Genomic DNA, 57,671 nt, shown 5'->3' with positions numbered 1-57,671 from the left:
ACCGCCGATCGCATCCGCGAGATCCTCACTCTCATCGGCTGTCAGGTGGACGAGGGCACCGAGGGGCGTGTACTCGTCACCGTGCCGAGCTGGCGCCCGGACCTGGTGGGTCCGGCCCACCTGGTCGAGGAGATCGCTCGCCTGGACGGCTACGACAAGATCCCCTCACTCCTGCCGACCGCACCGGGCGGTGGCGGCCTCACCGACGCCCAGCGGGCCAGACGGCAGGTGGCCGACACCTTGGCCCAAGCGGGTCTGACCGAGGTCCTTTCCTACCCCTTCGTCTCCGACTCCTTCGACAGGCAGCGCCTGTCGGCCTCGGATCCCCGGCGCCAAGCGGTGCGCCTGCGCAATCCCTTGGCCGATGATGCTCCGTGGCTGCGCTCCTCGATCCTCGACACCCTGCTTGACGTGGCCGGGCGCAACATCGCTCGCGGCGCTGGGCGGGTCGCCGTCTTCGAGCAGGGCCTCGTGGCACGCCCGGCAGGCACCGTCCCGGCCGGACTCATCGGGGCCGAACGGCGCCCCTGTGACGAGGAGCTGGCGCGTCTGGCAGCCGGAACCCCCGCTCAACCCCGCCACTTGGGCGTGGTCATGGCCGGCACCGTCGGATCCTCGCCCGCTCTTGGCGCTCCCCGCGCCATGGACTGGCGTGACGCCGTGGACATGGTCCGCCGCGCTGCGGAGGTTCTGGGCGTGCGCGTGGAGGTCTGCCGCGCTTGGGAGGCGGAGGTCACCCGGGTTCCGGGACCGCCGATGCCCGTTCCCGCCACCGATCCGGCTGAGGTCGCCCCGTGGCATCCCGGGCGCGTGGGCCGTGTCTTCGTGCGTGCGGGCCGCGATCTGACCGAGGTCGCTCTGGCCGGTGAACTGCACCCGGGCGTCTGCCAGGCCTTCGGCCTGCCCGCCCGCTCGGTTGCCGCAGAGATCGACCTGGATGCCTTGGTGGCCGCGGCCTCGCCCACGCCAATCCAGGTCAAGGGGGTGTCCACCTACCCCGTTGCGAAGGAGGACATCGCCTTGGTCGTTCATTCCAGCGTGCCGGTGGCCCGCGTCGAGCAGGTCCTTCGCCAGGGTGCCGGCCCGTTGGCCGAAGAGGTCACCCTCTTCGACATCTACGAGGGTGACCAAGTGCCCGAAGGACACCGCTCCTTGGCATTCGCCCTGCGTCTGCGCTCCGACCACACGTTGAGCAGCGAAGAGATCCAGTCGGTGCGCGCTGGTGTGCTGACGAAGGCGGAAAAGGTCCTGGGTGCCACCCTTCGCGCCTGACGGATCGTTGCCACGCCCGGAACTCGTCACTGTCCCACTGGGACCTGAGACTGGGTTCCGGGCGTCCTCTTCTGTCACACTGTTCCCATGAAAATCCTCGTGACAGCCTCCTCGAAGCATGGGGCCACCGAAGAGACCGCTGACGCCATTGCCGCGCGCCTGACATTCCGAGGCTTCGACGTCCTTCGCGAGGCCCCCGAGAAGGTCATGTCGCTGGAGGACATCGATGCCGTGGTCGTGGGATCAGCGGTCTACATGCTCCAGTGGATGGCCGAAGCGCAGTCCTTCGTCGAGCGCTTCGAGGGACAGTTGTCCTCGCGCCGCGTGTGGGCCTTCTCGGTGGGCATGAACGGTGTGCCCAAACACGCCCCGCAGGACCCGTCCCGGATCGGCCCGGTGCTCACCCGCGTGGAGGCCGTGGACCACAAGACCTTCCCCGGCCGGTACGTGCCGCAGAAGTTGTCGCTGCGTGAACGGACCGTCATGCGCCTGGCAAGTGCTGTGGAGGGCGACTTCCGTGACTGGGACGCGGTGAATGCCTGGGCGGACGAAATCGCTGACGCCTTGCTTTCCCGGGACTGACCGTGAACCGGGGCGGGGTGTGACACACGGACACCATGAATGCATGAGTATGCACATGCGTGTATATTCATGCACATGAGATTGAGAGCTGCTGTTGCGGGAGCCTCCGGCTACGCCGGGGGAGAAGTCCTGCGACTCCTCGCCGACCACCCTGACATCGAGGTCACCACCGTCACTGCTGCCACCAGTGCGGGTACCAAACTCGGCCAGCACCAGCCACACATTCCTCAACTGGCGGACCTGACCATCCAGGAGACGTCCGTCGACGCCTTGGGCGGCCACGACCTCGTCGTCCTGGCACTGCCCCACGGACACTCCGGCACCATCGGCGACACCCTTGCCTCCAAGGGGGACGGGGCGGTCATCGCGGACCTCGCCGCGGACCACCGACTGGTCGACGCCCAGGAATGGGCCTCCTACTACGGGGGAGCGCACAGTCCCGCATGGAGCTACGGCATGCCGGAACTCCTCCATGACGGCGAGGACGCCGCCACCTCACAACGGGCTCTGCTCTCATCGACACGGCGCATCGCCGTGCCCGGCTGCAATGCCACCGCCGTGACCCTGGCCGCCCAGTGCGCGGTCCGCGCAGGCATCATCCACTCCTCGAACCTCGTGGCGACCCTCTCGGTCGGCTACTCGGGAGCAGGCCGCACCCTCAAGCCGCACCTGCTCGCCTCCCAGGCGGTGGGCACCATCGCCCCCTACGCAGTCGGCGGCACCCACCGACACATTCCCGAGATCCTCCAGAACCTGCGCGTGGCAGGCGGACCGGCGAACATGCGCTTGACCTTCACCCCCGTCCTGGTCCCCACCTCCCGGGGGATCCTCGCCACCGTCGTCGCCCCACTGGCACCGGGCATGGACGAACACTCCTTGGAGGCGGCTCTTGCGCCCTACGCCCACGAACGCCTCGTCGACATCACCACGGCACCGACCTGGCCCACCACGGGACCACTCACGGGAACCGGGCGCGCGATGGTCTCCTGGAGCATCGATGAACGTGCGGGCACCCTGGTCATGATCTGCGCCATCGACAACCTCGGCAAGGGCACGGCGGCCGCTGCCGTCCAGAGCGCGAACCTCGCCCTCGGGATCCCCGAATTCACCGGTGTGCCCATGACAGGAGTCAACCCGTGAGCAGCGACGGCGCCAACCCCACCGCGCAGGTGGGAGTGACAGGCCCCCTCGGATTTCGCGCCGCAGGTGTGGCTGCAGGAATCAAGTCCGGCGGCGCACGCGACGTCGCCCTGGTCGTCAATGACGGGCCCGCGCCCGCCAGCGCCGGGGTGTTCACCACCAACCGTGTCGTCGCCGCCCCGGTCACCCTGAGCCGCGCCCACCTGGCTGCGGGCACCGTCCGTGCCGTCATCCTCAACTCCGGCTGCGCGAACGCCTGCACCGGGGCCACCGGCGCCGACGACTCCCTTGCCACCGCCATCCACGTGGCAGGTCAGCTCGACATGGGCGCCAACGAGGTGGCCGTCTGCTCCACCGGCATGATCGGCATCCCCCTGCCCATGGACGCCCTGCTCGCCGGAGCCACCACTGCTGTCACAAGGCTTGCAGGCGGACCGCTGGCCGGAGCAGATGCCGCCGACGCGATCCGCACCACCGACACCGTCTCCAAGACCTGCGTGGTGGCGCGCCAAGGGTGGAGCGTCGGAGGAATGGCCAAGGGTGCGGGCATGCTCGCCCCGGGACTTGCCACCATGCTCTGCGTCATCACCACCGACGCCGTGGTCGGCGATGTCGCCCTGCACGAGGCGCTGGTGGAAGCCGTGCGGACGACCTTCAACCGCACCGACTCCGACGGGTGCATGTCGACCAACGACACGGTCCTGGTCCTGGCCTCCGGCGCCAGCGGCATCACTGTCGGCCAGGACGACCTGACCGAAGCCCTGCGCGAAACCTGCGCGGACCTTGCACGCCAACTCATCGCCGACGCCGAGGGCGCCAGCCATGACATCTCCATCACCGTGGTCAACGCCGCTGACGAGGACGGCGCCGAAGCGGTGGCCAAGGCCGTGGCCCGCTCGAACCTCTTCAAGGCCGCCGTCTTCGGCAATGATCCCAACTGGGGACGCATCGTCTCCGAAGTGGGTACTGTGCCCGAAGACATCGCCCCCTACGATCCGCAGGCCCTGGACGTCATCGTCAACGACGTCATGGTGTGCCGTGCAGGTGGGGTCGGCGAAGACCGCAGCTCGGTCGACATGACACCGCGAGAATGCCGTGTCGTCATCGACCTGCATGCCGGGCGGGCCAGTGCCACCGTGTGGACCAATGACCTCACCCACGACTACGTCACCGAGAACAGCGCGTACTCCTCATGAAAACGAATGACTGGCTGGAGCGCCACCGCACCTCTCTCATGGACACCTTCGGCACCCCGCACCTGGTCCTCGACCTCGGCAAGGGCTCCACCGTGTGGGACGTCGACGGCAAGAAGTACCTGGACCTGCTCGGCGGCATCGCCGTCAACGCCCTGGGACACGCACACCCCGCAGTGGTCGAAGCCGTGGCCCAGCAGGTGGCGCGCTTGGGGCACGTGTCGAACTTCTTCGCCACCGAACCCCAGGTTCGCCTTGCCGAGGAGATCCTGCGCATCACCGCCGCGCCGCAGAAGGACGCGCCGGGCGACGGCCTCGTCTTCCTGACCAACTCCGGCACCGAGGCCAACGAAGCCGCCCTCAAGGTCGTAAAGGCCCACGGCAACGCCCAATCCACACCCAAGCAGCGCATCATCGCCCTGGACCACGCCTTCCACGGCCGCTCGACCGGGGCGCTGGCCCTGACGTGGAAGGCCGCCTACCGGGAACCTTTCGCGCCCCTCGTACCCGGAGTCCACTTCGTCCCGGCCGGGGACGCACCTGCACTGGAAGCGGCCATGGGACCGGAGGTGGCCGCAGTCTTCGTCGAACCCATCCAGGGCGAGGCCGGCGTCAACGTCCTGACGGACGACTACCTGCGTGCGGTCCGCGAGATCACCACCGGCTGGGGTGCTCTCATGGTCGTGGACGAAGTCCAGACCGGCGTCGGCCGCACGGGGGAGTGGATGGGACACCACCACGCGGGCATCCGCCCCGACCTGGTCACCCTGGCCAAAGGCTTGGGCGGAGGCATGCCTGTCGGCGCCTGCGTGGCCTTCGGCGAAGCCGCGCACATTCTGCGTCCCGGCATGCACGGCACGACCTTCGGTGGCAATCCGGTCTGCGCGGCCGCTGCCCTTGCAGTCATCCGGACGATCGAGGCCGAGTCCCTGCTCGAGCACGTGAAGGCGTTGGGGGAGTCCTGGCGCGAAGACCTGCGCACCTGCGGAGCCGCCACTTTGGTGGACGTACGAGGACGGGGCCTGCTCATCGGCCTCGAGTTCTCCGAACCCATCGCCCCCGCCCTCGTCGCGGCCGGACGGGAAGCCGGTTTCGTCCTCAACGCCACCGGTGCGAACACCCTGCGACTCGCCCCGCCCTTGGTCATCACCGAGGCCGAAGCCGCCGGCTTCACCGCCGCACTGCCGAAACTTGCTGCCACCGCGCTCGAACGCACGTCGAAGGCCATGTCATGACCCAGGAATCGGCCACCCCGCGCACCAAAGCCGCCAGACGCGAGACGATCCGCGACATCCTCGCCTCCACTGCCGTGACCTCACAGGAGCAATTGCGCGCCGCCCTGGCCCGGCGCGGCATCGACGTCACCCAGACGACCCTGTCGCGCGACCTCATCGACATGCAGGCCACCAAGGTGCGTACAGCCGACGGGACCCTCGTGTACTCGGTGGCCGACGCGGACGGATCCGCCACCCACGACGGCGAGGGCGGCAGAGGACGCCTGGGACGCTGGTGCCAGTCTCTGCTCACCGGTTCCACCCGGGTCAACAACCAGCTGGTCCTGCGCACCCCGGTGGGGGCCGCGCAACTCCTGGCCAGTGCTGTCGACTCCGTTCGAATGGACGAGGTCGCTGGCACGATCGCCGGAGACGACACGATACTCGTCATCTGCCGCTCGGATTCGGCAGCGCAACACGTGGAGACGACACTTCTCGAGATGGCTCGACCGGGATCCCTCCCGGAAAACTGAAAGGCAGGAAAGAAATGGCTGGAACAAAGGACCGGGTCGTCCTGGCGTACTCGGGCGGACTCGACACGTCCGTGGCAATCGGCTGGATCGAAGAACGCACCGGCATGGAGGTCGTCGCCGTGGCCGTCGACGTGGGCCAGGGAGGCGAGGACCTTGAGGTCATCCGCCAGCGCGCGTTGGACTGCGGCGCCGTCGAGGCCTACGTGGCCGACGCCAAGGACGAATTCGCCAACGACTTCTGCATGCCGGCCCTGCAGGCCAACGGCCTGTACGAGGGCGTCTACCCGCTGGTCTCGGCACTGTCACGGCCGCTCATCTCCAAGCACCTCGTGCGTGCCGCCCGCCAGTTCGGCGCCAGCACCGTGGCCCACGGCTGCACCGGCAAAGGCAACGACCAGGTGCGCTTCGAGGTCTCGATCACCTCCTACGCCCCGGACCTGAAATGCTTGGCACCCGTGCGCGACCTGGCCCTGACCCGCGACGTGGCCATCGACTACGCGAACCGGCACCACCTGCCCATCGAGACCACGAAGCACAACCCCTTCTCCATCGACCAGAACGTGTGGGGACGTGCCATCGAGACCGGCTTCCTCGAGGACATCTGGAACGCGCCCACCAAGGACGTGTACAACTACACCGACGACCCCACCTACCCGCCCCTGCCCGACGAGGTCGTCATCACCTTCGACAGCGGTGTCCCCGTGGCCATCGATGGTCGCCCCGTGACCCCGCTCCAGGCCATCCAGGAGATGAACCGCCGAGCCGGCGCCCAGGGCATCGGCCGAATCGACATGGTCGAGGACCGCTTGGTCGGCATCAAGTCCCGCGAGATCTACGAGGCCCCCGGAGCCATCGCCCTGCTGACCGCCCATCAGGAGTTGGAACACGTCACCTTGGAACGCGAACTTGCCCGCTACAAGCGGCGCGTGGACGCGCGCTGGGCCGAACTGGTCTACGACGGCCTGTGGTTCTCGCCCCTCAAGCGCGCCCTGGACGGCTTCGTGGCCGACACCCAGAGCTATGTCAGCGGAGAGGTGCGCATGACCCTGCACGGAGGCCGGGCCACCGTGACCGGCCGCCGCTCGGAGGCCTCGTTGTACGACTTCAACCTGGCCACCTACGAGACGGGCGACACCTTCGACCAGTCCCACTCGCGCGGGTTCATCGAGATCTTCGGCATGACTTCGCGCCTGGCCACGGCCCGCGACGTGCGCTTCGGCAAGGGCCCCGAGCTGGGCGAGGGCCAACTGTGAGCGGGGCCGGAGCCACATCCGCAGGGTCCTTGTGGGGCGCGCGATTCGCGGGTGGACCCGCTGACGCCTTGGCCGCATTGTCGGTGTCCACCCACTTCGACTGGCGCCTTGCCAGGGTGGACATCGCCGGCTCCCACGCCCACGCCGACGCCCTGCACGCCGCAGGTCTGCTGGATGAGGTGGAGATCCGCGACATGCACACGGCCCTGGACCGTCTGGACGCCGATGTCGCCTCCGGCGCCTTCGCCCCGGACCCCTTGGACGAGGACGTCCATTCGGCCCTGGAACGCGGCCTCATCGAAAGAGCCGGGGCGCACTTGGGCGGCAAACTGCGTGCGGGGCGCTCACGCAACGACCAGATCGCCACACTGATCCGCATGTACCTGCGTGAGCGTGCGCGCACCACGGCCGCCCTCGTCCTGGATGTCGTCGACGCCCTGGCCGGGCAGGCCGAGGCCGCAGGCGAGGCGGTGATGCCCGGACGCACACACCTGCAGCACGCCCAGCCGGTGCTCGTCGCCCATCATCTTGCCGCCCACGCATGGCCGCTCCTGCGAGACGTGCAGCGCCTGGTCGACTGGGACCGGCGGGCTGCCGTCTGCCCATACGGAAGCGGCGCCCTTGCGGGCAACACGCTGGGCATGGACCCGCGTGCGATCGCCACGCAACTGGGCTTCGAGGACTCCGTGGCCAATTCGATCGACGGAACGGCCTCTCGTGACGTGGTCGCCGAGTTCGCCTTCGTCATGGCGATGATCGGCGTGGACATCTCCCGCCTGTGCGAAGAGGTCGTCATCTGGAACACGAAGGAGTTCGGCTACGTCACCCTGGACGACGCCTACTCGACGGGATCGTCGATCATGCCGCAGAAGAAGAACCCGGACGTGGCAGAACTGGGACGCGGCAAGGCCGGGCGCCTTGTGGGGGACCTGATGGCGCTGCTCACCGTCCTCAAGGGAATCCCACTGGCCTACGACCGGGACCTGCAGGAGGACAAGGAGCCGGTCTTCGACCAGATCGACACCCTGGAGGTCCTCTTGCCGGCTGTCACGGGAATGGTGGCCACCATGGAGCTGCACCTGGATCGCATGGCGGAGCTGGCACCTCAGGGCTTCTCCTTGGCCACCGACATCGCCGAGTGGCTGGTCCGCAGGGGTGTGCCCTTCCGTGAGGCGCACGAGATCTCGGGCGGGTGCGTACGCGTGGCGGAGGCGCGTGGGGTGGAGCTGGCCGATCTGACGGACGAAGAGTTCGCCGAGGAGTCGGCTCACCTGGACCCGTCGGTGCGTGAGGTGCTCTCGGTCCAGGGGTCGGTGTCGGCGCGCCGGGGCAGGGGAGGCACCGCACCCGAACGCGTGCGCGAACAGCTGGAAGAGCTTCGCAGCCAGAGCACCACCTTGCGCACCTGGTCCACCACCTGACCCTCTCCCTTCGTGAGATTCGTCCGTGGGCGAGGACGAGGACGGCCGTGCAGTCGGCGGATTCCTCGGCTCAGTGGTGGAGGATCTCGGCGAGTGGCACGTAGTGCTCCCTGACGGCTTCTCGATAGGCTTCCACGTCACCCGAACGCGCCGTGTCCAACATGGCCCGGTGAGCATTGGCGGTTCTCAGCAGCCCCTCGTCCACACCTTCGCCGAGTTCTGGGACGATGGACATGTGGACGAACCAGAAGGCCGAGTACAGCTGGCGTGCCAGGTGACTGTCCAATGGCGCCAGCAGCCGCATGTGGAAGGAGATGTCCTCGTTCATGAAGCGCTGTCCGGCGCGGGCGAGCTTCTCCATCTCTTCGACGATGGCGTCCAGCTCGGGATCCGGAGTGTCGTGGTGGGCTGCGACGATCTCCGAGGCGATGCCCAGGTCGAGGGCGCGCCTGGCGTCGACGACCTCCTGGAGGAAGTCCTCGCGGTTGGCCGAGGCCAGTGACGCACGCAGGACCAGGGTCTGGATCATGGGTTCCAGCGACATGCCGCCCACGAAGGAGCCCGCACCTTGGCGCACCTGGACTATGTCCAGGGCTTCGAGTTTGCGCAGGGCCTCGCGCACGGAGGACCGGGAGACACCCACCTCTGCGCCGAGGGCGGCCTCGGTGGGCAATGGGTCACCTGTGGAGAGCCGGTTGCGCAGGATGTGGCTCTTGATGGCATCCATGGTCGCCGTCGAGCGATTGACCATGGGCACACTCGATCCGTCATCTCTGACGGAGACCTGAGATAACAGTTTGGACACATCTGACGCTTCGACGTCAGTGAACTTGTCAGACAACATACAATTAACCTACCTCGGCGTCCGAAGGATGCCAGTGTGACACTCAACGGAGAGGATAAGCCATGCGCTTCCACAACAAGAGGTGGGCCGGAGCAGCAGCTGCAGCCGCCACCCTTGCCCTTGTTCTCACCGCCTGCGGAGGTGGCTCACAGCCCGCAGGGCAGTCAGGTTCCGCCGGTGGCGGTCAGTCCGGCTCGGGAGCCACCGGAGGCACCCTGACGGCCGCAGTCGCCTACGAGACGAAGAACTACAGCCCGACCAACGCGGGCTCCGCCCTTGCCAACGGCACCAACCTCCACGTCATGGAGGGCCTGTACAACCTCGACATGGTCACCTTCCAGCCCTACAAGGCGCTGGCAGCCGACGACGAGCCCACCAAGGTCTCCGACACGGTCTACGAGATCGCCCTGCGAAAGGACGCCAAGTTCTCCGACGGCACGCCGGTCACCGCCAAGGACGTCGTCGAGTCCTTCAAGCGCAACACTGAAGAAGGTGCCCTCTACGCGCCGATGCTCTCCTTCATCGAGAAGGTGGAGGCCAAGGACGACACCACCGTCACCATCACCCTGAAGTTCAAGACCAACGTGTTCAAGGCCCGCCTGTCCCTGGTGCGCGTCCTGCCCGCCTCGATGACCGAGGACCAGGCCAAGGCCAAGCCGATCGGCTCGGGCCCGTGGATGTACGAGTCCATCGACGAGCAGATGATCCACTTCGTGCCGAACCCGCACTACAACGGTGACCACCCGGCAAAGGCCGAGAAGATGGAGTACTCCATCATCAAGGACGACACCGCGCGCACCACCGCCATGCAGGAGGGCACCGTCCAGGTCATGGAGAACGTGCCCGCCGACGTCGTCCCGCAGCTCGAGGCCGCCGGCGCGACCGTCGAGAAGGTCCAGGGCTTCAACCTGCCCTTCCTCATGTTCAACACCGCGCAGAAGCCCTTCGACAACGCCAAGGTCCGTCAGGCCTTCCTCTACGCGATCGACACCGAGAAGCTGATCGCCAACGCCATGGGCGGCAACGCGGCACCGGCCACCTCCTTCCTGCCCGAGACCCACCCGAACTACCACAAGGCCAAGAACGTCTTCACCCATGACCCGGCCAAGGCCAAGGCCCTGTTGGCGGAGGCGGGTGTGGCCAACCTGAAGCTCACCCTGGCCACCACCGACCACCCGTGGATCGCTGCTCTGGCCCCGCAGATCCAGAACGACCTCAAGGCCGTGGGCATCGAAGCCGAGATCAAGTCGCTGGCCTCCTCCGCCCTGTACGACGACATCGATGGTGACAAGCGCACCCTCAACGACGTCTTCCTGGCTCCCGGTGACCCCTCGACCTTCGGTCAGGACCCCGACCTGCTCATGAGCTGGTGGTACGGAGACAACAAGTGGACGAATGCTCGCAACCACTGGAAGGAGACCGCTCCTGAGGCCTACGCCAAGCTGCACGCAGCCATGGATGCCGCCCTGCAGGCCGACGGCGACGCCCAGCAGGCCAAGTGGAACGAGGCCTTCGACATCATCTCCGACGAGGTCCCGCTCTACCCGCTCTTCCACCGTCAAGTGCTCACCGGCTACATGGCCGACCAGCTCGACGGCTTCAAGCCGATCTCCACGACCGGCCTGAGCTTCATCGACGTCAACACCAAGTGACGTCCGCACCGGGGGCGGGACTCGTTCCCGCCCCCGGTCCACGTCCGGATCCATTGGAGTCTTCGCCGTGAACAATCTCCTGCGTCTCATCGGCCGGCGCCTGGTCGCACTACCGATCATGGTGTTCGGCGTGACATTCCTCGTCTTCTTCCTCATGTCGTTCTCCAAGGTCGACCCGGCCCAGAATGCTCTGGGCGAGGGCGCGACCCCGGAGGCACTGGCCCAGTACCGCGCCGAATACGGTCTGGACCGCCACTGGTTCGTGCGATTCCTCGACTTCCTGGCCGGACTCTTGCGTGGGGACCTGGGCACCTACGGAGCCAACCGCGCCTCCGTGGCCGAAAAGGTCGGTGGGGCCTTCCCCATCACCATGCAGCTGACCTTCATGGGTCTTGCCATCGCCGTCGTCCTGGCCGTCATCCTCGGCATCGTCGCCGCCCTCTACCGTGATCGCTGGCCCGACCAGGTGATCCGCGTGTTCTCCATCGCCTGCATCGCCACCCCGTCCTTCTGGCTCGCAGTCCTGTTGATCCTCCTGTTCTCCGCGAACCTGCACCTGCTGCCCGCCTCGGGCAAACTCGTGCCGTTCTCCGTCGACCCGCAGGCGTGGGCGCTGCGCATGGCAATGCCGGCCTTCGCCCTGGGGGTCCCGGTGGCAGGGTCCCTCACCCGAGTCATCCGTACCGCCATGGTCGAAGAACTCGACAAGGACTACGTGCGAACCGCCCTCGGCGCGGGCGTCCCCAAGGCCGTGGTCGTCTCACGCAACGTCCTGCGCAACGCCCTCATCACCCCGGTGACCGTCCTCGGTCTGCGAATCGGATACCTCATGGGTGGCGCAGTCGTCATCGAAGTCATCTTCAACCTGCCGGGCATGGGCATGGCCATCCTCCAAGGGGTCCAGAACAACGAGCCGACCCTCGTCCAAGGTGTCACCGTGGTCGTGGCACTCGCATTCGTCGTCGTGAACATCGTCGTCGACATGCTGTACATCCTCATCAACCCTCGAATCAGGACGGTGTGACACATGCGTCCCAATCTCACGAAGAAACTCGAGGCGAACGCCGGCAAGGTCCACTTCAAGGTCGGACGCCTCTCGGTGGGTTCGACCATCTCCCTTGTCGTGATCGTCCTGATTGCGCTGATGGCCATCCTTGCGCCGCTCATCGCACCGCACGACCCGCTGGCCATCGACATCGCGCGCCAGGCGCCCACAGGCGACCACCTCTTCGGCACGGACGAGAAGGGCCGCGACGTCCTGTCACGCATGATCCACGGTGCCCGCTACTCGCTGATCATCGGTCTGTCGGCCACGGCCTTCGCCCTCGTGTGCGGCGCCGTCATCGGCTCGATCGCGGCTGTGTCGCGCAAGTGGGTCTCCGAGATCGTCATGCGCATCATGGACATCATCATGTCCTTCCCGGGCATTGCCCTGGCCGCGGTCTTCGTCTCCGTGTTCGGCAACTCCCTCGTCGTCATCATCCTGGCGATCGGCTTCCTCTACATCCCTCAGCTCACGCGCGTGGTTCGGGCGAACATCATGAGTGAGTACGGCGAGGACTACGTCAACGCGGTCGTCGTCTCGGGCGCCTCGGCCCCGTGGATCCTCGTCAAGCATGTGGCACGCAACTGCATTGCGCCGATCCTCGTCTTCGCCACCGTCCTCGTGGCTGATGCGATCGTGTTCGAAGCCTCCCTGTCCTTCATCCAGGCCGGCATCCAGGAACCGACCCCCACGTGGGGCAACATCCTGTCCGACGCCCGCGCAGGTGTTCTGGCCGGACGCTGGTGGCAGGCCCTCTTCCCGGGCCTTGCCATCATGATCACCGTCCTTTGCCTGAACATCCTGTCCGAGGGCATCACCGATGCGATGGTCGCCGCCCCCAAGGGTGCGGCACCCTCGCCGGACCAGACCTCGGGCGACCGCGAAGCCGACCGGCTTCTGCTGGACCCGGTGGCCGCCCACGCCGCCCAGGCGGAGAGCCTGGAAGAGGCCCTGGCCCGCATGCGCGAGGTCGAGGCCGCCCGCACGGACCGCCTGGTCTTCGACTCCTCCGAGCCGGCACTGCTCGAAGTCAAGGACCTGTGCATCCGCTTCCCACGTCACGGTGACGTCGACGTGATCGACCACGTGTCCTTCTCCGTCCGCCCGGGCGAGACGATGGGCCTGGTCGGCGAGTCCGGATCGGGCAAGTCGATCACCTCTTTGGCGATCATCGGACTGCTGGACCCGAAGGCGCAGATCACCGGAGAGGTGTTCTACCAGGGCAAGGACCTGCTGACGATGCCGACGAAGGAACGTCTGGCCCTGCGCGGCAACGAGATCGCCATGATCTACCAGGACGCGCTGTCGAGCCTCAACCCGTCGATGCTCATCCGCTCGCAGATGGCGCAGTTGACCAAGCGCGGTGGAAAGCGCAGCGCCGAGGAACTTCTCGAACTGGTGGGACTGGACCCCAAACGCACGCTGGAGTCCTACCCGCACGAGCTCTCGGGCGGACAACGCCAGCGGGTCCTCATCGCCATGGCCCTGACCCGCGACCCGAAGCTCGTCATCGCCGACGAACCGACCACCGCACTGGACGTCACCGTCCAGAAGCAGGTCATCGAACTGCTCAATGAACTGCGTGAGAAGCTCGGCTTCGCCATGATCTTCGTCAGCCACGACCTCGCCCTCGTCGCCGAGGTGGCCCATTCGGTCACCGTCATGTACGCCGGACAAGTCGTCGAGCAGGCTCCGATGCGGGAATTGCTCACCGATCCCCGTCACGAGTACACCCGTGGCCTGCTGGGGTCCGTTCTGTCGATCGAGGGCGGGGCGGAGCGCCTTCACCAAGTGCCCGGTACCGTGCCCAGCCCGCGCGACTTCCCCAAGGGCGACCGCTTCGCGCCGCGTTCCTCGCACCCCGACTACGGGGAGGACATCCGACCGACCATGGTCGAGGTCTCACCCGGACACCGTTACGCCAGCCTGCCGGACCTTGAGGCACACATGGCCGGCGCCGCCGAAGGAGCAGACCGATGACGACCGACACCGTCAGGCAGATGGCGAAGGGCTCGACGCCGATCATCGAGCTGCGCGACGTGGATGTCACTTTCCGCACCCGAACCGGCTCGATCTTCAAGCCGAACCAGGTGCGCGCCGTCCAGAACGTCAACCTGGCCCTCATGCCGGGAGAGACGATCGGCCTGGTCGGCGAATCCGGTTCCGGCAAGTCGACCACTGCGAATGTCATGTGCGGCCTGCAGTCCCCGACGAAGGGCCAGGTGTTCTTCAACGGCCAGGAGGTGACCCGCCGCACAGCCGCCAACCGGCGCGAGATCGGCCGAGTCGTCTCCGTCGTCTTCCAGGACCCGGCGACCGCCCTGAACGCGCGCATGGTGGTGCGTGACCAGCTCATGGACCCGCTTCAGGTGCACGGCATCGGTGAGCCGAAGAGCCGGGCGAAGCGTGTGCGCGACCTCATCCAGATGGTCGGGTTGCCGACCTCCGTGCTGGACGCCCTCCCCGGGCAGCTTTCGGGAGGTCAGCGCCAGCGAGTGGCGATCGCCCGTGCCCTGTCGTTGAACCCGTTGGCGATCATTGCGGACGAGCCGACCTCCGCACTGGATGTGTCGGTGCGCGCCCAGATCCTCAACCTGCTCACCGACCTGAAGAAGGAACTGGACCTGGCGATGGTCTTCATCAGCCACGACATCCAGACCGTCAGGTACGTCTCCGACACGATCGTCGTCATGAACAAGGGGAAGGTCGTCGAACACGGCTCGGCGGCGCAGGTGCTGGCCGACCCGAGTGACGACTACACCCGAACCCTCCTGGGCGCAGCACCCTCGCTGCTGCACCCGAGCAAGTGAAGAACTGAGGAACACTTCCCATGTCCATCGAAATCACTGGCGTTGTCCCTCCCGTCGTCACCGCACTGCACGAGGACGGCTCCTTCGACGAGGCCTCATTCGCCCGCAACGTCGAACGCCAACTGGTGGCAGGCGTGCACGGCTTGTTCGTCCTGGGCTCCTCCGGTGAGGTCGTCTTCTGCGACGACGCTCGCCGCCGAGAGATCCTCGAAACCACCGTGCGCGTCGTCGCCGGGCGCGTTCCGGTGCTGGCCGGTGTCATCGACATGCAGACCACCCGTGTGATCGAGCACGTCCGCGTGGCAGAGGAGGTGGGCTGCGACGCCGTCGTGGCCACCGCTCCCTTCTACGCCCTCGGTGGTGCGGCCAATGTCGAGAGGCACTTCCGTCTGGTCGCGGCGGCGACGACCTTGCCGGTGTTCGCCTACGACATCCCCGTGTGCGTCCACACGAAACTCGAGGCCGACATGCTGGTGCGCCTCGGGCGTGAGGGTGTGCTGGCCGGCGTCAAGGACTCCTCGGGTGACGATGTGGCTTTCCGCCGTCTGCTGCTGGCCAATCGTGCCGCGGGGGAGCCTCTGGCGCTGCTCACGGGCCACGAGATGGTGGTCGACGGCGCCTACTTGGGAGGAGCCCACGGCTCCGTCCCGGGCTTGGCCAATGTCGACCCGGCAGGCTACGTGCGCATGTGGGACGCCTACCAGGCGGGCGACTGGGCCGCAGTGCGCCGGGAGCAGGACCGTCTGACCGAACTGTGCGACATCTTCTTCGTCACGAAGGGCCTTGCCGGCTTCTCGGCAGGCGTCGGTGCCTTCAAGGCGGCCCTGAAACTCATGGGGGTCTTCGAGAGCAACCGCATGCCCGATCCTGCGATCACCATGGAGGGCGAGAACCTTGAGGCCATTGCCCAGGTCCTGCGCCGCCACGGTCTGCTGGACTGAGGGCGAAGGACCTGGGATCTGACGGGACGAAGGAGACCCACGTGCTCACCACACCATTCGTCGTCGGTGCCTACGCCGCCGAGACGGATCCACGCGACACCTGGTACCGGGCACTTGCGGACCTGGAGTGGGTGCGCGGCATCGAGATCCCCTGGCCGGGGGACCTTGACGAGCGCGCCCACCTTCTCGGAGCTTGGGTCCCGAAGCACTGGGACTCCTGCGTCATCACCGCGATCCCCGGAACCATGGTCCGTATGGGCCCGGACCCGGAGCGCGGCCTGGCTTCGCCCTCGGCACAAGGACGAGGGCGGGCCCTGGCCGACATGCGGGAACTCCGCGAGGGACTTTCCCGTCTGAACGAGGCCGTGGGGGGCCCTGTGGCCCGCTGGATCCATGTCCACTCCGCCCCGCGCGAGATCGCCTCGGCGGCCGCCTTCGAGGACTCCCTCGGTGAGATCCTCAGCTGGGACTGGTCGGGCGCCACCCCCGTCGTCGAGCACTGTGACCGTTGGGTCCCGGGACAGGCACCTCAGAAGGGGTTCCTCAGTGTCGAGGACGAAGTCGCCGTTGCCGCGACGGTGGGTACCGGCGTCAGCCTCAACTGGGGCCGCAGCGCCTTGGAGGAGCGACGCGCGGGTGTGGTCCCCGAGCACGTGCGCACCGTCGTCGAGGGCGGTGCCCTGCGCGGCCTCATGTTCTCCGGTGCCGGCCCCGGGGACTGCGCACTGGGCGCCGCGTGGGAAGACCTGCACCTGCCCATGCACGAGGACGAGCCCGCATCCGCCATGGACGCCGCCGCCGTGGGGGAGAGCATCCGCGCTCTGAGTGGTGCGAAGCCCGAGTACGTGGGGGCCAAGATCCAGGCCGTGCCCGGATGGGACGTCGAGGACCGTGTCGCTGCGGTGACGCGGATCCGCCGGGCCGTCCTGGCAGGGGCCAGTGAGGAGATGCAGTGACCACGCACTACGTCCTCGCCCTGGACATCGGCGGGACCAAGATCGCCGCCGGCCACGTGCCTGTCTCCGGCGAGCCGCGCGTCGTGGGAGGAACTTCGGTGCCCACCGACGCCATGCGGGGAGGCGCAGCCGTCCTTGCGAGCATCGTCGACCTCGTCACGGGGATGCTTGAACGGGCGCCGGGCAGAGTCATGGCCATCGGCATCGGATCGGCCGGAGTGGCCGACCCCGCCACCGGGTGGATCACCTCCGCCACAGGAACCATGCCCGGCTGGGGAGGCACCCCCCTTGGGCCGACATTGCAGGAAGCCACGGGCCTGCCTGTGCACCTCCTCGGTGACGTGTGGGCCCACGCCCTCGGGGAACATCTCCTCGGCGCCGGGCGGGGGCACTCGTCCTGCTTGGCCGTGGGGATCGGCACCGGCATCGGTGGGGCCATGGTCGAGGGCGGCCGCGTCCACACCGGCGCCCACAATGTGGCCGGGCACGTCGGACACCTGCCGCACGTCCTGGCCGAAGGTCGGAAATGCTCCTGCGGGCGCATCGGACACGTGGAGCCCATCGCCTCCGGCACGGGCATCGCCCGGGAGTACCTCCGCCTGACCGCCGAAGAGGTTGACGGGCGCACGGTCGACGAGCGCGCGGAAGCGGGGGACAGCGCCGCCGTGAGGGTGGTCGAAGCCGCAGGACGGGCGCTGGGTGAGACCATCGGCGCCTTGGCGAATGTCCTGGACCCGGCGATCATCGTCCTGTCCGGCTCGGTCACCCGTTCCGGACGGACCTGGTGGCAGGCGGTGCGCGGCGGATACGCCGCCCAGGCAATGAACCCTGTGGCCGCAACCCCCATCGTCGTGGGCGAACTCGGCGGTCACGCCCCACTGCTCGGTGCGGCGCTCGGTACCGGCATCGTCACCGTGCCGGGCGAACACGTCTCGACGACCTGAACGGACCACGCCCGACGCCGGGCATGTGGCGCCCCGCCTCGAGGGGCGGGGCGCACTTGGACCACGACACACACTCATACGGGAGGTAAGGACACCCATGCATCCCCTCGTCGAAGGACTCAAGGGAAAACTCATCGTCTCCTGCCAGGCCTATCCGGGCGAGCCCATGCGCCACCCGGAGACCATGGCGCAGATGGCGAAGGCCGCCGAACTGGGAGGCGCAGCAGCCATCCGCTGCCAAGGACTTGCAGACATTTCCGCCATCAAGGGCCAGGTGAAGGTGCCCGTCATTGGCCTGTGGAAGGAAGGCGACGAGGGCGTCTACATCACCCCGACCCTGCGTCACGCACGCTCGTGCGTGTGGGCGGGTGCGGATGTCGTCGCGATCGACGCCACGCGCCGCCCTCGTCCCGACGGACTCACCTTTGCCCAAGTCGTCGCCGCCTTGCACGGGGAAGGCACGCTGGTCATGGCCGACTGCGGGTCGATCGAGGACATGCGCATGGCCGCCGACGCGGGAGCGGACATCCTGTCGACGACGCTTGCCGGATACACCGGTGAGCGCGCGAAGACCGACGGACCCGACCTGGAATTCCTGCGTGAAGCCGTGGCCGAGTTCCCGGAGCACCCTGTGATCTGCGAAGGCCGTGTGCACACGCCCGCGCAGGCCGCTGCCGTCATCGAAGCGGGTGCCTGGGCCGTGGTGGTCGGCACCGCCATCACCCATCCGCTGACGATCACCGGATGGTTCCGAAGCGCCGTGGAACCGGGAGCTCCGGCTCCTGCGGGCGCTCACTGACCGCGGTGCGCGGCCCTCGCTCCGGGCTGGGGACACGCCCTCGTGACTGCCGACGAGGTGCGCGCATCGGTCCCGGGATGCGGCCCGGTGCCGGGGCTCCCCGGCCCCTCGCTAGACTTGCCGTGGTCCGCCCACAGGTGCGGCACCGTCGAGACGAGACCCACATGAGAAGGACACCCCTGTGACCGACATCCTGGACGAACTCCAGTGGCGCGGCCTCCTGGCCCAACACACCGACATCGATGCCTTGCGTGAGCACCTGTCGAATGGTCCGGTCACCTTCTATTGCGGCTTCGACCCGACAGCCCCCTCCCTGCACCACGGACACTTGGTCCAGGTGCTCGTCATGCGCCACTTGCAGCTGGCCGGTCACAGGCCCTTGGCGCTGGTGGGCGGCGCCACGGGCCAGATCGGTGACCCGCGTCAGTCAGGCGAACGTCAACTGCAGCCCACCGAGGTCGTGGCGGGGTGGACCGAGCGCCTGCGCGAACAGATCTCGCACTTCCTGTCCTTCGAGGGCGACAATGCCGCCGTCATGGTGAACAACCTGGACTGGACCAGCCAGATGAGCGCCATCGACTTGCTGCGCGGAGTCGGCAAACACTTCCGCATCGGCACCATGTTGGCCAAGGACATCGTCGCGCGGCGCCTGGCGTCGGACGAGGGGATCTCGTACACGGAGTTCTCCTACCAGGTGCTGCAGGCCAATGACTACCTGGAGCTCTTCCGCCGTCACGGCTGCACGCTGGAAACCGGCGGCAACGACCAGTGGGGCAACATGATCGGCGGCGTGGACCTGATCCGCAAGGTCGAGGGCGCCTCCACCCATGTGATGACCACGCCGATCATCACCAAGGCCGATGGCACGAAGTTCGGCAAGTCCGAAGGCGGGGCGATCTGGCTGGATCCCGATATGTTCAGCCCCTACGCCTTCTACCAGTTCTGGCTGCAGGTGGCGGACGAGGACGTCGTACGTTTCCTCAAGATCTTCACCTTCCTTTCTCGTGAGCAGATCGGACAGCTTGAGGTCGAGGTCGCCGAGCGACCCTTTGCGCGCGCCGCCCAGAAGGCTCTGGCGGCCGAGATGACTCGCATGGTCCACGGACCCGATCAGCTCTCACGGGTTTTGGCCGCGACCCAGGCCCTGTGGGGCTCCGGTGACTTGCGCGCGCTGGACGAGGCCACGCTGACCGCGGCGGTCGCTGATCTTCCCCGCGCCACGGTGAGGCTGGGGGAGGGAACCGTGGTCGACGCCTTGGTCGATGCGGGGATCGAGAAGGGACGCGGGGCCGCCCGTCGCACGGTGGCGTCCGGCGGGGCCTACCTGAACAATGTCAAGGTGACCGACGAGGATGCTCCGATCGGGGCGGCCGATGCTCTGGCCGGCTCACTGGCACTGGTGCGAAAGGGACGCCGCACCTTGTTCGTCGTCGAGCTCGTCTGAGAGGCGGCGGCTGTCGAGCTGACCTGGTTCCGTGAACGCGGGGCCAGGTCACGTCGAATGCAGGGAACGTCAAGGCTTGATCCTGCTGGTGATCGGGCACGATGCACGGACAAGGCATATGTGACCCGCATCGCTCGACTCGGCTTGACAGTCCTGGCCGAGGCGTCCTAGAGTTATATCCCGTCGCCGAGAGCGGAACTCCGCTCCGGGACGCATCGCCCGGCTCTGAAACCTCTGGTGCAGGGGCCCGTGTGGTTGTTGTTTGTGAACTCGATAGCGTGTTTGTTTGTTTATGCCTGTTTTTTGTTTTGAGTTGTTTTTTGGTTGGGATTCCTGTTGGCTGGCTTTCTTGTTTTGGGGGGGTTGGTTGGTGGGGTTTTCCGAGTGTTTTTGTTCGGAGAGTTTGATCCTGGCTCAGGACGAACGCTGGCGGCGTGCTTAACACATGCAAGTCGAACGGGCTGCTCTGAGCTTGCTTGGGGTGGTTAGTGGCGAACGGGTGAGTAACACGTGAGTAACCTGCCCTCTTCTTTGGGATAACGGTCGGAAACGGCTGCTAATACCGGGTATTCACTTTGCCTCGCATGGGGTGGGGTGGAAAGGGTTTTTTCTGGTGGGGGATGGGCTCGCGGCCTATCAGCTTGTTGGTGGGGTGATGGCTTACCAAGGCTTTGACGGGTAACCGGCCTGAGAGGGTGACCGGTCACATTGGGACTGAGATACGGCCCAGACTCCTACGGGAGGCAGCAGTGGGGAATTTTGCACAATGGGCGCAAGCCTGATGCAGCGACGCCGCGTGAGGGATGGAGGCCTTCGGGTTGTGAACCTCTTTCGCCCATGGTCAAGGCTAGTTTTTGTTCTAGTTGAGGGTAGTGGGTAAAGAAGCGCCGGCTAACTACGTGCCAGCAGCCGCGGTAATACGTAGGGCGCGAGCGTTGTCCGGAATTATTGGGCGTAAAGGGCTTGTAGGCGGCTTGTCGCGTCTGCCGTGAAATCCTCTGGCTTAACTGGGGGCGTGCGGTGGGTACGGGCTGGCTTGAGTGCGGTAGGGGAGACTGGAATTCCTGGTGTAGCGGTGGAATGCGCAGATATCAGGAGGAACACCGGTGGCGAAGGCGGGTCTCTGGGCCGTTACTGACGCTGAGGAGCGAAAGCGTGGGGAGCGAACAGGATTAGATACCCTGGTAGTCCATGCTGTAAACGTTGGGCACTAGGTGTGGGGGCCACCCGTGGTTTCTGCGCCGTAGCTAACGCTTTAAGTGCCCCGCCTGGGGAGTACGGCCGCAAGGCTAAAACTCAAAGGAATTGACGGGGGCCCGCACAAGCGGCGGAGCATGCGGATTAATTCGATGCAACGCGAAGAACCTTACCAAGGCTTGACATGCACCGCGACACTGCAGAGATGTGGTGGCCTTCGGGGTGGTGTGCAGGTGGTGCATGGTTGTCGTCAGCTCGTGTCGTGAGATGTTGGGTTAAGTCCCGCAACGAGCGCAACCCTTGCCCTATGTTGCCAGCACGTTGTGGTGGGGACTCGTGGGGGACTGCCGGGGTTAACTCGGAGGAAGGTGGGGATGACGTCAAATCATCATGCCCCTTATGTCTTGGGCTTCACGCATGCTACAATGGCTGGTACAGAGGGTTGCGATACTGTGAGGTGGAGCGAATCCCTTAAAGCCGGTCTCAGTTCGGATTGGGGTCTGCAACTCGACCCCATGAAGGTGGAGTCGCTAGTAATCGCAGATCAGCAACGCTGCGGTGAATACGTTCTCGGGCCTTGTACACACCGCCCGTCACGTCACGAAAGTTGGTAACACCCGAAGCTCATGGCCCAACCGTTTGGGGGGAGTGGTCGAAGGTGGGATTGGCGATTGGGACGAAGTCGTAACAAGGTAGCCGTACCGGAAGGTGCGGCTGGATCACCTCCTTTCTAGGGAGCCCGTGTTGGGGGCTGTCCTGCGCGCGTTTGTGTGTGGGATGGTTTCTTGTGCTCATGCTTGGTCGCTGCCTGTGTGGTGGTGGGTGTGGGTGCGTTTGGGTTGCAGGTATGGGTGGGCGGACACGCTGTCGGGTTCACGTTCAACACCTGTTGGGCGTGTGTGCTCGTGCTTGTGGGGCTGCTGTTGGTGGTCGTGTGGGCGTGTGGTGGGTTGTTTGTGTTTTGTATAGTGGTTGTGAGCATCTTTTTGTTCTGTGGTTTTGTTTAGTTTTTGTGGGCATTCGGTGGATGCCTTGGCACCAAGAGCTGATGAAGGACGTTGCGGCCTGCGATATGCCTCGGGGAGTTGGCGAGCGAGCGTTGATCCGAGGGTGTCCGAATGGGGGAACCCAGCCGGGGTTGTGCCTGGTTACCATCATCTGAAGTTCATAGGGTGGTGGGGGGAACGCGGGGAAGTGAAACATCTCAGTACCCGTAGGAGAAGATATTCCGTGAGTAGTGGCGAGCGAAAGCGGAGGATGGCTAAACCGTGTGCGTGTGATAGTCGGCGGGCGTTGCGTGTGCGGTGTTGTGGGGCTCAGCTGTTCCGTCTTCTGCCGGGGGCGGGCATTGCGCGTGTCGTGGAGGTGAACACTCTGGGATGGGTGACCGTAGTGCGTGACAGTCGTGTAGCTGGACGTGGCGCGTGTGGTGTGGGTTGGGTGCCCGAGTAGTGCGGGACTCGTGAAATCTCGTGTGAATCTGCCAGGACCACCTGGTAAGCCTGAATACTACTTGGTGACCGATAGTGCATAGTACCGTGAGGGAATGGTGAAAAGTACCCCGGGAGGGGAGTGAAATAGTGCCTGAAACCGGGTGCCTGTAAGCCGTCAGAGCCTTGTGGGGTGATGGCGTGCCTTTTGAAGAATGAGCCTGCGAGTCAGTGGCACGTGGCGTGCTTAACCCGTGTGGGGTATGCGTAGCGAAAGCGAGTCTGAAATATGGCGTGTGTCGCGTGTTCTGGACCCGAAGCGGGGTGATCTACCCATGGCCAGGTTGAAGCGATGGTAAGACGTCGTGGAGGACCGAACCCACCAGGGTTGAAAACTTGGGGGATGAGCTGTGGGTAGGGGTGAAAGGCCAATCAAACTCCGTGATAGCTGGTTCTCCCCGAAATGCATTTAGGTGCAGCGTCGTGTGTTGCCTTCCGGAGGTAGAGCTACTGGATGGCCGATGGGCCCTCGCGGGTTACTGACGTCAGCCAAACTCCGAATGCCGGTGAGGTCGAGCATGGCAGTGAGACGGCGGGGGATAAGCTTCGTCGTCGAGAGGGAAACAGCCCAGATCATCAGCTAAGGCCCCTAAGCGTGCGCTAAGTGGGAAAGGATGTGGAATCGCGTTGACAACCAGGAGGTTGGCTTAGAAGCAGCCATCCTTGAAAGAGTGCGTAATAGCTCACTGGTCAAGTGGTTCTGCGCCGACAATGTAGCGGGGCTCAAGCGTACCGCCGAAGCTGTGGCACCCACACGTGGCGCCTGGGCAGCGTAGTTGCCTGTGGTGGTGTGGGTGGGTAGGGGAGCGTCCTGCGTGCGGTGAAGCCTGCTGGTGACGGTGGGTGGAGCGTGTGGGAGTGAGAATGCAGGCATGAGTAGCGATTCTGGGGTGGGAATCCCCAGCGCCGATTGACCAAGGGTTCCAGGGCCAGGTTCATCCGCCCTGGGTTAGTCGGGTCCTAAGGCGAGGCCGACAGGCGTAGTCGATGGATGACCAGTTGATATTCTGGTACCGGACACCAACCGACAAGTGTTGAAGCCATTGTGCTAACCACCTGCTCCGCTGTGCTCTTGGTGTCCTTCGGGACGCGGGGTGTGGTGGGGTCGTGGGATCCTGGTGGTGTGTAGGCAAGCGTGTTAACAGGGGTGACGCAGGAAGGTAGCTGCCGCGCGGTGATGGTTTACCGTGTCCAAGGGTGTGGCCCGTCTGCCAGGCAAATCCGGCAGGCTTGTGGGTGAGGCCTGATGGGGGACCCCGCTTGGGGGTACTGGTGGTGATCCTATGCTGTCTAGAAAAGCCTCGACGTGAGGGTGGTGTCCGCCCGTACCCCAAACCGACTCAGGTGGTCAGGTAGAGTATACCGAGGCGTTCGAGTGAATCACGGTCAAGGAACTCGGCAAAATTCCTCCGTAACTTCGGGAGAAGGAGGACCCCCAACCGTCCATCACCAGCGCGTGGGCCGGCGGTGGGGGGTCGCAGAGAATTGGGAGAAGCGACTGTTTATCAAAAACACAGGTGCGTGCGAAGTCGTAAGACGATGTATACGCACTGACGCCTGCCCGGTGCTGGAAGGTCAAGAGGAAGACTCAACACGTTTCGGCGTGTGAAGGTCTGAATTCAAGCCCCAGTAAACGGCGGTGGTAACTATAACCATCCTAAGGTAGCGAAATTCCTTGTCGGGTAAGTTCCGACCTGCACGAATGGCGTAACGACTTCTCCGCTGTCTCGACCGTGAACTCGGCGAAATTGCAGTACGAGTAAAGATGCTCGTTTCGCGCAGAAGGACGGAAAGACCCCGGGACCTTTACTACAGCTTGGTATTGGTGTCCGCTTGTGCTTGTGTAGGATAGGTGGGAGACTGTGAAGCTCCGGCGCCAGCCGGGGTGGAGTCGTCGTTGAAATACCATTCTGGTTCAAGCGGTCATCTAACCTCGGCCCGTGATCCGGGTTGGGGACAGTGCCTGGTGGGTAGTTTAACTGGGGCGGTTGCCTCCTAAAGAGTAACGGAGGCGCTCAAAGGTTCCCTCAGCCTGGTTGGTAATCAGGTGGCGAGTGCAAGTGCACAAGGGAGCTTGACTGTGAGACCGACGGGTCGAGCAGGTGCGAAAGCAGGAACTAGTGATCCGGCCATGGCACGTGGGTGCGTGGTCGCTCAACGGATAAAAGGTACCCCGGGGATAACAGGCTGATCTTGCCCAAGAGTCCATATCGACGGCATGGTTTGGCACCTCGATGTCGGCTCGTCGCATCCTGGGGCTGGAGTTGGTCCCAAGGGTTGGGCTGTTCGCCCATTAAAGCGGTACGCGAGCTGGGTTCAGAACGTCGTGAGACAGTTCGGTCCCTATCCTCTGTGCGCGTAGGAAACTTGTGGAGATCTGTCCCCAGTACGAGAGGACCGGGATGGACGAACCTCTGGTGTGCCAGTTGTACCGCCAGGTGCACGGCTGGTTGGCTACGTTCGGAAGGGATAACCGCTGAAAGCATCTAAGCGGGAAGCCTGCTCCAAGATGAGGTTTCCAACAGGAACCCTGTTCCTGTGAAGGCCCCCCACAGACTATGGGGTTGATAGGCCAGAGGTGGAAGCACCGCAAGGTGCTCGCGAGCCGACTGGTACTAATTGGCCAACACTAAACAACACCCCCACCCCGGTGGGGGGACACGGGACAACACCGCTCACAACCACTGTACAAACCACGACCAACCCACACCCCCCAACACCAGGGGGCGTGGAACACGGTTGACACCATTGCGGCGGTCATGGCGTGGGGGAAACGCCCGGCACCCATTCCGAACCCGGAAGCTAAGCCCCACAGCGCCGATGGTACTGCACCCGACAGGATGTGGGAGAGTAGGACACCACCGCAACACAACCACCCAACATGGGGGCCCAGAGCACACGCTCCGGGCCCCCACAACCACACCCACACAACAACACCACGGCGGGTACAGACGAACAAACACCCAGCCGCCAGGAACATGCCGAACGCCACAAGGGACGCTTGCGTGGCTCAAGTCCGAGTCGACGCGCGGTAGGATCTGAACGAAGATCGCCGGGACATCGATCCCGAGGCCCCAGGACAACGGGGCTCAGTATGACAAGCGCAGGTGCGCAGGAATAGAGGATGACACCATGAGCAAGGACCAGCACGGACGCTCCGCAGACGGGCGTTCGCACGAGGGGCGTGGTGGATTCCAGCGCCGACAGTGGCGAGATGCGACTGATCGCTCGTGGCCCGACTCCGGACCGGGGGATCGCGGAGAGCGTCGCTTCGACCGGGATGACCGTGGACGGCGTCGCGACTTCCAGGATCGTGGAGAGCGTCAGGAGCGCCGTTTCGACCGGGACGATCGTGGGCCCAGGCGTGACTTCCATGACCGTGGCGAGGGCGGAGCGCGTCGTTTCGAGCGGGATGATCGTGGACGGCGTCGGGACTTCCAGGATCGTGGAGAGCGTCAGGAGCGCCGTTTCGATCGGGACGATCGTGGCCCCCGTCGTTTCGAGCGGGATGATCGTGGGCCGCGTCGGGACTTCCAGGATCGTGGGGACCGTGGCCCCCGTCGTTTTGATCGGGACGATCGTGGCCCCCGTCGTTTCGAGCGTGATGACCGCGGCCCCAGGCGCGACTTCCAGGATCGTGGAGAGCGTCAGGAGCGCCGTTTCGATCGGGACGATCGTGGCCCCCGTCGTTTCGAGCGGGATGATCGTGGGCCGCGTCGGGACTTCCAGGATCGTGGGGACCGTGGCCCGCGTCGTTTTGATCGTGATGATCGTGGGCCTCACCGTTTCGAGCGGGATGATCGTGGGCCGCGTCGGGACTTCCAGGATCGTGGGGACCGTGGCCCGCGTCGTTTTGATCGCGATGACCGCGGGCCCCGTCGTTTCGAGCGGGATGACCGCAGCCCCAGGCGCGACCACCAGGACCGGGGCCAAGGTGGACCCCATCGTTTCGACCGCGACTCGCGTGGACCAAAACGGGAGGAGCGTGGGCCCCGTTCGGGGCAGACCACCGAGAAGCCGTGGACCAGTACCGAGGCCTACGACTCGCCGAATGCCGACGAGCCGATGATCCCTGCCGGCGTCTCGGCCGACGAGCTCGATGCCGACGCTCTGCGCACTCTTGACAGCCTCTCAGGTCCGAACCGTGACATCGTGGCACGCCACTTGGTCATGGCCGGCCAGCTCATCGACCTCGACGCCGAGCTGGCCCACCGCCACGCGACCGCAGCGGCCGCGCGAGCCGGCCGGATCGACTCCGTCCGCGAAGCAGCGGCCCTGACCGCCTACGCCTCCGGCCGATACGAGGAAGCGCTGCGTGAGGTGCGCGCCGTGCGCCGCATGCGAGGCGACGACTCCCTGCGCGCCGTCGAGGCCGACATCGAACGAGCCCTCGGCCGCCCCGAGAAGGCCGTGGAAATCATCGACGCAACTGAGACCCGAGGCATGGAGCTTTCCGAACAGGTGGAGCTCGTCCTCGTCTCCTCCGGCGCACGCGCTGACCTTGGACTCAGCGAAGTGGGCCTCGTCCTCGTCGACGACGCCTTGGCCGCGCTGCCCGAGGACGTCGACACCGAACTCATCCGTCGCCTCATGTCGGTCAAAGCAGACCGACTGCGCGAACTCGGTCGAGACGCAGAGGCGGACGAGGTCGAAGCCGACATGCCGGAAGAAGAAGAGATCACCGAGATCGTCGATGTCGCTCTCTTCGCGGACGCTGACGTCGACCGCAAGGGATCTGACCTCAAGGGCTGCGAGGACACCACCCTGGCCGCCACCTACGACTGCGCACTCATCGACCTGGACGGTACCGCCTACGCCGGATCCGAGCCGATCGACCACGCCGCCGAAGGAGTCGTCGCCGCGCGCGAAGCCGGAATGAAGACCGCCTTCGTCACCAACAACGCCTCACGCACGGCTACTGACGTTGCCGCACACCTGGCGGAACTGGGACACCCGGCCGAACCCGGAATGGTCATGACATCGTCCATGGACGTCCTGGCTCTCATGGCCGAGCACCTGGAGGAGGGTGCGAAGGTCCTGGTCATCGGCTCCGACGGACTCTCCACGCCCGTGAAGGAGGCAGGCTACGTCCTGGTGGACTCCGCCGACGACGAACCGGCTGCCGTCGTGCAGGGGCTGGACAAGACATTGACCTGGGAGCGTCTGAACGAGGCAGCCTTCGCCATCGAACGCGGTGCCACATTCTTCGCGACGAACCTTGATGCCTCCCTGCCTGTCGAACGTGGACAGGCGCTCGGCAACGGCGCCTTGGTGCGTGCGCTCCAGCACGCCACAGGGGTGCGCCCCATTGCCGCCGGGAAGCCGGAGCCGGGAATCTACCTGCGCGGCGCCGCACTGGTCCACGGCACGAACCCGCTGGCGGTGGGCGATCGCCTCGAAACCGACATCAAGGGAGCCGTGGCCGCCGGAATCCCGGCTCTGCACGTGCTGACCGGCGTCCACGGAGCCCGGGACATCATCCTCGCCCCGCGCGGACAGCGGCCCACCTACCTGGCCCTGGACATGCGCGGCCTCGTCCAGGAGCATCCTCGGCCCAAACACCACAAGGACGGCACATGGACCTGCGGGCTCTCCCAAGTCGCCCGCGTGCTGCGTGACGGGACACTGACCCTGGATGACGTGGACCTCTTCGACGTGGCCGGGCAAGAGGGTGTGACCGTCACCCTCGACTCCTATCGGGCCTTGGCAGCCGCCTCCTGGGAGGCAGGCGGCGAAGGCGTCGACGTGCGCTGCCCCCAGGTGCGCGTCGTCGACAACGACGATCCTGCGGGGATCGTCGAAGCTCCCGAACCCGTCGAAGAGCCCTCGCAGGACGAGACGGCGCAGAGCCCTGTCGAGGAGCTGTTCGCCGAGGCCGATGCACTGCCCGATGCCGGCGACGAGGTCGTGACCTTCCTGCCCGGAGAAGAAGATCTTGAGGAGCTCCTGCGGTCGACCGAGGATCTGGCCGAAGACGACGCATCGGCACCCTCGGACGAGGCAGCCGAGGATCAGGACTCCGACGGACACGACGGCGCCGGTGAGTCCTCGAAGGCCACCAAGTGAGCGCACCTGTGCCCGGCGCCTCGACGTCCAACGGGGTCGTGGCTCCGCCGGACGTCGAGGCCGCGCTCATGGGAATCGAGGACCTGGACGTCGAAGCTCAGCTGCGCATTCTCGCCCACTTGGAGGAGAACCTCCGGGCGTGTTTGGTCACGCCGGAGAACTGACGTGAGACTCCGACGAATCGACTCCGAACTGGTCAGGCGCGGCCTTGCACGATCGCGCACCCACGCGCAGGAGCTCGTCTCCTCCGGGCGGGTGCTCCTCGACGGTGAACAGGTGCTCAAACCCGCACGCCAGATGGACCCCGCCCAAGCCATCGTCCTGCGCGAGGCAGACCAGGTCGACTACGTTTCTCGTGGCGCCCACAAGCTTGCCGGAGCCCTGGACGCCTTGGGCGAATCCGCCCCCGAGGTGTGTGGGCGTCGCTGCCTGGACGCGGGCGCGTCAACCGGAGGTTTCACCGATGTGCTCCTGCGAAGGGGCGCCGCCCATGTCGTTGCTGCGGATGTCGGCTACGGCCAGTTGGCGTGGCGGCTGCAGAGCGACCCGAGGGTCGAAGTGCGTGACCGGACCAATGTGCGCACCCTGCGCGCGGGGGACATCGAACCTCCACCCGAATTGGTCGTCGGAGATCTCTCGTTCATCTCCTTGACATTGGTCCTGCCGGCCCTGGTCGCAGTGGCCGCGCCGCAGGCCGACTTCCTCCTCATGGTCAAACCCCAGTTCGAGATCGGCAAGGAGCGGCTGGGCCACGGGGGAGTGGTCCGCGACCCGGCACAGCACGTGGAGACCGTTGAGGTCGTCGCGCGGCGCGCCATGGACCTGGGACTGGCGATCGCCGCCGTGGAAGCTTCGCCGCTTCCCGGTCCCGCCGGCAATGTCGAATACTTCCTCCACATGCGGGCGGACCATCCGCGCGCCATCATCGACACCGACCTGCACAGCCGCATCCTCGACGCCGTCGAGCGCGGTCCCGCCGGAGAAGGGATGTGAGTGCGCATGACACGAACGGTCATGCTTGTTCGACACGAGAAGCGTCCTGACACCCACGAGCCGGCACTCATCGCTCGACGCGAACTCGAAGCGTGTGGCGTGAGAGTCGTCGACCAGACACACGACTCCACCATCGACGTCGTCCTCGCCCTGGGTGGTGACGGGACGATGCTTGCCGCCGTGGCACTTGCGAGACGCTCGGCCGCTCCCGTCCTCGGCGTGAATCTCGGTCACATGGGATTCCTGGCCGAAGACCCGGACAACGGCATCCCCGACATTGCGCGTCGGATCGCCAAGGGCGAGTTCACCGTCGACGAACGCATGACCCTGGACGTGGACATCCACCTTCCCGACGGCTCGGTGGTCCACGACTGGGCCCTCAACGAAGCAGTGCTCATCCACACTGATGTGGCCCACCCCGTCCACATGCTGCTGGGCATCGACGGACAGGCGGTGTCGACCTATGGCGCCGACGGAATGATCCTGGCGACTCCGACAGGTTCGACCGCGTACTCCTTCAGTGCCGGGGGACCCGTGGTCTGGCCGGACACGGAAGCCGTGCTCATCGCCCCCCTGGCAGCGCATGGCCTGTTCACCCGCCCCCTCGTGGTCGGACCCTCCTCCCGCATCGAGGTCGAGGTCCTGGAGGACACGTGGGTGGCGCCCGAAGTGTGGTGCGACGGCCTTCGGGCGACCAGGACGCCCGCCGGTTCGCGAGTCGTCGCGACCGTCGGGACCCACCCGGCGCACCTGGTCCGACTGGACGAGACCCCCTTCTCCACTCGACTGGTGCACAAGTTCCACCTTCCGGTGCGTGGATGGCGGGCCGGGGACGCGAGGCGCCCGTCATGATTCACTCCATCGACATATCCGGACTCGGAGTCATCGAATCCGCATCCTTGGAATTCGGCCCGGGCCTGACTGTCCTGACCGGTGAGACCGGCGCCGGCAAGACTATGGTGCTCACCTCACTCAAATTGCTGCTCGGAGGACGAGCCGACCCCGGATGGGTGCGTCGCGGGGCAAGCCGCGCCAGTGTCGACGGAGTGGTGGATGCGACCGCGGACCTGGCGGCGCGTGTGGAGGACCTCGGCGGTGTGGTCGAGGACGGTGAAGTGGTCGTCTCGCGCACAGTCCAAGGACAAGGACGCTCCCGGGCGCATGTGGGCGGCAGGGCCGTACCGGCCTCGGTCCTGGGAGACCTCATTGGCTCACTGGTGACGATCCACGGACAGTCCGACCAATTGCGCTTGGCCTCCACGCAGGTCCAACGCGAGACGCTGGACGCATTCGGAGGAGCAGCCCACTCGGAACTGCGCGCCGACTACGCGGCCGCATGGTCCGACGCCGTGGCGTCGAAGAGGCGACTCGACGCCCTCGAACAGGACGCCGACGCACGCCAGGAACGGGTGCGACACCTGCGGGAAGTCACCGACGCGATCGCCGCCCTCGACCCGAAGGAGGGGGAGGAGGAAGACCTGCGCGATGAGGCCGAGCGTCTGACCAACATCCAGGACCTGCGTGCCGCCACGGCCGAAGGACTCGCGCAACTGACCGGAGACGAGGACGACGACGGTGCTCTGGACCTCGCCAGGCGCGCCCTCGAAGGTCTGCGTGGAGCCACTCGATTCGACCGTTCCCTGGAAGAGGTGGTCTCCGCCCTCAACTCCGCCGTCCTCGACCTCGACTCCGCCGCCGAGGACATGCGGCACCACCTGGAAGGTCTGGACGCGGATCCCGAACGCTTGGGCCACGTTCAGGAGCGCCGCGCCCAACTGCGCAAGCTCATGGACGGGCGGGCCGGCGACGTGGCCGAGCTTCTCGCGTGGAACCGGGAGGCGCTGGCAGAACTTGCCGACCTCACCGCAGCCGAATCGGATCCCGCGGCCCTTCGCGAGCGCCTCGCCGAGGACCAACGACGTGTCCTGGCCATCGGAGCGGAACTGTCCAAGGCTCGGGCGGCCCTCGCACGCGAGATCTGCCAGCGGATCGATGCCGAATTGGCGGGACTGTCGATGCCGGACGCCCGTTTCACCGTCGAACTGGAGCCCACCAAACCCACGCCCCACGGGCTGGAAGAGGTCCGGATGCTCCTGCAACCCCACCCGAACGCACCCGCCAGGCCACTTGGACAGGGGGCGTCGGGAGGCGAACTCTCCCGGGTGATGCTCGCCATCGAAGTGGTGCTCGGCTCGGACGGACAGGCTCGCACCTACGTCTTCGACGAGGTGGACGCCGGCATCGGCGGCCGAGTGGCCACAGAGGTGGCAGCGCGCCTGGCACGGCTTGCCCAAGGACGACAGGTTCTCGTCGTCACGCACCTGGCGCAGGTCGCCGCATTCGCCGACACACACCTCGTCGTCGACAAGGCGGACGGCACCACGACAGTGCGTTCCGTCGAGGGCAACCATCGGGTCGCCGAACTCGCGCGAATGATGGGTGGGGATCCCGACTCCCCGGCGGCGCGCCGTCACGCTGCCGAGTTGCTGGCAGGGGCCGTGCCACAATCGGCAGGGTGAATGCCAACGAGACGAAGCCCGATGCGGGCGGGGACGGGGTCCTGCGCGGCAAGGTGAGGGTCGACGAGAAGACCCGCCGGGTCGCCACTCGACTCGAACCTGGAGAGATCGCCGTCATCGACCAGCCGGACCTGGACCGGGCCGCCGCTGAAGCGCTCGTCGAGGCGCGCCCGGTTGCCGTCCTCAATGCGGCGGTGTCCTCGACCGGGCGGCATCCGGTCCTCGGGCCGGTCATCCTGCACGAGGCCGGAATCCTGCTGGTGGACGACCTGGGAGCAGACCTCATGGGTCTGCGTGAAGGCGACGAGGTCGAGATCCGAGGCGACGAGGTCTGGTCGGGCGGGGTTCTGATCGCCAGCAGGGGAGACGGCGCTGCAGATCCCGAACACAGCCCAGAGGTGGTCTCCAGCCGGATGATCCGCACCCAGGTGGCCTCTTTCGCGGCCTCCATCGACGACTACCTGTCCCAGGACGGGCACACCGTCTTCGAGGGACGGGGTGTTCCCACGATGTCCGTGAGTGTGAAGGACCGAGTCGTCCTTCTCGTCGTCGACTCGCCCTCGGCCCGCGCCCAACTCACGGATCTCAAACCGTGGATCCGGGACTCCGATCCCGTCGTGGTCGCCGTTGAAGGTGGGGCCACCCATGCGCGGCGGGCGGGTCTGAAGCCGACGGTCGTCGTGGGTGACATGGACCTGGTGCCGGAGAAGATCCTTCGCTGCGGTGCCCAGCTGATCGTGCGCTCCGGCAGGGACGGTGTCGCCCCTGGTCTGGAGCGTCTGGAACGCATGGGGCTGGCACATGACGTCATCGAGGTCTCCGGCAGCGCCGAGGACGCCGCGACCCTGGTCGCCGCGCACTCGCGCCCCACGGCAATCGTCACCGTGGGGGAGAGCCATTCCTTGCAGGACTACTTGGACCGAGGGCGGGGAGCGATGGCCCCTTCCTTCTTCACTCGTTTGAGCGCCCAGGACCTGCTGGTGCCGGCCACGGCCGTCATCGCCACGTACAGGCCGCGGGTGCGGGTCGGCGCTTTCGTTGTCCTTGCCCTGGCGGCCCTGGTGGCCACGGGCGCTGCCCTGTGGTCCACCCCGTGGGGCCACGATCTGCTGTCCCCGGCAACTTCTGCCCTCGCCGACCTCCTCCGGGCCTGGTGGCCCGGCACTCCGACCACCTGAGGGAGCAACTCGTCATGGTGAATTTCCGCTACCACCTGGTTTCGCTGATCGCCGTCTTCACGGCCCTGGCGATCGGAGTCGTCCTGGGAGCCGGCCCACTGCAGAGCCGCATTGCCGACGCCGCCCGCCCCGAAGCGGCCGGACCGGTCATCGACAGTGCGGAGCTCGAGCGCGCCAAGACCACGGCCTCGACGGAGGCTTCCGCTGTTGACGCGGTGGGCGCCCAAGTACTGCCCGGTGTCCTCAAGGACGTGCCCGTCGCCCTGGTCTCGCTGCCGGGAACCTCCGCACAGGACGTGGCGAAGGTCCGGGAGAATCTCACGACCGCCGGAGCCAATGTCGTGGGTGCCGTAACCTTGACCGACAACTGGGACACGGAGGCCAAGGCCCGCTTCCGCCAGACGCTGGCCACCTCCCTGGAATCCCACCTGAGCAGGAACGTCGGCGCGGATGTCACACCTGATGGAGTCATCGGACACGCGATCGTCGAGATCCTGACCACCACCGGCGCCGAAAGGGATGTCGTCAAGGAGATCCTCACTGACAAGGACTCGCCCCTGATCTCCTTGGACGAGGACCCCCAGGGCAAGGCCACGGCCATCGTCGTCGTCGGCCCGCGCACCTCCGGGGTGACCGGAGCCGTGGCACAGGCCCAATCCGGCGACCAGGTACGATCCGTCGCCGCATGGACCGGTACGGCCGCCGCGGTGGCTCTTGCCCCCAAGGGAGGAGTGGTTCTGGGCGATGGCAGCACGGATGCTTCGATGATCGCCCAGATCCGTACCCTTGGCGCGGCCGTGACCACGGTGGATTCGGTGGGCACCTCCGCGGGGGCGCTGGGGGCCGTCCTCGCACTTCCCACAGCGGGGCCTGCGGCACGTGCATTCGGCACCGGGGTGGGCGCGAGCGAGGCCATGCCCAAGATCAAGTGAGTCTCATGACCTTTCCGCCAACCGTCCTTGGCGCGCACGCGGGGGTGCGGCCCGCCGGCTCCTCGACACGCGAATGGAGACAGTGATGATCGCCGACATGCGAGCGGGCCGCGAGCCCAATTCCAGCACGACACTGTGGACGGGCCGCGTCATGAGCCTGATCGAGGACCAAGTGGCGGTCACGGACGGGGCCGCGCCCGTCACCCGCCAGTACACGGGACACACGGGTGCCGTCGCCGTCGTGGCACTGCGTGGGGACGCCGGAGCCGAGGAGATCCTCGTGGAGCTCCAGTACCGTCACCCCGTCCGCGCCCGCCTGTGGGAGATCCCCGCTGGCCTGCTGGACGTGGAGGGGGAGGATCCTCTTGTCGCAGCCCGGCGTGAGCTCGCCGAGGAGACCGACCTCCAGGCGGCCCGATGGGACCTGCTCGTCGATGTCTTCACCTCTCCCGGAGGCTCGGCGGAGTCGATGCGGATCTTCCTGGCCAGGGAGCTCTCACCCACCGGCCTCGTCCACGAACGCGAGGACGAAGAGGCGGATCTGCAGTGGAAGTGGGTGAGCCTGGACGAGGCCGTGGCCGCATGTCTGGACGGACGGGTGCACAACGGGCCGACGGTTGCTGGAGTCCTGGCCGCGCACGCCGCACGCTGCGGCGGATGGTCGACCCTGCGTGCGGTGGACGCCACGTGGATGCGGTGACCGGCCACCTGCAGTGAGGCTCAGGCGCAGCTGTGTGTCCCGCCACCTGTCGGATTTTCGCAACAAGTCAAGGGCAAAAACGTCGTACACTGTTCTCGACCAGTTGGAAGGGCGACCAGGGGAGAGGCGATGGCGGCAGAGCACACCGATGCGTGCACTCGCGAACAGGTCCTCGACCTCATTGTCGAGAAGGCGCCGGTGACTGCGTCGACCATCGCCAAGGTCCTCGGACTGACCACTGCAGCGGTGCGCCGACACATCACGATCCTCCTCGACTCCGGCGAGATCCGCGAGAAGGAACCCGCCCAACTGGGAAAGCGCGGTCGCGGGCGTCCTGCCCGCCACTACGTGGCCACCCCCCGTGCTCATGAGAAGCTGCACGAGGGTTACTCGGAGCTGGCCGTCAAGGCCCTCGGCTACCTCGGACAGGTGGGTGGGGGAGACGCCATCGACTCCTTCGCGGCCGCCCGCTCGCGCGAGATAGAAAGACGCTACGCGCCCGTGGTCCGTGAGGCGGGAACCGACCCGAAACTTCGTGCGCAGGCCTTGGCGGACGCTCTGACCCAGGACGGGTACGCAGCCACTGTGCGTGACATCGGTGGCGGCGGATTCGCGATCCAGCTGTGCCAGGGCCACTGCCCGATCCAACAGGTCGCCGGCGACTTCCCGCAGCTGTGCGACGCTGAGACCCAAGCATTCGCGCGCCTGCTGGACGTCCACGTCCAGCGCCTGGCCACCTTGGCGGGAGGCGAACACGTGTGCACCACGCACATTCCGGTGGCACCCCCCGTCGTGCGCCCCTCGACGAGGCCCAAGGCGCGCCACTGACCCCGTGTCTCCTGGCCCCAGGGGTGCGATTTGCACGGAAAGAGAAAGCGAAGAGGACAACCATGACCCAGTCATCGACTGCTGCGCCGGGAACGGGGCAGCAGATGACCGACGACGAGATCATCGACTCGATCGGCGGCTACGAGTACGGGTGGCGTGACAATGACGACTACTCGCGTGGGGCCCGCTACGGCATCGACGCGGACGTGGTCCGTGAGATCTCCCAGCGCAAGTCCGAGTCCGAATGGATGCTCTCCAAACGATTGAAGGCCCTTGAGATCTTCGACCGCAAGCCGATGCCCATGTGGGGACCGGACCTGTCCTCCATCGACTTCGACGACTTCAAGTACTACGTCAGCCCCATGGACCGTCAGGTCCAGGCCTGGGAGGACCTGCCCGAGGACATTCGGGTCACCTACGACCGTCTGGGCATCCCCGAAGCCGAGAAGAAGCGCCTGGTGGCCGGCGTGGCCGCCCAGTACGAGTCGGAGGTCGTCTACCACCAGATCCAGGAGGACCTGGAGCGCCAAGGCGTCATCTTCGTCGACACGGACACGGGCCTGAGGGACCACCCCGAGTTCTTCGAGGAGTACTTCGGCAAGGCCGTACCCGCCGGAGACAACAAGTTCGCCGCCCTGAACACCGCCGCCTGGTCCGGCGGGTCCTTCGTGTACGTGCCGCCGGGCGTGCACGTGACCATCCCCTTGCAGGCCTACTTCCGCATCAACACCGAAGCCCTCGGCCAGTTCGAGCGCACGCTCATCATCGCCGACGAAGGCTCCTACGTGCACTACGTCGAAGGTTGCACCGCCCCGATCTACGACGAGAACTCCCTGCACTCCGGTGTCATCGAGATCTTCGTCAAGAAGGGTGCCCGTGTGCGCTACACGACCATCCAGAACTGGTCGACGAACGTCCTCAACCTCGTCACCCAGCGGGCCATCGTCGAAGAAGGCGGCACCATGGAATGGGTCGACGGAAACATGGGCGCCGCCATCACCATGAAGTACCCCGCGTGCTTCCTCATGGGTGAACACGCCCGCGGAGAGACCCTCTCCATCGGCTTCGCAGGCCCCGGCCAGCACCAGGACACGGGCGCCAAGATGGTCCACATGGCGCCGCACACGTCCTCGTCCATCACCTCCAAGTCGGTCTCCCGCGGAGGTGGACGCACCTCCTACCGCGGCCTCGTGCAGGTCAATGCCCGCGCCCGTCACTCCAAGTCGAATGTGTTGTGTGACGCGCTGCTGGTGGACAAGGTCTCCCGCACGGACACGTACCCGTACGTGGACGTTCGCACCGACGACGTGGAGATGGGCCACGAGGCCACCGTCACCAAGGTCTCCGAGGACCAACTCTTCTACCTCATGAGCCGCGGCCTGGACGAGGCCGAAGCCATGGCGATGATCGTGCGCGGCTTCGTCGAGCCGATCGCCAAGGAACTTCCCATGGAGTACGCCCTCGAACTCAACCGCCTCATCGAACTGCAGATGGAAGGATCCGTCGGCTGATGACCACCTCCGAAGGAACCGTCGCGGCCACCGCCGCACGCCCGCACTCCCACGGTCTTGCCCCCTCGCGCGTGACCCGCGCCGACCGCCTGGCAAGTTTCGACCTCGACGCATTCCCCTTCCCCACGGGCCGTGAGGAGGACTGGCGATTCACCCCCATGCGCAGGATCGAAAGACTCCTGCACCCCGAGGACTTCGACGAGGGCGACGCCCCCCTCGCGCTCCGCCAGCTGCCCGACGGAGTGAGTGTCCACGTGGTCGAGCGCGGAGACGAGGCGCTGGGCACCGTCCTGGCTCCCACCGACCGTGCCGCCGCGGTGGCCTGGGACCGTTTCGAGAGCGCCACCGTGGTCACCATCGCCGCTCAGGCAGTGCTCGACTCCCCGGTCCTCCTGGACGTGTCCGCACTGGAGGGCACACGCGCCCAGAACGTCGTCATCCGCGCAGGTGAACTCTGCGAGGCCACCGTCATCCTCACCCACAGCGGTGGAGCCGGCGCCGCGCTCGCCCAAGGGATCGAGGTTGAGGCCGGGGACGGCTGCCACCTGAGCGTCGTGGCCGTGCACGAGTGGGATGACACCACCATCCACACGGCCTCGCACCGTGTGGCCATCGGAAGGGACGCGCAGGTCCGCCACATTGTCGTCACCCTCGGCGGAGACCTGGTACGTGTCAACGCCGAGACGGACTTCCGTGGCCCGGGCGGCAATCTGGAGATGCTCGGCCTGTACTTCGTTGACGCCGGTCAGCACCTCGAACACCGGGTCTTCGTCGACCACTCGCAGCCCAAGTGCTACTCGCGGGTCACATACAAAGGCGCCCTGCAGGGAAAGGATGCGCACTCGGTGTGGATCGGCGACTGCCTCATCCGCGAGGTCGCCGACGGTACCGACACCTACGAACTCAACCGCAACCTCGTCCTCACCGAGGGCGCCAAGGCCGACTCGGTGCCGAACCTGGAGATCGAGAACGGCGAGATCGAAGGAGCCGGCCACGCTTCGGCCACAGGGCGCTTCGACGACGAGCAGCTCTTCTACCTCATGAGCCGAGGAATCCCCGAGGTCGAGGCGCGTCGCCTCGTCGTGCGCGGATTCTTCGCCGAACTCATCGACCAGATCGGTGTGCCCGCAGTGCAGGAACACCTCATGGCAGCCATCGAGGCCGAACTGGCGCGCAGCGCCCAGTGAGCGCCCCCACAGACCAACCGCCGAGGAGGCACACCATGTCAACCCTGACCATCAAGGACCTGCACGTCACCGTCGAGACCGCCGATGGCCCCAAGGAAATCCTCAAAGGCGTCGACCTGACCATCAACTCCGGTGAGATCCACGCGATCATGGGTCCCAACGGTTCGGGAAAGTCGACCTTGGCCTACGCCTTGGCCGGGCACCCCGCCTATGAGATCACTTCCGGCCAGGCGTGGCTGGACGACCAGCTCATCACCGAGATGGGCGTCGACGAGCGCGCCCGTGCGGGACTCTTCCTGGCCATGCAGTACCCGGTGGAGGTCGCGGGAGTGTCCGTGTCGAACTTCCTGCGCACGGCGAAGACTGCCGTGGACGGCAAGGCTCCGGCCATCCGCCAGTGGGTCAAGGACGTCAAGGGCGCCATGGACGACCTGCGCATGGATCCGGGATTCGCCGACCGTGACGTGAACGTGGGCTTTTCGGGTGGCGAGAAGAAGCGCCTGGAGATCCTCCAGATGGAGCTGCTCAGGCCCTCCTTCGCGATCCTCGATGAAACCGACTCCGGTCTGGACGTCGATGCCCTGCGCGTCGTCTCCGAGGGAGTCAACCGTGTCCACGCCGACACCGGGTGCGGAGTCATGCTCATCACCCACTACACACGCATCCTCCGCTACATCCACCCCAGCCACGTCCACGTCTTCGTCGACGGCCGAGTGGCCGCCCAGGGGGGACCCGAGCTGGCAGATCAGCTGGAGGAGAACGGTTACGACTCGTACCTGGTCAGGTGAGTCGGTGGTGACGGCAGCGTCCGAGGGCGCCTCCCCCTTCACGGAGGCGGAGATGCGCGCCATTCGTGAGGACTTCCCCATCCTGTCCCGAACGGGGCGGGGCGGGCGGACCATCGCATACCTCGACGCCTCCGCCACCTCCCAGAAGCCCACGCAGGTCATCGAGGCCGAAGCCGAGTTCTACCGGCGCTCCAACGCGGCGGTCCACAGGGGCACTCACCTGCTTGGCGACGAGGCGACCTTGGTCTTCGAGGACGGGCGGGCCGATCTGGCGTCCTTCGTCGGGGGACGCCCGGATGAGATCGTGTGGACGAAGAATGCCACGGAGGCGGTGAACCTCGTGGCCCTGGCTATCGGACACGCGAGCCTGGGGTGTGGGGGGCGGGCCTCCCGGCGCCTTTCCGTGGGTCCCGGGGACCGGATCGTCGTGACGAGGGCGGAGCACCACGCGAATCTCGTGCCGTGGCAGGAGCTCTGCGCCCGTACGGGCGCTCAGCTCGCATGGATCGACCTGACCGCGGAGGGCCGCCTCGACTTGGAGACCCTGTCCGTCGTGGACGCTCGAACGAAGTTCGTCGCCTTCACGCACGTCTCGAATGTCACCGGCGCGGTGTCGCCGGTGGCGCAGATCGTTGCTGCGGCGCGGGCAGTCGGCGCCCTGGTCCTGCTGGACACGTGCCAGTCCTCGGCCCACATTCCGGTGGATGTTGCAGCCCTAGGGGTCGATTTCGCGGTGTTCTCCTCACACAAGATGCTCGGGCCCACTGGGGTGGGAGCGCTGTGGGGCAGACGCGAACTCCTCGAAGCGATGCCGCCGGTGCTCACCGGCGGGTCGATGATCTCCTGGGTGACGATGGACGGCGCCGAGTACATGGCGCCTCCTGAGCGTTTCGAGGCCGGCTCCCAGCCGGTGGCCCAGATCGCCGGATGGCGGGTCGCCCTGGACTACCTCAAGGGCCTGGACATGACGCGGGTCGCCGCACATGAACATGCTCTGACCTGCCGGATGCTCGACGGCCTTGGCGACATCGACGGGGTGCGGATCCTCGGACCGGCGGATGCGGGGGATCGGATCGGGGTCGTCGCCTTCGCGGTGGACGGTGTCCACCCGCATGACGTGGGGCAGTTCCTCGACTCCCTCGACGTGGCCGTGCGGGTCGGCCACCACTGCGCCATCCCCCTGCACTCGTTCTTCGGTGTGCGCTCCTCCAGTCGCGCCTCCATTGCCCCGACGTCGACGGACACGGAGATCGACCGTTTCGTCGAGGGCGTGTCCAGCGTCCGCCGCTACTTCAAGGGGAAGTGATGTCCAGCCTCGACCAGCTCTACCAGCAAGTCATCCTCGACCATTCGAAGGAACGTCACGGGTGCGGACCTGTCGACGGCCTGGCTGCGACCTCCCACCAGGTCAACCCCACCTGCGGTGACGAGGTCACCCTGGGTGTGACTCTTGCGGGCGACGGCCGCATCCAGCGCTTGGCGTGGGACGGGGAGGGGTGCTCCATCTCGCAGGCGTCTCTGTCGATGCTCTCCGACTTGGTCGACGGCAAGTCGCCCGAAGAAGTGCGGAGCCTCTTCCAGGCCATGGAGACCATGATGCATTCGCGTGGACAGGGTGTGCCCGACGACGTCCTCGACACCCTTGAGGACGCTGCTGCTCTGGAGGGCAGCTCACAATTCGCGAATCGTGTGAAGTGCGCTCTGCTCGGGTGGTACGCCCTGCGGGACGCCATGACGAAACTCGGCACCGACATCCAAGGAGGAACCCGGTGAGCAACCCGATGGCCCAGAGTGAACCGGTCGAGCAGCGATTTGCTCCCGTCCCGCAGCCGAGCACGAATACCGAGGTGCGCGACATCGACGGCACCGACGTGCTCGAACGCGGCTCCATCAGCGGTGATGACGTCCTGGAAGCCCTCAAGGACGTCATCGACCCGGAGCTGGGCATCAACATCGTCGACCTTGGCCTGGTCTACGGCGTGACCGTGCACGACGACGATGCGATCCTCCTCGACATGACGTTGACGTCGGCGGCGTGCCCGCTGACCGACGTCATCGAACGACAGGCAAAGGTCGTGCTCACCACCTTGTCGCCGGAGGTCGCCATCAACTGGGTGTGGATGCCGCCGTGGGGCCCTGACCGCATCACTCCGGACGGGCGTGACCAGTTGCGGGCCATCGGCTTCAACGTCTGAGGTCGCCCCGGTCAGTCAATGCGTTCGTCTCGGGTCGCATCCTGCCCGTCCTCGTCCTCACCAAGGGCCGAGGGGCGTGTCTGGGGCAGATGCTCCTGGACGATCTCCTGAGCCTGGGACACTGCGCCGCTCACTGCCTGACCCGCTTGGGAAACCGCCCCGCCGACCGCCTGACCCGCCTGCTCGAGCAGCTTCGAGGCCGGGTCCAGCAGCTGCTCCTTGACGCGGCGCCGCATGACCTTGCCCAAAGGATTTCGGGGCAGGTCCGTGAGGAAGGCGATGTGGCGCGGCAGCGCGTAGTGGGAGATGCGTTTCTCGGCCCAGGCGCGCACTTGCTCAATCGTGATGGTCGGTGCGTCCTCCTCGAGGAGCAGCGCCGCGACGACGTCCTCGCGGGCATCGCCCGAGGGCAGGCCGACCACGGCCACATCCTTGACACCCGGCATCGTGCGGATCGCCGCCTCGACCTGGCTGGGGTAGACGTTGAATCCGCCGGAGAGGATGAGTTCCTTCTTCCTGTCCGCCATGCGAATGTAACCGCCCTCGCACACGCCGATGTCGCCCGTGCGGAACCACCCGTCCTCGGTGAAGACCCGTGCGGTCTCCTCGGGTGCGTCGAGGTAACCTTCGAAGACCTGCGGCCCCTTGACAAGGATCTCGCCGGGCTGGCCCTCCTCGACGTCGATCGAAGGATCATCCAGGTCCGCCAGACGCAGGTCGGTGTTGGCGAAGGGAACTCCCAACACCCCATGGTGGCGTTTTTCCGACAGGGGAGCGCCCATCAGCACAGGCGAGGTCTCCGACAATCCGTATCCTTCGACGATCATGCCGCCCGTCGCCTTCTCCCAACGCGCAGCAGAGGCCGTCGACAAGGGCATCGCGCCGGCAACGCCGAAACGAATTGAACGCAGGGACGTGCCCGTCTCGGATGCCCGCTTCTCGATGCGTTCGAACATGGGCGGCACGCCGACGAAGAAGGTCACCGGGCGTCTGCGGTGGGACTCAAGGGCCAGATCCACGTCGAAGGAAGGCAACAACACTTGGGTGGCGGCCTTCCGCACCGCAGCACACAGGAAGAAGGTGAGGCCGAAGGCGTGGAAGTAGGGCAGCAACGACCAGAAGACCTCAGCGCCCTCGTGCAACTTCCACACCCAGAAGATGCACTGGTTGACATTCGCGCCGATGTTTCTGTGGGTCAGCGGCACGGATTTCGGCACCCCGTTCGTACCGCCGGTGTGCAAGATGACGGCGCGGTCATCCCCACCAGGATGCGGGAACTCGGTCGGAAGTCGACGGGCGCGAGCCACCTCCGCATCCCAGGAGCGGGCGCGCGAGGGCCGCGCGGCCCTCATCCTGTCCCGGGTCGCGCGGGCGCGTGCCACGGGCAGAGCCAGGAGGAAACGCTGGCCGGCGGGCATGTGTGCGCTGATGTCCACGGTGAAGACGGTGCGCAGGGCCGTCGACCCGTCGGTGGGGAAGTTGTCCACGCACTTCTCCCACACGACCGCCACCTGGCCGTGGTGGCGCCCCAACTGTCCATGGACCTCGGCGGCGGGAGCCAAGGGATTGTGCTGCGCGGCAACCGCCCCGATGCGCATGCACGCGTGGAAGACGGCGAAGGCCTGCGGGCAGTTCGGCAGGGAGATCGCCACCACGTCCCCTTTGCCGACGCCGGCCGAATGCAACACCTGGGCGGCCCGCAGAACCTGGTCGTGCACCTGGGCGTAGGTGGCCTCATGGCCGAAGTAGTCCAGCGCCACGCGATCCGGATAGAAGGAGGCCGTGGTCTCCAGCAACTCGTACAGCGACCCTGTGGGCACGGGCACGTCGAAAGGACACCCCGGGTCGTAGAGTTCACGGCTCTGCTCGACCAGTTTCGAGACCATCACAACCTCCTGTCACGGCGCCGGACGGCGCATCGAATGACCTGTGAACGCCGGGCCTCAGAGCTTCTCGGCGGAGAAGGTGTCGCACGCCGCCACGGACCCGGTCTCCAGACCGGTCATCAACCACCGGGCACGCTGCTCTGCGGCGCCGTGGGTCCATGTGTCCGGTGTCGCCCGCCCTTGGTAGCGCTCCTGGATGCGGTCATCGCCGATGGAGGCCGCAGTCTTCAGTGCGTCGTCGATCTGGGCGCGGGTGGGCTGTTTGAGGAAGGTGACGCCCGAGTCGGGGTCGATGGTGCGTGAAGCCCAGTGCATCCAGATGCCGGCATAGCAGTCGGCCTGCAACTCCATGCGCACGCCCTCGCCATCGGCTCCGGCTTGGTGGGCGTCGTGGATCCCGAAGGTGCCCATGAGGTTCTGGATGTGGTGTCCCCACTCGTGGGCGACGACGTACTCCTGGGCCAGCGGCGCGTTCTCCGCCCCGAAATCACGCTCCATCTGCGCGAAGAAGTTGAGGTCCAGATACACAGATGCATCCGTCGGACAGTAGAAGGGGCCGGTGGCGGAGGTGGCGTTCCCGCAGCCGGTGCTCACCGCGTTCTCGAAGAGGGTGAATCCCGGTGCTCGGTAGTGGGTCTGAGGGGCCTGACCCGCCATTTGGGTGGTCCACACGATGTCCAGGGAGTCCGCGGTGGTCACCATGCGGCACTCCGTTCGTTCGTTGGCCGCCCTTCCCGTCGTGCAGGCGCTGAGGTCGATGCCCGGAGTGGTCGTCGTCGACTCGCTGAAGGAGCCGCCCTGTCCGAGCAGGCCGGTCAGGTCGATCCCCGTGTACTGGGACAGGAGGAACACGGCGATGAGGGCGATGATCGAACCGCCTCCCCCCAGGGCCACTCCGCGTCCGGTGCGCCCCCCGCGAGAAGAACTCACACGACCGGAGTCCGAGCGCACTCCTTCATTGAAGCTCATCTGGCACCAGTCCTTCCACTGTGGGTGAATCGTCCGACCATGTCGTCCCTGAAGTCGTCGAATTGACCGCATTCGATGGACTCACGGATGGCGTCCACGAGTCGCACGGTGAACCACTCGTTGTGGATCGTCGTCAGTGTGGCCGAGAGGATCTCCTTGGCCTTGAACAGATGGTGGACGTAGGCGCGAGTGTAGTGCGTGCACGTGTAGCACCCGCAGCCGTCCACCAGCGGCGTGAAGTCCCGCTTGAATCGTGAATTCGTGATGTTGAAGCGCCCGTCGGGGGTGTACACCGCGGCATTGCGGGCCACGCGGGAGGGATTCACGCAGTCGAAGGTGTCGGCGCCGGCCGCCACTGCGGCGAAGAGGTCGTCAGGCTCGGAGATGCCCAACAGGTGACGAGGGCGATGTTCATCGAGCTCCTCACAGACCCAGGACACGATTCTTCCCAGGTTCTCCTTCTCCAGTGCCCCACCGACTCCGAATCCGTCGAAACGCATCCCGTCCTCGTCCATGTCGGACAGGGTGCGGGCGGCCCTGCGCCGCAGGTCCTGGTACTGCGCGCCTTGGACGACGCCCCACAGCTGCTGGTAGGGCTTGTCCGCGCGCTCCTCGGTCAGGCGCCTGTGCTCGGCAAGGCAGCGCCGTGCCCACCTGTGGGTGCGGTCCAAGGATTCCTCCTGGTAGTCCCGGGGGTGCAGGAGGGAGGTGAGCTCGTCGAAGGCGAACATCACGTCGGAGCCCAACTTGTGCTGGATGCCCATCGACACTTCCGGGGTGAAGCGGTGCGTGGTGCCGTCGATGTGGCTCTTGAAGGTCACCGAATCCTCGTCGATGACGGCGCGGGAGGCCTTCACGGCCTGCATGCGCAGCTTCGGGTCGTCCAGGTCGGCGGTGCCGGAGAACTCTTGCGAGAGGACCTTCTTGAATCCCGACCCCAGGGAGAGGACCTGGAAGCCGCCGGAGTCGGTGTAGGTGGGTCCGGACCAGTTCATGAAGGCGCCGAAGCCGCCTGCCTCGTCGACGATGTCGGCGCCGGGCTGCAGGTAGAGGTGGTAGGCGTTGGCCAGGACCGCCTGGGCGCCCAGGGCCTGGACCATCTCCGGGATCAGGGCCTTGACGGTGGCCTTGGTGCCCACGGGGATGAAGGCGGGGGTGCGGATGGTGCCGTGGGCGGTGTGCACCACTCCGGTGCGGCCCAGGCCCGGTCCGGTTTCCAGGCGGGTGCCCACGTCGAATCCGCGGTCCCTGACCCGGGTGCCGTCGGCTTCCACGAATGTGGGCGGGGCCTGTGCCAGCCAGTCGGTGTTCATGCGGCCAGGACCTCGTCGTGTCGGAGCCGCTCGACGCGGCGCACACCGGCAATGACCCGGTAGGTGACGGGCAGCAGCAGCACCTCGACGCCCACCTTGTACACGTAGCCGGTGAGCACGTAGTTGAGGAACTCGCCTGCGGGAATGACCCCGATGAAGGCCACCGTGCAAAATATCAGCGTGTCAAGGGCCTCGCCCACCAGGGTCGAGCCGACCAGGCGCGCCCACAGGTGCTTGGGTCCCCATCGGCGCCTGATCCGCACGAGCACCAGGGCATTGACGAGTTGCCCGGCCAGGTACCCCAGGACGGAGGCGGCGACAATGCGTGGGACGAAGCCGAGGACGGCCTCGTAAGCGGCTTGGTTCGTGTAGCCGGGGCCGACCGGCGCGACCTGGACGAGCCAGAAGGTCAGGGAAGCCAGCAGTGAGACCGCGAATCCGAGCACCACCACGCGGCGGGCCCGGGCAAATCCGTAGACTTCCGCCAGCACGTCACCGAGGACGTAGGTCAGGGGGAAGAGGATCGCCCCGCCGTCGAAGACCAAGTGCACGGGGCCCATGTCGAGGGCGGTGATCTTCGTGGCGACGATGTTCGAGATGAGCAGGAAGGCGACGAAGAGCACAGCCACCACGTCGAAGATCCGTGGACTGGTGGTGTGTGTGGGATCTTCGGGCATGTCGTCTCTTCCAGGTCGGTGATTGCGATGACGTTCAATTCTCCCTCACAGTCCACCGGGTGAGGTGCAGGTGGGGGTCGATACGCGGGTGGACCTGTTCACATGGAGCGTCGTGCCTGTCCGGAGCGGCGGCGCCCTGGTGGCGAGTCCAGGCGGGAGGTGAGGGCCTTCCGGCGTACTTCACCGTGGCGGGGGCCGAGCAGGGACCACGTAGACTTGGCCGGTGATCAACGTCCAGGACTTCTCCCTGCGCATCGGCGCGCGCGCCCTCGTCACGGGTCTGAACCTGCGCATCGACAAAGGCATGTGCATCGGCCTGGTTGGACGCAACGGCGCCGGCAAGACGACGACCATGCGCCTGCTGGCGGGGCAGAGGGACCACGGGGCCGCCGAGTTCGAGGGGACGATCTCCACCAACGGGACCGTCGGCTACCTGCCGCAGGACACCACTGTGGGCGACCAGGAACAACTGGCCCGCGACCGGATCATTTCGGTGCGCGGCATCGACGAGATCATCCGCCGCATCCGCAAGGCCGAACACGAGATGTCGACCCAGGAAGGGGCGCGGCAGATCAAGGCGATGGAACGATACGTGCGCCTCGACCAGGAGTTCACCAACGCCGGTGGATGGGCCGCCAATGCCGAGGCCGCCCGGATCGCCAACTCCTTGGGCCTGTCCGACCGGGTGCTCGACCAGCCGGTGGGCACCCTGTCTGGCGGCCAGCGCCGACGGGTCGAACTGGCACGTGTCCTCTTCTCAGGGGCCGATGTCCTGCTGCTCGACGAACCGACGAACCACCTGGACCACGATTCGATCCTGTGGCTGCGGGACTGGATCAAGACCTTTCCCGGCGGGATCATGGTCATCTCCCACGACGTGAAATTGCTGGACGAGACCGTCAATCAGGTCCTCTACCTGGACGCCACACGCGCCGAGGTCGACATCTACCACTTGGGCTGGGCCGCCTACCTCAAGCAGCGCGAAGAGGATGAACGCCGCCGCCGCAAGGAACGCGCCGTCGCCGTGAAGAAGGCCGAGCAGTTGCGCGCCCAGGGCGAGAAGATGCGCTACAAGGCCACCAAGGCCGCCGCCGCACAGCAGATGCTGCGCCGCGCCGAGGAACTGCTCGCTTCCGTCGGTCAGGAGCGACGCCAGGACAAGGTCGCCCACCTGCGTTTTCCAGATCCTGCCCCCTGCGGCAAGGTGCCGCTCACGGCGGAGGCCCTGTCGAAGTCCTACGGCTCCTTGGAAGTGTTCACCGGTGTCGACCTGGCCATCGACAAGGGAGCCAAGGTCGTCGTCCTGGGGCTCAACGGTGCTGGCAAGACGACGCTGTTGCGTCTGCTGTCCGGCATCGAGGAACCCGACACGGGCGAGGTCGTCGCGGGCCACGGCCTGCGCTTGGGCTACTACGCCCAGGAGCACGACACCCTGGACCTGTCGGCCACCGTGGAGGAGAACATGGCGCGCAGCGCCCCCGAGCTGGATGACACCCGCGTGCGTTCGGTCCTCGGCCAGTTCCTCTTCAGTGGCGACGACGTGGACAAGCCGGTCGCGGTGCTCTCAGGTGGGGAGAAGACCAGGCTGGCTCTGGCCACACTGGTGGTGTCCGGCGCCAACGTCCTGTTGCTGGACGAGCCGACGAACAACCTGGACCCCGCTTCGCGTGAGGAGGTCCTGTCGGCCCTGCACAGTTACGAGGGTGCCGTGGTCCTGGTGACCCACGATCCGGGAGCCGTCGTCGCCCTCGAACCCGACCGGGTCCTGCTGTTGCCCGACGCGGACGAGGACCTGTGGGACGACTCGTACCTGGACCTGGTGTCCCTGACCTGAGGGGCGACGCCTGGGCGGAGCGGAGTTCACAGGACCTTGGAGAAGAATTCCTTGGTGCGGGCCTCGCGCGGGGAGTCGATGACCTCCTCGGGTCTGCCCTTCTCGACGACGACGCCTTCGTCCATGAAGATCACCGTGTCGGCCACCTCGCGGGCGAAGCCGACTTCGTGGGTGACGACGACCATCGTCATTCCCGAAGCAGCCAAGTCCTTCATGACGCCCAGGACCTCACCCACCAACTCCGGGTCGAGGGCGGAGGTCGGCTCGTCGAAGAGCATGAGTTCGGGCTCCATGGCCATGGCGCGGGCAATCGCGACGCGCTGCTGTTGACCTCCGGACAGTTCCGAGGGGTAGTGGTCCGCGCGGTCGGCCAGTCCCACCTTTGCCAGCAGGTCCAGCGCCGTGGCCCGGGCGGACTCCTTGGCGGTCTTCTTCACACGCACGGGCGCCTCCATGACGTTGTCCAGGGCCGTCATGTGGGGGAAGAGGTTGAAACGTTGGAAGACCATGCCGATGTGCGAACGTTGCTCGGCGATCTGCGCGTCGGACAGGTCGTGCAGGACGATCTTTCCGCCCCGTTCCTCTTCCCGGTAGCCGAGGAGTTCACCTTCGATCTCGATGCGGCCCGCGGAGATGGTTTCCAACTGGTTGAGACAGCGCAGCAGTGTCGACTTTCCCGAGCCCGACGGGCCGAGGATCACACAGACCTCACCGGGGGCGATGTCCAGGTCGATTCCGCGCAGGACGTGCAACGAGCCGAAGAACTTGTGGACTCCGCGCACGCTGACCATGGGTGAGTTGGATGGGACAGGGGGCTGGTGGGTCACGGGGTCACCTCGATGAATGCGTTCTCTGCATGAGCGTCTGCGCCGGGACGATGTTTGCCCTCATGCCGTTCGAAGCCCTTCGAGAAGTACTTCTCGATGTGCGACTGGACCCACATGAGGATGGTCGTGACCACCAGGTACCAGAAAGCCGCCGCAATGAGCAAAGGCACGGGCTGGAAGAGACGCTGCCCCTTGTCCGCGGCGACGAAGGTGAGTTCAAGGGTGAAGGGGATTGCCGCGACCAGGGAGGTCGTCTTGAGCATGGAGATGGTTTCGTTCCCGATGGGCGGGACGATGACCCGCATCGCCTGGGGAAGGATGATGCGTCGGAAGATGAGGGGACGCGGCATGCCAAGAGCCGTCGCCGCCTCCCACTGGCCCTTGTCCACCGACAGCAGTCCGGCGCGCATGATCTCCGCCAAGTAGGCGCCCTCGTTGAGGGACAATCCCACGCACGCCATCCAGAAGGGGGTGAAGACGTCGACCATCTGGAAGGAGAAGAGCTCCGGGCCGAAAGGAACGCCCAAAACCACCGTCGGGTACAGAACCGGGAGCAGGGACCAGAAGATCAACTGCGTGTAGATCGGGGTGCCGCGGAAGAACCAGATGTAGAGGGTGGCGACCCAACGCAGCACGGGATTGATCGACTGGCGCATGATCGCCATGGTGATGGCCAGGGCCGTGCCGACGACCATGGCGATGACCGTGAGGAGAAGTGTGAAACCCAAGCCCTGGAGGATCGTCTGTGAGAAGATCCAGCGCCCGGCGACCGCCCACTGGTACTTCTCGTTCGTGACCAAGCCATGGATGAGGGCCACTGCGAGCACCGCGACGATGACGGCCGACACCCAACGGCCGGGCCTGGGAGCCGGGCGGGAGACGATGAAGTCGATGGGGGCAGTGTCCTTGGGCATCTGATTCCTCACGTGAAGCGGCTCACTGGGCGGGGTCGAGTTCCGCCTTGGTCAGGGCTGCACTCTCGGCGCCGTAGGGGGCCAGGATCCTGGTCAGGGTGCCGTCATCCATGAGGTGCTGCACGGCGGCCTGGACGGCCTTGGCCAGTTGTTCGTCGTTCTTGGCCACCGCAATTCCCTGGGGGGCGGACTCGATGACGTCGCCGATCTGCTCGAGTTCACCACCGGAGAGCTTGACCGCGTAGCCGATGACGGTGGAGTCGGCCAAGGTGGCGTCGTACTGGCCGCCGATGACCTTGGTGGCCACGTCGGACTGCAGGTCGTGCGGCATGACCCGGATCTTCTCCTTGCCCGCTGCGACGCATTCCTCGGAGAGCTTGTCCGCGTAGTCCTGCTGGTAGGTGCCGTTCTGGACGCCGATGGTCTTGCCGCACACGTTCTTGGCGTCGAAGGACTTCGGGTTGCCCTTGGCCACGGCGTAGGCGGAACCGACCTCGACGTAGGAGACCATGTGGACCTGCCGGAGGCGCTCGGGGGTGATGGTGAAGGAGGAGGCGCCCACATCGAATTTGCTTCCCAAGGCCGGAATGATCGTCGGGAACTCCGCGTGGGTGGTCTCGCCCTTCTCAAGACCCATGACCTTGGCGATGGCATTGACCAGGTCGACGTCGTATCCCACGGGTGTCTGCCCGTCGGCGGCGCGGAATTCGCCGGGGGCGTAGTCGGTGGAGGCACCGTTGCGCAGGACGCCGGCCTTCTTCACTGCCTCGGGCACCATGGCGGCGATCTCGTCGACCTTCTCGACGGAGGACAGGCCGTAGGGGATGACATCGACGGCGGACTGGAGGGATCCGGAGGGGGTGTCATCGCCCGTCTGGTCGGGATCGGCGCAACCTGCAAGGGCAATGGCGCCGATGGCCATCGCGAGGACGGGAATGGTGGCCTTACGCATGTGGGTACCTCTCGTCGTGTTCGATGCTGCGCCAATTATGCGCATAGGCGCATAGTCATGCAGGTGGGTGTCTCACATCGTGGGTCAGCGACCGCGAAGGGCCCGACGGCTGGGGCGCACCCGCGTCAGGTCGACGCCCTTGGGAATGGAGGCACCCGCACGGGAAAGTGCCGCCAGGCGTTGGCTGATTGCGGGGACCTCTTCCTTCGTCAGCACGTTCTTCAGGCGGCGCAGTGTGCCTTCGAGCTTCTTCAGAGGAACCTGGTGATCGTCGTTGCCGACCTCGATGAGGTGCACCGGAACGTTCTTGGCCACCCGCATGACCTTCTTGCGCTCGGCCTCGAGCAAGGGGCGTACACGCGAGCTCGGACCTTCGGAGATGAGGACCACGCCCGGGCGGCCGATGATGCGCCAGACGATGTCCTTGTTCCGGGTTCCCGCAATGGGCTCCTCGGAGACGATCCATCCGGACTTGATCTGGGACAGGACCGCGTACACGGCACCCAGCGTGCCGTCGATCTGCTGGTACATCGCGGGTCGGACCAGCCAGGCGAGCAGCGCCATGGCGGCCAGTGCGCCGGTCAGCACCCCGACGAGCCCCCAGGACAGATAGGTGGCCAAGGTTCCGGAAGTGGCCCAGGCAAGGACAAGGGCGATGGTGATCGAGGCCAGGGCTGCTCCTGCGAGCGCCCACGGGATCCACGTGTAGGTCCGGGCGGTGATCGTGTACGCGTCGGCGAGGTTGTGGTACCAGCGACGCTTCTTCGGGGAGGGGGTCTTCTCACTCATGGCTCCACCAGTCTACGTGTCCGCGGCCCGGTGCAGAACCGGCGAGAGCGCATCCACAGAACCTCCCGAACCCTGTTGCGCGCGCGACAAATGTCGGAAGATGGGAACATGGAGATCAACGGCTATGAACTGGGGCCAGTCGTCCACATGACTGCCTCGGGCCCCATGTGGAGCACATGCGACCAGGACGGGGCACCCGCCCTGCTCCGCATCCACACGGCCGAGGAGGCCGAAGCCCTCGTCGAACGCTGGCGACTCTGGGCGCAGGTGGACAGCCCCCATGTCGTGCGTCTCGTCGACGTCGTCGCCCACGAGGACGGGCGCGTCGCCCTCGTCCAGGAGCGCGTGTCCGGACGTCCCCTCGACGCCCTGCTCGAGGCCCCCGATCCCGTGCGCCCGAAACAGGCGCGAAGGATCCTCGCCGACATCAAGGCGGCACTGACGGAGCTGCACCGAGCGGGCTTGGTCCACACGGATGTCTCACCCTCCAACATCCTCGTCCATCCGCGCAGGGGAGCCGTCCTGGTCGACGTCGGTGAAGAGGTCGGCGAGGGCGGTGGAACGCCCGGGTGGAATGCGGACCTGCCCAAGACCGCCGAAGGAGACCTTGCCGCCCTGGAGCGACTTGCACAGACCCTGGGGGTTCGGGTGCCCGACGCGTCCGCCATGGTGGATGTGGACAACGATGCCGCAGGGCCCACGCTGCCCGAGTCGGTGACCCCCGAAGGAGCGGTGGCGGCGCTGCGGGCAGCTGCCGCTCGCACGCCGACGCGGGGAGCCGACAAGGGCGAGGTCGGTCGAGACGAGGCGTCGGCCATCGCAGTGGCAAAGGGCCGGACCTCCTCGCGACCCCGCCCGCTGGTGGGCGCGGGAGCGCGCCGCATCGCCCTGGTCACGGCGGCGGTCGCGTCACTGGGGATCGGCGTCGGACTGGGCCTGACCCAAGGGATCCTTCGTGCAGACGCAGGTGGCACCGGCGACGCAAGTGCGTCTGCAGGGGCGGTTGCAGGAGGAGTTTGCCCCACGCCGGGCAGACTCGCGGCGAGGATTCAAGAAGTGATCGATGCGCGCGACACCGCGCTGGGCGCGCAGGACGGCTCCGGGTTGGAAGGGCTTGTCGGAGGCCCGCTTCTCGCCTCCGACCAGGAGCTCATCACGAGCCTGGCGGAGCGCAAAGTGGAGCTTCGAGGCTATGACACCACACTGTTGTCGATCGGCGAGGTGACCTGCACCGGCGCGGGCGTCGACTTGCATGTCACGGTCGCGGTCGAGGTCCGACAGGAAGAGCATGAGCGCTGTGAGGCAGGCACCTGCAGGACGGTCAGTGCGGGGCCACCCGTCAGGCTGGAACTCCATCTGGAGGGCAATGACCTCAACGTGCAGGTCGCCGAACGCCAGAGTTGAGCAGCTCCTGGTGCAACACCCGGGGGCGGGCCCCCGCGGACCCGCCCCCGGCGTCGAATCAGGGCCTCACAGGCCCAGTTCGGCCTCGAATGCCCCCTCTTCCAAGCGCTTCTTCACATCCATGAGGTACCGGGACGCGTCAGCACCGTCCACCAGGCGGTGGTCGTAGGAGATGGACAAGTAGACCATCGAGCGGATCGCGATCGAGTCGTTGCCCAACGAGTCCTTGACGACCACAGGGCGCTTGACGATCGTGCCGACCCCCATGATGGCCGTCTCGGGCATGTTGAGCACCGGCGTGTCGAACAGGGCACCACCCGAACCCGTGTTCGTGATGGTGAAGGTCGAACCGGAGAGCTCGTCCGCACCGGCCTTGCCGTCCCGGGTCCTGGAGGCCAGGTCGTTGATGGAACGGGCGATGTCGGCCAGCGACATGGCACCGGCGTTCTTGATGACGGGGACCAGGAGGCCGCGCTCGGTGTCCACTGCGATTCCGATGTGCTCGTGGTCGTGGTAGGTGACCTCGGTGTCCTTGATCGTCGCATTCACCTTCGGGTGGTAGGGCAGTGCCTCGGTGGCGGCCTTGACGAAGAAGGGCAGGAAGGTGAGCTTGGTCTGCTCGCGCTGGATGAAGGCATCCTTGGCACGGGCGCGAAGGGTCGCGATCCTCGTCACGTCGACTTCGATGACCGTGGTCAGCTGGGCAGCGGTCTGCAGGGACTCGACCATGCGACGCGAGATCGTCTGTCGAAGACGCGTCATCTTCTCGGTCTTGCCGCGCAGCGGGGAAGGCTCGCGCCCAAGAGCGGCAGCCGCCGGAACCGCAGGAGCAGCCGGGGCAGGAGCAGCCTGGGCAGCGATCGCGGCTTCGACGTCCTCGCGGCGGATGCGGCCGCCGACACCTGTGCCCGTCACGGTGGCGAGGTCGATGCCGGCTTCACGGGCGAGTTTGCGGACGATCGGGGTCACGTAACCGGTGGTGGCCGAAGCACGTGGTGCCGCAGGCGCAGCCGGAGCTGCCGGTGCCGGCGGAAGGGGAGCCGGGACTGGCGGTGCGGGGGTGGCCGGCGCGGCCGGCGCCACGGGAGCGGCGGGGACCGGTGCAGCAGCAGGCGCAGCAGAGGCTGCATGGAGCTCGACCTCGGAAATGATCGCCACCACGGTCCCGACCTCGACGGTCTCGTCCTCGGCCACACGGATCTGTGCGACCCAGCCGGCCACAGGGGAGGGGACCTCGGAGTCCACCTTGTCGGTGGAGACCTCCAGCAGGGCCTCGTCGGCCTCCACGCGATCGCCCACACTCTTGAGCCACGTGGTGACGGTGCCCTCGGAGACGGACTCACCCAGGGCGGGCATTGTCACCTCGACGCCGCTGACCGCGCCACCCGCAGGAGCCGCAGGCGCAGACGGGGTGGGCGACGCCACCGGCACAGGGGAAGGAGCTGCGACGTGGGCAGGTGCGATTGCGGGTGCAGAGGCCTCGCCGGCATCGCCGATGCGGGCGATGACGGTGCCGACCTCGACGGTGTCGTCCTCGGCGACGAGGATCTCCAGGACGACGCCTGCGACGGGGGAGGGGACCTCGGAGTCCACCTTGTCGGTGGAGACCTCGACCAGGGCCTCGTCGGCGGCCACCGTGTCGCCGACGTTCTTCAGCCACGTGGTGACGGTGCCCTCGGTCACCGACTCGCCCAGAGCGGGCATGGTCACATCAGTTGCCATTGTGTTTCTCCTTGTCGGTGTCCGTGTCAGTTGTGCGCGTGCAGCGGCTTGCCCGCCAGGGCCAGCGCCGCCTCGCCGATGGACTCGTTCTGCGTGGGGTGCGCATGGATCAGCGCGGCGACATCGGCGGGGTGTGCCTCCCAGTTCACCAGGAGCTCGCCCTCACCCACCTGTTCGCCCACACGCGCGCCGATCGCGTGGAATCCCACGATCGGCCCGTCCTGGACGGACACGAGCTTGACGAAGCCTGCCGTGCCCAGGATGTTGGACTTGCCGTTGCCCGCCAGGTTGTACTCCACCGTGCGCACGGCATCACCGTGGATCTCGCGCGCCTGTTTCTCGGTCAGACCCACCGAGGCGATCTCGGGCTCACAGAAGGTCACACGCGGAATGCCGGATTCGACGATCGGAGCCGGGGACAGGCCGGCGATCTCCTCGGCGACGAAGATTCCCTGGAGGAAACCGCGGTGGGCAAGCTGCAGACCCGGGACGATGTCACCGACGGCGCGAATGTTGGCCACGCCCGTGTGCAACTTCTCGTCGACCAGGACGAAACCGCGATCCATGCGGATGCCCTGTTCCTCGTAACCCAAGCCTTCGGTGACGGGACCGCGGCCCACGGCCACCAGCAGCACGTCCGCGTCGAAGGTTCTGCCGTCCTCGGTGCTCACGTGCACGCCGGACTCGTCCTGGGTCGCCCCCGCGAATCGGGTGTTCGTGTGGAAGGCGATGCCGCGTTTGCGGAAGGTGCGTTCCAGGAGCTTCGAGACGGCCTCGTCCTCGTTGTTGGCCAGGTGCGGAAGGGCCTCGATGATTGTCACTTCGGCGCCGAAGGAACGCCACACGGAGGCGAACTCCAGGCCGATGACTCCGCCGCCCAGGACGACCGCCCGGCTGGGCACCCATTCCATCTGCAGGGCCTGGTCGGAGGTGATGATCCGCCCACCGATGTCCAGGCCGGGAATCGAGCGGGAGTAGGAGCCGGTGGCCAGGACGACGTGGGTGCCGGTGACGCGGCGACCGTCGACCTCGACGGTGTCGGGACCGACGAGGCGTCCCCATCCGTGGATGATCTCGACCCCACGCTGGGCGAGCAGCCCTTGCAGGCCCTTGAAGAGCTTGCCGATGACCGAGTCGCGGTAGGCGCCTACCTTCGTCATGTCGATGCCCTCGAAGGTCGAGTTCACGCCGAAGGCGGCGGATTCCTTGACTGCTTCGGCGGTTTCGGCGGCGTGGAGGTAGGCCTTGGTGGGGATGCAGCCGCGGTGCAGGCAGGTGCCGCCGACCTTGTCGCCTTCGATGAGGGCAACTTTGAGTCCGAGTTGGGAGGCGCGCAGGGCGGCGGCGTAACCGCCGGAGCCTGCCCCAAGGATGACGACGTCGTATCCGGGCTCGCTCACGTGATCACTCCTAGATGTCGGTGTGCGGGCAGATCGTGCCCACGTAGGTCCATTGTCCCACTGCGAGGCGGCCTGTGTCCTGCACGGACGCAAATCGGCGCGGTGGTGCTGGGCACAAGTGGAAGGAAGTGCCGTTCGCGCCCGGCTCAACCCGCTCCGGTGAAACCGAGTTGTCGCCAGGCCTCGTACAGGGCGATGGACGCCGAGTTGGCCAAGTTGAGGGAGCGTGCGCCGGGCCGCATGTGGATCCGTGCGCGCCCGCTCACACGCGGGTGCCGGAGGGCTTGCTCGGGCAGGCCCGTGGATTCGCGGCCGAGCAGCAACGCGTCCCCGTCCTCGTAGGAAATGCCGGTGTACATGGTGCTTGCGTGTCCGGTGAGCGCCCACACGCGTCCGGGGATCTCGGCCAGGGCGGAGTCCAGGTCCGGGTGGACCTTCACATGTGCCAGGTCGTGGTAGTCCAGACCTGCGCGGCGCAGCTTGGAGTCCTCCATGTCGAAACCGAGGGGTTCGACCAGGTGGAGCATTGCCCCCGTGCAGGCGGACAGGCGGATCGCGGCACCGGTGTTGCCGGGGATTTCCGGGGTGAGGAAGACGATGTGGAGCACCCCTGGATTGTGCCACCAACGCGGCGGGACCCCGGCGACGCAGTGCCGTCGAGGTCCCGGCGGGCGGAAGTCACGCGCCTTCGGCGTGCGTCACCGTGAGGGTGGCGCGGGCGATCGTGTGGAAGAGGGCCTGGAAGGAAGCCATCGTGGGTGTGGCCTCGTCATCCAGTCCGAGAGTCGGCACATCCAGCGCGTGGACCGCGAAGACGTAGCGGTGGGGGCGGTCGCCGGGAGGCGGTGCGGCTCCTAGGTACCCGGCTTCGCCGTGGTCTGCCCGCAGGTGGAAGGCGGCCCCGTCCAGTTCGAGGTCGGAGGAGCCTGCCCCGGTGGGCAGTTCATGGGTGGCGGCGTCGACGTCCACGACGGTCCAGTGCCACCAGCCGGCCGGAGTGGGGGCGTCGGGGTCGAAACAGGTGATGAGGAATCCTTGGGTCCCTTCGGGCTCACCCGACCAGCGCAGGTGGGGAGAGGTGTTGCCACCGGAAGCGACCTGTGCCGCGGGCATCGGCGTCCCGTCGACGAGGTCGTCGGAGGTGAGGAGGAAGCGGGGGACCGCCGGGAGTTGTTCGTAGGGCTCCGGGGCGATCGGTCGTGTGGAGAGGTCCATCGGCTGTCCTTCCCTGTGGGGTGCTCTGACCTCTCCAGTGTGCCAAGTGGGGCGGGGGTGGGAGGGGCATGCGGAGGGTGTGTGCAGATGTGGGTGAAAGGACGTATTGTTTCGAACAAATGTTCGTGAGGGTGTCTGGTTC

48 protein-coding genes and 3 rRNA genes (1 of these 51 cut by a window edge) are annotated in these 57,671 nt (G+C 66.4%); 38 read left to right on the top strand and 13 right to left on the bottom strand.

Annotation, left to right across the window (positions count from 1 at the left end; translation table 11 throughout):
- From pheT to argH, 8 genes are all read left to right on the top strand, one after another.
- On the top strand, positions 1-1,272 hold the end of the coding sequence (gene pheT / locus I6B53_RS06345) for a phenylalanine--tRNA ligase subunit beta (RefSeq protein WP_216763418.1). 1,374 nt of this gene lie to the left of the window's left edge; the window shows 1,272 of its 2,646 coding nt (coding positions 1,375-2,646); its start codon lies off the left edge, out of view; the stop codon is at positions 1,270-1,272.
- Positions 1,273-1,359: 87 nt separating this feature from the next.
- Entirely contained in the window at positions 1,360-1,854 is a 495-nt protein-coding gene (locus I6B53_RS06340; RefSeq protein ID WP_216763417.1) for a flavodoxin domain-containing protein, read from the top strand.
- 39 nt (positions 1,855-1,893) lie between these two features.
- Positions 1,894-2,994, top strand: coding sequence for an N-acetyl-gamma-glutamyl-phosphate reductase (gene argC / locus I6B53_RS06335; protein ID WP_253953796.1), 1,101 nt, complete (start codon positions 1,894-1,896; stop codon positions 2,992-2,994).
- Positions 2,995-3,023: 29 nt separating this feature from the next.
- Positions 3,024-4,190, top strand: coding sequence for a bifunctional glutamate N-acetyltransferase/amino-acid acetyltransferase ArgJ (gene argJ, locus I6B53_RS06330; protein WP_216765377.1), 1,167 nt, complete (start codon positions 3,024-3,026; stop codon positions 4,188-4,190).
- Complete coding sequence (locus I6B53_RS06325; protein WP_216763415.1) at positions 4,187-5,422, top strand: acetylornithine transaminase; 1,236 nt, start codon at positions 4,187-4,189, stop codon at positions 5,420-5,422. Before argJ ends, I6B53_RS06325 begins: the two co-directional genes overlap by 4 nt.
- Positions 5,419-5,934 (top strand): arginine repressor, encoded by a 516-nt coding sequence (argR, locus tag I6B53_RS06320; protein ID WP_216763414.1) that lies wholly within the window; start codon positions 5,419-5,421, stop codon positions 5,932-5,934. The genes I6B53_RS06325 and argR overlap by 4 nt, the downstream gene beginning before the upstream one ends.
- A 14-nt stretch (positions 5,935-5,948) precedes the next feature.
- Entirely contained in the window at positions 5,949-7,187 is a 1,239-nt protein-coding gene (locus tag I6B53_RS06315) for an argininosuccinate synthase (protein ID WP_216763412.1), read from the top strand.
- A complete protein-coding gene (gene argH, locus I6B53_RS06310) occupies positions 7,184-8,608 on the top strand; it encodes an argininosuccinate lyase (protein WP_216763410.1) in 1,425 nt (474 codons plus the stop codon). The genes I6B53_RS06315 and argH overlap by 4 nt, the downstream gene beginning before the upstream one ends.
- A 70-nt stretch (positions 8,609-8,678) precedes the next feature.
- Here the strand turns inward: argH and I6B53_RS06305 are convergent, their stop codons facing one another.
- Positions 8,679-9,359, bottom strand: coding sequence for a FadR/GntR family transcriptional regulator (locus I6B53_RS06305; RefSeq protein ID WP_253953794.1), 681 nt, complete (start codon positions 9,357-9,359; stop codon positions 8,679-8,681).
- A 155-nt stretch (positions 9,360-9,514) separates the two neighbouring features.
- Here I6B53_RS06305 and I6B53_RS06300 point away from each other — a divergent pair, with 155 nt between their 5' ends.
- From I6B53_RS06300 to I6B53_RS06165, 28 genes are all read left to right on the top strand, one after another.
- Positions 9,515-11,104 carry an ABC transporter substrate-binding protein gene (locus I6B53_RS06300; protein ID WP_216763406.1) on the top strand — a complete coding sequence of 530 codons (1,590 nt, stop codon included), beginning with the start codon at positions 9,515-9,517 and terminating at the stop codon, positions 11,102-11,104.
- Positions 11,105-11,171: 67 nt separating this feature from the next.
- Positions 11,172-12,128, top strand: coding sequence for an ABC transporter permease (locus I6B53_RS06295; RefSeq protein WP_253953793.1), 957 nt, complete (start codon positions 11,172-11,174; stop codon positions 12,126-12,128).
- A 3-nt stretch (positions 12,129-12,131) separates the two neighbouring features.
- Positions 12,132-14,129 (top strand): dipeptide/oligopeptide/nickel ABC transporter permease/ATP-binding protein, encoded by a 1,998-nt coding sequence (locus tag I6B53_RS06290; RefSeq protein WP_216763405.1) that lies wholly within the window; start codon positions 12,132-12,134, stop codon positions 14,127-14,129.
- The gene (locus tag I6B53_RS06285; RefSeq protein ID WP_216763403.1) at positions 14,126-14,959 is read left to right on the top strand and encodes an ABC transporter ATP-binding protein; all 834 of its coding nucleotides are present in this window, start codon (positions 14,126-14,128) and stop codon (positions 14,957-14,959) included. Before I6B53_RS06290 ends, I6B53_RS06285 begins: the two co-directional genes overlap by 4 nt.
- Before the next feature lie 20 nt (positions 14,960-14,979).
- On the top strand, positions 14,980-15,900 hold the full coding sequence (locus I6B53_RS06280; RefSeq protein WP_216763401.1) for a dihydrodipicolinate synthase family protein: 921 nt from the start codon (positions 14,980-14,982) through the stop codon (positions 15,898-15,900).
- 41 nt (positions 15,901-15,941) lie between these two features.
- Positions 15,942-16,856 (top strand): DUF4862 family protein, encoded by a 915-nt coding sequence (locus tag I6B53_RS06275; RefSeq protein WP_216763400.1) that lies wholly within the window; start codon positions 15,942-15,944, stop codon positions 16,854-16,856.
- Positions 16,853-17,800, top strand: coding sequence for an ROK family protein (locus I6B53_RS06270; RefSeq protein WP_216763398.1), 948 nt, complete (start codon positions 16,853-16,855; stop codon positions 17,798-17,800). The genes I6B53_RS06275 and I6B53_RS06270 overlap by 4 nt, the downstream gene beginning before the upstream one ends.
- Before the next feature lie 97 nt (positions 17,801-17,897).
- Positions 17,898-18,599: an N-acetylmannosamine-6-phosphate 2-epimerase gene (locus I6B53_RS06265; protein WP_216763397.1), complete on the top strand. Its 702-nt coding sequence runs from the start codon at positions 17,898-17,900 to the stop codon at positions 18,597-18,599.
- Positions 18,600-18,780: 181 nt separating this feature from the next.
- The gene (tyrS, locus tag I6B53_RS06260) at positions 18,781-20,043 is read left to right on the top strand and encodes a tyrosine--tRNA ligase (protein ID WP_216763395.1); all 1,263 of its coding nucleotides are present in this window, start codon (positions 18,781-18,783) and stop codon (positions 20,041-20,043) included.
- A gap of 391 nt (positions 20,044-20,434) precedes the next feature.
- Positions 20,435-21,970 (top strand): 16S ribosomal RNA (locus tag I6B53_RS06255).
- A 270-nt stretch (positions 21,971-22,240) separates the two neighbouring features.
- Positions 22,241-25,368 (top strand): 23S ribosomal RNA (locus I6B53_RS06250).
- A 111-nt stretch (positions 25,369-25,479) separates the two neighbouring features.
- Positions 25,480-25,597: ribosomal RNA gene (rrf, locus tag I6B53_RS06245) — 5S ribosomal RNA — on the top strand.
- The 16S, 23S and 5S rRNA genes sit together here, the layout of an rRNA operon.
- A gap of 347 nt (positions 25,598-25,944) precedes the next feature.
- Positions 25,945-26,799, top strand: a complete 855-nt coding sequence (locus tag I6B53_RS06240; RefSeq protein ID WP_216763394.1) for a hypothetical protein — start codon at positions 25,945-25,947, stop codon at positions 26,797-26,799.
- Complete coding sequence (locus I6B53_RS06235) at positions 26,796-28,796, top strand: HAD-IIA family hydrolase (protein ID WP_253953792.1); 2,001 nt, start codon at positions 26,796-26,798, stop codon at positions 28,794-28,796. Before I6B53_RS06240 ends, I6B53_RS06235 begins: the two co-directional genes overlap by 4 nt.
- Entirely contained in the window at positions 28,793-28,960 is a 168-nt protein-coding gene (locus I6B53_RS06230; protein ID WP_216763392.1) for a hypothetical protein, read from the top strand. Before I6B53_RS06235 ends, I6B53_RS06230 begins: the two co-directional genes overlap by 4 nt.
- 1 nt (position 28,961) lies before the next feature.
- Positions 28,962-29,789, top strand: a complete 828-nt coding sequence (locus tag I6B53_RS06225) for a TlyA family RNA methyltransferase (protein WP_216763391.1) — start codon at positions 28,962-28,964, stop codon at positions 29,787-29,789.
- A gap of 6 nt (positions 29,790-29,795) precedes the next feature.
- Positions 29,796-30,641, top strand: coding sequence for an NAD kinase (locus I6B53_RS06220; RefSeq protein WP_216763389.1), 846 nt, complete (start codon positions 29,796-29,798; stop codon positions 30,639-30,641).
- Positions 30,638-32,308, top strand: a complete 1,671-nt coding sequence (gene recN / locus I6B53_RS06215) for a DNA repair protein RecN (RefSeq protein WP_216763388.1) — start codon at positions 30,638-30,640, stop codon at positions 32,306-32,308. The genes I6B53_RS06220 and recN overlap by 4 nt, the downstream gene beginning before the upstream one ends.
- Positions 32,305-33,486, top strand: coding sequence for a putative cytokinetic ring protein SteA (steA, locus tag I6B53_RS06210; RefSeq protein ID WP_216763387.1), 1,182 nt, complete (start codon positions 32,305-32,307; stop codon positions 33,484-33,486). Before recN ends, steA begins: the two co-directional genes overlap by 4 nt.
- Before the next feature lie 14 nt (positions 33,487-33,500).
- On the top strand, positions 33,501-34,418 hold the full coding sequence (locus tag I6B53_RS06205; protein ID WP_216763386.1) for a copper transporter: 918 nt from the start codon (positions 33,501-33,503) through the stop codon (positions 34,416-34,418).
- Positions 34,419-34,503: 85 nt separating this feature from the next.
- Positions 34,504-35,118, top strand: coding sequence for an NUDIX hydrolase (locus I6B53_RS06200; protein ID WP_253953791.1), 615 nt, complete (start codon positions 34,504-34,506; stop codon positions 35,116-35,118).
- 129 nt (positions 35,119-35,247) lie between these two features.
- On the top strand, positions 35,248-35,946 hold the full coding sequence (locus I6B53_RS06195; protein ID WP_216763384.1) for a metalloregulator ArsR/SmtB family transcription factor: 699 nt from the start codon (positions 35,248-35,250) through the stop codon (positions 35,944-35,946).
- Positions 35,947-36,008: 62 nt separating this feature from the next.
- Entirely contained in the window at positions 36,009-37,457 is a 1,449-nt protein-coding gene (gene sufB, locus I6B53_RS06190; protein WP_301554128.1) for a Fe-S cluster assembly protein SufB, read from the top strand.
- Positions 37,457-38,644: a Fe-S cluster assembly protein SufD gene (sufD, locus tag I6B53_RS06185; RefSeq protein ID WP_216763383.1), complete on the top strand. Its 1,188-nt coding sequence runs from the start codon at positions 37,457-37,459 to the stop codon at positions 38,642-38,644. The genes sufB and sufD overlap by 1 nt, the downstream gene beginning before the upstream one ends.
- A 35-nt stretch (positions 38,645-38,679) precedes the next feature.
- On the top strand, positions 38,680-39,432 hold the full coding sequence (gene sufC, locus I6B53_RS06180; protein WP_216763382.1) for a Fe-S cluster assembly ATPase SufC: 753 nt from the start codon (positions 38,680-38,682) through the stop codon (positions 39,430-39,432).
- Positions 39,433-39,484: 52 nt separating this feature from the next.
- Positions 39,485-40,738: a SufS family cysteine desulfurase gene (locus tag I6B53_RS06175; RefSeq protein ID WP_216765373.1), complete on the top strand. Its 1,254-nt coding sequence runs from the start codon at positions 39,485-39,487 to the stop codon at positions 40,736-40,738.
- Entirely contained in the window at positions 40,738-41,205 is a 468-nt protein-coding gene (gene sufU, locus I6B53_RS06170; RefSeq protein ID WP_216763380.1) for a Fe-S cluster assembly sulfur transfer protein SufU, read from the top strand. The genes I6B53_RS06175 and sufU overlap by 1 nt, the downstream gene beginning before the upstream one ends.
- Complete coding sequence (locus I6B53_RS06165) at positions 41,202-41,627, top strand: metal-sulfur cluster assembly factor (RefSeq protein WP_216763378.1); 426 nt, start codon at positions 41,202-41,204, stop codon at positions 41,625-41,627. The genes sufU and I6B53_RS06165 overlap by 4 nt, the downstream gene beginning before the upstream one ends.
- Positions 41,628-41,638: 11 nt before the next feature.
- On the opposite strand, the gene I6B53_RS06160 is transcribed toward I6B53_RS06165, so the two are convergent.
- Genes I6B53_RS06160 through I6B53_RS06145 form a run of 4 tightly spaced genes read right to left on the bottom strand, consistent with a single transcriptional unit; the run spans position 41,639 to position 46,472 of the window.
- The gene (locus I6B53_RS06160; protein WP_216763376.1) at positions 41,639-43,513 is read right to left on the bottom strand and encodes an AMP-binding protein; all 1,875 of its coding nucleotides are present in this window, start codon (positions 43,511-43,513) and stop codon (positions 41,639-41,641) included.
- A gap of 57 nt (positions 43,514-43,570) precedes the next feature.
- Complete coding sequence (locus I6B53_RS06155) at positions 43,571-44,482, bottom strand: neutral zinc metallopeptidase (RefSeq protein ID WP_216763375.1); 912 nt, start codon at positions 44,480-44,482, stop codon at positions 43,571-43,573.
- Positions 44,479-45,795 (bottom strand): tRNA guanosine(34) transglycosylase Tgt, encoded by a 1,317-nt coding sequence (gene tgt, locus I6B53_RS06150; protein ID WP_216763373.1) that lies wholly within the window; start codon positions 45,793-45,795, stop codon positions 44,479-44,481. Before tgt ends, I6B53_RS06155 begins: the two co-directional genes overlap by 4 nt.
- Positions 45,792-46,472: a queuosine precursor transporter gene (locus I6B53_RS06145; protein WP_216763371.1), complete on the bottom strand. Its 681-nt coding sequence runs from the start codon at positions 46,470-46,472 to the stop codon at positions 45,792-45,794. Before I6B53_RS06145 ends, tgt begins: the two co-directional genes overlap by 4 nt.
- A gap of 223 nt (positions 46,473-46,695) precedes the next feature.
- Between I6B53_RS06145 and I6B53_RS06140 the strand changes: the two genes are divergently transcribed.
- The gene (locus tag I6B53_RS06140) at positions 46,696-48,306 is read left to right on the top strand and encodes an ABC-F family ATP-binding cassette domain-containing protein (RefSeq protein WP_216763369.1); all 1,611 of its coding nucleotides are present in this window, start codon (positions 46,696-46,698) and stop codon (positions 48,304-48,306) included.
- 26 nt (positions 48,307-48,332) lie between these two features.
- Here the strand turns inward: I6B53_RS06140 and I6B53_RS06135 are convergent, their stop codons facing one another.
- The 4 genes from I6B53_RS06135 to I6B53_RS06120 all read right to left on the bottom strand — a co-directional run bounded on the left by I6B53_RS06135 (position 48,333) and on the right by I6B53_RS06120 (position 51,788).
- Positions 48,333-49,097 carry an amino acid ABC transporter ATP-binding protein gene (locus tag I6B53_RS06135; protein WP_216763367.1) on the bottom strand — a complete coding sequence of 255 codons (765 nt, stop codon included), beginning with the start codon at positions 49,095-49,097 and terminating at the stop codon, positions 48,333-48,335.
- 32 nt (positions 49,098-49,129) lie between these two features.
- On the bottom strand, positions 49,130-50,047 hold the full coding sequence (locus I6B53_RS06130) for an amino acid ABC transporter permease (RefSeq protein WP_216763365.1): 918 nt from the start codon (positions 50,045-50,047) through the stop codon (positions 49,130-49,132).
- A gap of 22 nt (positions 50,048-50,069) precedes the next feature.
- The gene (locus tag I6B53_RS06125) at positions 50,070-50,999 is read right to left on the bottom strand and encodes an ABC transporter substrate-binding protein (protein WP_216763364.1); all 930 of its coding nucleotides are present in this window, start codon (positions 50,997-50,999) and stop codon (positions 50,070-50,072) included.
- An 84-nt stretch (positions 51,000-51,083) separates the two neighbouring features.
- Entirely contained in the window at positions 51,084-51,788 is a 705-nt protein-coding gene (locus tag I6B53_RS06120) for a DUF4191 domain-containing protein (protein ID WP_216763362.1), read from the bottom strand.
- A 108-nt stretch (positions 51,789-51,896) separates the two neighbouring features.
- On the opposite strand from I6B53_RS06120, the gene I6B53_RS06115 reads away from it, so the two are divergent.
- The gene (locus I6B53_RS06115) at positions 51,897-53,192 is read left to right on the top strand and encodes a protein kinase (RefSeq protein ID WP_216763360.1); all 1,296 of its coding nucleotides are present in this window, start codon (positions 51,897-51,899) and stop codon (positions 53,190-53,192) included.
- A 66-nt stretch (positions 53,193-53,258) separates the two neighbouring features.
- Here the strand turns inward: I6B53_RS06115 and sucB are convergent, their stop codons facing one another.
- The 4 genes from sucB to I6B53_RS06095 all read right to left on the bottom strand — a co-directional run bounded on the left by sucB (position 53,259) and on the right by I6B53_RS06095 (position 57,529).
- The gene (sucB, locus tag I6B53_RS06110) at positions 53,259-54,914 is read right to left on the bottom strand and encodes a 2-oxoglutarate dehydrogenase, E2 component, dihydrolipoamide succinyltransferase (protein WP_216763358.1); all 1,656 of its coding nucleotides are present in this window, start codon (positions 54,912-54,914) and stop codon (positions 53,259-53,261) included.
- 26 nt (positions 54,915-54,940) lie between these two features.
- The gene (lpdA, locus tag I6B53_RS06105) at positions 54,941-56,314 is read right to left on the bottom strand and encodes a dihydrolipoyl dehydrogenase (protein WP_216763357.1); all 1,374 of its coding nucleotides are present in this window, start codon (positions 56,312-56,314) and stop codon (positions 54,941-54,943) included.
- Between the two features lie 146 nt (positions 56,315-56,460).
- Positions 56,461-56,922, bottom strand: coding sequence for a tRNA (cytidine(34)-2'-O)-methyltransferase (locus I6B53_RS06100; RefSeq protein WP_216763355.1), 462 nt, complete (start codon positions 56,920-56,922; stop codon positions 56,461-56,463).
- 70 nt (positions 56,923-56,992) lie between these two features.
- Positions 56,993-57,529 (bottom strand): YbhB/YbcL family Raf kinase inhibitor-like protein, encoded by a 537-nt coding sequence (locus tag I6B53_RS06095; protein ID WP_216763354.1) that lies wholly within the window; start codon positions 57,527-57,529, stop codon positions 56,993-56,995.
- Between the last annotated feature and the right edge of the window lie 142 nt (positions 57,530-57,671).

The organism is Schaalia sp. 19OD2882 (assembly GCF_018986735.1).
Classification (GTDB): Bacteria; Actinomycetota; Actinomycetes; order Actinomycetales; family Actinomycetaceae; genus Pauljensenia.
Note: the sequence above shows the minus strand (reverse complement) of the source record. Positions and strands in the feature narration are given on the sequence as shown.

Bases quoted from the DNA above. Each gene is read 5' to 3' on its own strand.
- I6B53_RS06095 (WP_216763354.1), bottom strand. From the start codon at position 57,529: ATGGACCTCTCCACACGACCGATCGCCCCGGAGCCCTACGAACAACTC.
- I6B53_RS06280 (WP_216763401.1), top strand. From the start codon at position 14,980: ATGTCCATCGAAATCACTGGCGTTGTCCCTCCCGTCGTCACCGCACTG.
- I6B53_RS06340 (WP_216763417.1), top strand. From the start codon at position 1,360: ATGAAAATCCTCGTGACAGCCTCCTCGAAGCATGGGGCCACCGAAGAG.
- I6B53_RS06155 (WP_216763375.1), bottom strand. From the start codon at position 44,482: ATGAGCTTCAATGAAGGAGTGCGCTCGGACTCCGGTCGTGTGAGTTCT.
- I6B53_RS06160 (WP_216763376.1), bottom strand. From the start codon at position 43,513: ATGGTCTCGAAACTGGTCGAGCAGAGCCGTGAACTCTACGACCCGGGG.
- I6B53_RS06130 (WP_216763365.1), bottom strand. From the start codon at position 50,047: ATGCCCAAGGACACTGCCCCCATCGACTTCATCGTCTCCCGCCCGGCT.
- I6B53_RS06240 (WP_216763394.1), top strand. From the start codon at position 25,945: ATGCGACTGATCGCTCGTGGCCCGACTCCGGACCGGGGGATCGCGGAG.
- I6B53_RS06315 (WP_216763412.1), top strand. From the start codon at position 5,949: ATGGCTGGAACAAAGGACCGGGTCGTCCTGGCGTACTCGGGCGGACTC.
- I6B53_RS06220 (WP_216763389.1), top strand. From the start codon at position 29,796: ATGACACGAACGGTCATGCTTGTTCGACACGAGAAGCGTCCTGACACC.
- recN (WP_216763388.1), top strand. From the start codon at position 30,638: ATGATTCACTCCATCGACATATCCGGACTCGGAGTCATCGAATCCGCA.
- sufD (WP_216763383.1), top strand. From the start codon at position 37,457: ATGACCACCTCCGAAGGAACCGTCGCGGCCACCGCCGCACGCCCGCAC.
- argC (WP_253953796.1), top strand. From the start codon at position 1,894: ATGCATGAGTATGCACATGCGTGTATATTCATGCACATGAGATTGAGA.
- sufC (WP_216763382.1), top strand. From the start codon at position 38,680: ATGTCAACCCTGACCATCAAGGACCTGCACGTCACCGTCGAGACCGCC.
- I6B53_RS06325 (WP_216763415.1), top strand. From the start codon at position 4,187: ATGAAAACGAATGACTGGCTGGAGCGCCACCGCACCTCTCTCATGGAC.
- I6B53_RS06200 (WP_253953791.1), top strand. From the start codon at position 34,504: ATGATCGCCGACATGCGAGCGGGCCGCGAGCCCAATTCCAGCACGACA.
- sufB (WP_301554128.1), top strand. From the start codon at position 36,009: ATGACCCAGTCATCGACTGCTGCGCCGGGAACGGGGCAGCAGATGACC.
- I6B53_RS06285 (WP_216763403.1), top strand. From the start codon at position 14,126: ATGACGACCGACACCGTCAGGCAGATGGCGAAGGGCTCGACGCCGATC.
- I6B53_RS06115 (WP_216763360.1), top strand. From the start codon at position 51,897: ATGGAGATCAACGGCTATGAACTGGGGCCAGTCGTCCACATGACTGCC.
- I6B53_RS06145 (WP_216763371.1), bottom strand. From the start codon at position 46,472: ATGCCCGAAGATCCCACACACACCACCAGTCCACGGATCTTCGACGTG.
- sufU (WP_216763380.1), top strand. From the start codon at position 40,738: ATGTCCAGCCTCGACCAGCTCTACCAGCAAGTCATCCTCGACCATTCG.
- I6B53_RS06235 (WP_253953792.1), top strand. From the start codon at position 26,796: ATGATCCCTGCCGGCGTCTCGGCCGACGAGCTCGATGCCGACGCTCTG.
- argR (WP_216763414.1), top strand. From the start codon at position 5,419: ATGACCCAGGAATCGGCCACCCCGCGCACCAAAGCCGCCAGACGCGAG.
- sucB (WP_216763358.1), bottom strand. From the start codon at position 54,914: ATGGCAACTGATGTGACCATGCCCGCTCTGGGCGAGTCGGTGACCGAG.
- I6B53_RS06265 (WP_216763397.1), top strand. From the start codon at position 17,898: ATGCATCCCCTCGTCGAAGGACTCAAGGGAAAACTCATCGTCTCCTGC.
- I6B53_RS06125 (WP_216763364.1), bottom strand. From the start codon at position 50,999: ATGCGTAAGGCCACCATTCCCGTCCTCGCGATGGCCATCGGCGCCATT.
- tgt (WP_216763373.1), bottom strand. From the start codon at position 45,795: ATGAACACCGACTGGCTGGCACAGGCCCCGCCCACATTCGTGGAAGCC.
- I6B53_RS06120 (WP_216763362.1), bottom strand. From the start codon at position 51,788: ATGAGTGAGAAGACCCCCTCCCCGAAGAAGCGTCGCTGGTACCACAAC.
- I6B53_RS06305 (WP_253953794.1), bottom strand. From the start codon at position 9,359: ATGGTCAATCGCTCGACGGCGACCATGGATGCCATCAAGAGCCACATC.
- I6B53_RS06290 (WP_216763405.1), top strand. From the start codon at position 12,132: ATGCGTCCCAATCTCACGAAGAAACTCGAGGCGAACGCCGGCAAGGTC.
- I6B53_RS06195 (WP_216763384.1), top strand. From the start codon at position 35,248: ATGGCGGCAGAGCACACCGATGCGTGCACTCGCGAACAGGTCCTCGAC.
- I6B53_RS06300 (WP_216763406.1), top strand. From the start codon at position 9,515: ATGCGCTTCCACAACAAGAGGTGGGCCGGAGCAGCAGCTGCAGCCGCC.
- I6B53_RS06175 (WP_216765373.1), top strand. From the start codon at position 39,485: ATGCGCGCCATTCGTGAGGACTTCCCCATCCTGTCCCGAACGGGGCGG.
- I6B53_RS06205 (WP_216763386.1), top strand. From the start codon at position 33,501: ATGGTGAATTTCCGCTACCACCTGGTTTCGCTGATCGCCGTCTTCACG.
- I6B53_RS06135 (WP_216763367.1), bottom strand. From the start codon at position 49,097: ATGGTCAGCGTGCGCGGAGTCCACAAGTTCTTCGGCTCGTTGCACGTC.